This window comes from Flavobacterium sp. B330r, from assembly GCF_056824325.1.
In genome coordinates this window covers 2,883,572-2,941,242 of sequence record NZ_CP124860.1, presented here as the reverse complement: position 1 = coordinate 2,941,242, position 57,671 = coordinate 2,883,572, and the positions used below count along the sequence as shown (strand labels likewise).

Here is a 57,671-nt window from a genome sequence, read left to right as displayed (position 1 = left end):
CTGAAGATAGGTAATCGCTTTGTCTTTAACGAAATTTTGAACCGAAGGAACTTGAATTAGAATAATAAGAAGTAATAAAAGTGCAACTACAGAAACCACGCACCACATAAGGATACGAAGTGTTTTTTTAAGAAAATAAACAGGTTTCTTATTCATACGTCAATAAAATCGGATTAGATTAAAATTGCTTCTGAAAAAAGCAGGATTACACATTTTACAAAAATGTAAAATTTAAACCTTAACAATTTACATAATTATGAGGAATTATTCTAAAATTTTATTGTTGTTTTGCCATAAAGGCGCTAAGTCATGAAGTTTTTTTTAGATAACTATAGCCTAGAATTTGATATGAGAAATCTTTTCTTGTAAGAGGTTTATCTTTTGCTGGAGTTTAGTCAAGAATTTTTGATGCTGTTCAGATTCTGGATTAAAGCTTCTGTGACGAAGACTTTTCTGAATTTCGTCGACTTCCTGCATTGTAGCTAAACTTTCCTGAGAAATGTAATTTTCGCTGAAAAGCTTCCAGATATAATCGATTGCCATTTGATTGGGATGCAGCATATCTTCATTATAAAAACGATAGTCGCGAAGTTCGTCCATCATGATTTCGTACGAAGGAAAGTATTGAGTGTTCCCTTTTAAATGTTCCGTTTTCAACACAAAATGCAAGGCTACAAATAAATGAGACTTGCTTAATTGATTTTCTACGAAACCATCTTTTATGTGTCGCACCGGAGAAATCGTGAAAATGAAATTTATATTGGGATTTAAAGACTGAATTAAATGGATTGTATTCTGAATGCTTTTCTGAATCACTTCAACCGATAATAATTCTTTTGAAAATTGTTTTTGAGGCACTTTATGGCAATTGGCAACAACTTCTTCTTTTTCTAGATTTCTATAAATCCATGAAGTTCCAAAAGTGATAATGATATGAGTGGCTTCTTTTAATTGTTTGTTCGTTTCTGAAATCGCTTTGTTTAAAGTTTCAAGCAATTCTTGACGGTCGGCATTACTTAAATCAGAATGCACTTCAAAAGAATGCCAGCGTTCGTTATGAAAGAAAACATCTTTTTCTTCAAACCATTGTTCTTTACAAACGCGTTCAAATATTTTTTCTATAGAGACCGAATTAAATATAATTCCAAATGGATTTGTTTCATTCTGAAATTTAAAATAATCGAATTTCTCCGCCATATTCTCAGCAAAGCAAGAACCTATAGAAAGTATTTTCGAATTATAATCGATTGGCGAATTACTTTTTGAAATAGGGATTTGTGTTCTGAATTGCATGACTTAAACATTTTAAACAAATTTCGATTATTTTTAGCAATAAAAAAAGCCAGATAAATCTGGCTCTATAGGTAAAAAGTTGGCTCTTAATAAAAATATTCAGTGTTACCTAAACTATCAGATCCTGTATTAACTTCTTTAGTTGGGTATCCTTGATCATTATAGGTAAAAGTGCTGTTTCCCCATAAATCACCATCTGCTGTATCTGTTAGGATATTGAATTTAACTCCATTTGCTTCTCCATCAACAAATGCGATTTTATCCATTCCTAAAATATTTTTAGTTGCATTGTTTTTATTATCATAAGTGTATTTATGATCTGGTGAGTTAGTGCTTGTAATTTCGCTTACTTCACCATTTACAAATTTAATTGTAGCTGTTCCAGAAGGAACATTTTGTAAAACATCATTTCCTGAATATCCTTTCACTGAAATTGTACCATCTGTATTATACGTATAAACTTCCTTATATCCTCTTAATACTGCTACTCCTTCCTCATATTCATATTCAACTCTTACAAAAGTTGATAGCTTTCCATCAGTAGTGTATGTAAAAGTATTTACTTGTTCTGATTTTCCATTAGGAAGTTTGAAATCAATTTTTGTAATTAAATCTCCTGTATAAGTATAATGCAGATTAAAAAATCCAGTATCATCTGTTGCACTTACTATTTTGTTACCGTCGTACTTATAATTAATGGTAGCTTTATCTCCATCTGGATTTGTAATAACAGTTTTTTTTAGTAAAACAAGATCTGAAGAACTTGATGAATCATCGCTTGAACACGATGTCAAAACTAGTGCTAAAGCACCAAAAAGGCATAATAATTTTTTCATTTTGATTTGGTTAAAATTCTTAATGGAGCAAACGTAGTACAATCAAAAATCAAAACCTTACGGGATTCCTCATCGAAGCATATTTTACAATTAAAAAGATCATTAATACACTAATAACAAACAACATAAAGGATCACTTGGTAAGAAAACGTTCTAAAAGACATGCATCTTAAAACACAATACCTCTTTTATGACTTCTATTATTTTTGAGTAAAAAAAATTGAACACGTAAAAAAACTTTAAAAACTCCATCAGTTAATTCACCTGTAAAAAAATTACATTTTTAATAACAAAAATGAACTTCACAAACTAAAACAATTCCTTATTTTTGCATCTTCCATTTTTTTTAAAATCTTATATGAAATTATTATATACCTACATTATCAAACATAAAATGCTTCTGTTTTTTGCTTTGATAATGGCTACTATCAACATTTGTTTCAGTTTATCTGACTCTGTAATTACAGGAAAATTAATGCAGGACTGTGGCGTCGGTCTGGCAAAATACAAAGGAAATGAAATCGGATTTATAAAATCTTTAGCTTTTTGGCTTGGGCTTTCACTTGGTGCTGCCATGATTTCCAGAATTACCAAAAACTTTCAGGATTATTTTACCAATGTGGTAATTCAGAGAACCGGTGCGCAAATGTATACCGACGGAATCAAAAAGTCTCTAGATCTTCCTTACGCCGAATTTGAGGATCAACGAAGCGGTGAAACTTTAAGCAAATTGACAAAGGTTAGAATCGATTCAGAAAAACTGATTACACTTTCTATCTCTCTAATTTTCCAAACTATTATTGGTTTCATTTTCGTAATCGTTTATGTAGCCCGAATTGATATGAGAATTTCAATTATCTTTTTAATTACTGCTCCAATTATTGCTTTGGTAAGTTTGTATTTAGGAAAAAAGATCAAAGTTGTTTCTCGAAAAATCGTGAATCAAACCAATGCATTGGCAGGTTCTACTACCGAAAGTTTACGAAACATCGAATTGGTAAAGAGTCTTGGCTTAACGTATCAGGAAGAAAAACGTTTAAACTTAAATACTTTTAAGATTCTTCAACTAGAGTTACAAAAAATAAGATTTATTAGAAGTTTAAGTTTCATTCAAGGAACAACCGTTCATTTCTTGAGAACTTGTGTTGTTTTTGCTTTGTATTATTTCTTGTTTGGAGGAAAAATTATCGTTGGAGATTTATTGACAATGGTATTCTTCACCTTCTTTATTTTTGGCCCTTTGCAGGAGTTAGGAAACTTCATCATCGCTTTGAACGAAACAAAAGTTTCAATGGAGAATTTCAAAAACTTACTGAACGCTCCAAAAGAATTCCGTCCAAAAACTCCAATACATATTGGTGCAATTCAGAAACTGCTTTTCGAAAATGTGAGTTTTCAGCATAAAACTGCCAAATTTAAAGCCGTTGAAAATATCAATTTCGAAATCAAACAAGGTCAGACCGTTGCCTTTGTAGGTCCGTCAGGATCTGGAAAAACAACTTTGGTAAAATTGTTAGTCGGATTGTATACTCCAGAAGAAGGTCAGGTTTTATACAATGATATTGATTCTACAGAAATTGATTTACTAGATTTAAGAAAACAGCTTGGTTTCGTAACTCAAGATGCACAATTATTCTCTGGAACAATCCGCGAAAACTTATTATTCGTCAAGCCAAATGCAACCGACGAAGAACTTTATGATGCTTTAAAACGCGCCAGCTGTGACAAACTTCTGAGACGCGCCGAAGATGGTTTAAATACTACAATTGGTGAAGGCGGAATTAAAGTTTCTGGAGGTGAAAAACAGCGTCTATCTATCGCAAGAGCTATTTTGAGAAATCCGAATTTATTGATTTTTGATGAAGCGACTTCTGCTTTAGATTCGATTACCGAGGAAGAAATTAACGATACGATACGAAATATTTCAGATAAAAACAGAATTACTGTTTTAATTGCACATCGTTTATCAACTGTTATGCACGCTGATAGAATATTTGTCTTAGAGCAAGGTAAAATCATCGAGCAAGGCAAACACGAAGATTTAATTGTCGAGAAAGGGCTTTATTATGCTATGTGGCGCCAACAAATTGGAGAGCGTAAGTAGGTGCGAATAAAGAATCTCGCAAAGACGCAGAGTCGCAAAGTTTAATTTTTAAGCTTTGCGACTCTGTTTTTTTATTTAAGTTTTTTACAATTAGGTACAACGTATTATTTGTCATTTCGACCAAGGAGAAATCTCCACGAGAAGCTCTACAAAGATTGGCGACTTTGATTGCAGAGTTACTTGCGAAGATTTCTCCTTCGTCGAAATGACATAAAATGAGAAAACCATATAAATACAAAACCCGACAGGTTTTAAAAACCTGTCGGGTTTGTTATGAAAAAACTTAGTCCCTTAGTATCTTAGAACCTTAGCATCTTATTTAACAAAATCAACCGCCTTAGCTAAAGCTTCCCCAATTCCATCAACATTTTTACCTCCTGCCGTCGCGAAGAAAGGCTGACCTCCTCCTCCACCTTGGATGTATTTACCTAATTCACGAACTACTTGTCCTGCATTTAAGTTTTTCTCTGCTACAATTTCTTTAGAAACATAGCAAGTTAACATTGGTTTTCCTTCGTGAGCAGTTGCTAAAACTACAAATAAGTTGTTATAAGAACCACCTAATTCGTAAGCTAAATCTTTTGCACCTTCTGGGTTTAAATCTACTTGTTTTGCTAAGAATTGAACTCCGTTGATTTCTTGTAATTCTTTAGCCAAATCAGCTTTCATATTTTTAGCTTTATCTTTCAATAAAACTTCCAATTGTTTTTTCAATTGAGCATTTTCATCTTGTAATGCTTGGATCGCTTTTACAGGATCTGGAGCATTTTTTAGCACTTCTTTAATTTCTCCAAAAGAAATTGCTTGAGACTCAAAATATTCTTTTGCAGCTTCACTTGTGATAGCTTCAATTCTTCTAATTCCAGCAGCAACAGCTCCTTCAGAAACAATTTTAAAGTGCCAGATATCAGATGTATTGGCAACGTGCGTTCCTCCGCATAATTCGACAGAATCTCCGAATTTAATAGTACGAACTAAATCACCATATTTTTCACCAAACAAAGCAATTGCACCATCTTCAAGAGCTTGATCTTTTGGAATCGCTCTTTTCTCGATTAATGGCAAACTCTCACGAATTCTTGCATTTACAAAGTTTTCAACCTCTAATAATTCCTCATCTGTAACTTTAGCAAAATGAGAAAAGTCAAAACGCAATGAAGCATTTCTTACCATCGACCCTTTTTGCTCGATATGCGTTCCTAAAATCTTACGTAAACCTTGGTGCAACAAGTGCGTAGCAGAGTGATTTGAAGAAGTTTTAGCTCTTTGAATAGCATCAACAACAGCATTAAAAGTTCCAGTAAGATTCTCTGGCAGTGATTTTGCCAAATGTATCGTTTGGTTGTTTTCTTTTTTAGTGTCGATAATATAAATGATATCTCCGTTTTGCGCTTCTAAATATCCTTTATCTCCAGTTTGTCCTCCACTTTCTCCATAAAATGGAGTAGCATTGAAAACTAATTGGAAAATTTCTCCATCCTTTGCACTTTCAACTCTACGGTACTTCGTAATCTTAACTTGTTGTGATAATCTGTCATAACCAACAAATTCCTGAATTTCATCTTCAACAATTACATTCCAGTCACCTGCAGTTACTTTAGAAGCTGCACGAGATCTTTCTTTTTGTAATTGCAATTGTTCCTGGAATCCTTTTTCGTCTAATTTCAATCCTTTTTCTGAAAGAATCAAAGCCGTTAAATCGATTGGGAAACCGTATGTATCATACAATTCAAAAGCTTTTTTACCGTCGATTGTATCTCCTGCATTATTTAAGATTACAGCATCCAAAAGAATTAATCCCTGATCTAATGTTCTTAAGAAAGAGTTTTCTTCTTCACGAATAACATTCGAACAAAGTGCTTTCTGTGTTCTGATTTCTGGGAAAGAATCTCCCATTTGCTCGCTTAAAGTTTCAACCAATTTAAAAATAAATGGCTCTTTTGTTCCTAAGAAAGTAAATCCGTAACGAATAGCACGACGTAAAATTCTACGAATCACATATCCTGCACCCGTGTTAGAAGGCAATTGTCCATCAGCAATAGCAAATGCTACCGCACGAACGTGATCTGCAACTACACGAATAGCAATATTCATTTTATTTTGTTCTTCACTAATGTCTGTTACATCATTAGTTGTATATTTTGCTCCAGTAATGGTTTCGATTTCTCTAATCAAAGGCATGAAAACATCAGTATCATAGTTTGATGTTTTTCCTTGCAAAGCCATACATAAACGCTCAAATCCCATTCCAGTATCAACGTGCTGTGCAGGAAGTTTTTCCAATGAACCATCTGCTTTACGGTTGAATTCCATGAATACATTGTTCCAGATTTCAACAACTTGCGGATGATCGTTGTTCACTAAACTTTTTCCAGAAACTAAAGCTTTTTCTTCTGCAGAACGTAAATCAACGTGAATTTCAGAACAAGGTCCGCATGGCCCTTGGTCACCCATTTCCCAGAAATTATCTTTCTTATTTCCAAGAATAATTCTATCCTCGTCAATTAATATTTTCCAAATATCCCAAGCTTCTTGATCAAACGGAACGTTATCTTCTTTACTTCCTTCAAAAACAGAAACATAAAGATTTTCTTTTGGAATTTTGTACACTTCTGTCAATAATTCCCAAGCCCAGTTGATTGCTTCTTTTTTGAAGTAGTCACCAAAAGACCAGTTTCCTAACATTTCAAACATAGTGTGGTGGTAGGTATCAATACCCACCTCTTCAAGGTCATTATGTTTTCCTGAAACACGAAGACATTTTTGCGTATCGGCTATTCTTGGACTTTTTGGAGTTCCGTTTCCTAAGAAAAATTCTTTAAACTGGGCCATTCCCGAGTTGTTGAACATTAAGGTTGGATCGTCTTTAAGTACAATAGGAGCTGAAGGAACAATAGTATGACCTTTACTCTCAAAAAAATCTAAAAATTGTTTACGTACGTCTTGTGATTTCATATTTTAATTAGAAAATGTGTCTGTTTTAATGTGTCAATTTGAAAATTAGATAATTAGCTAATTTATTCATTTGATGATGCGTTAAGTTTTTTATAATGTAATTAAAAAACTTATAATTTAAACAATAAATTACCTACTTTGCGCATTATCTAATGATAAAATAGCCCCAATATCTAATCATTAATCCTTGTAAAAAAGTGTCGAACAACTGAAACATTTAGCAGTTTCGTTCGACTAACTCATTTTACAAGGTGCAAAAATAGCGTATTTTAAAATATGGCGAAAGTAAAATATTATTACGACTCAGAAAATCTGGCTTATACGAAAATAAAAACCAGAAAAAGAATAAAAATTGGTTACGCATTCCTGTTTTTATTGGCTTCAGCACTATTTGGATTTTTAGTTTTTGTACTTTTAATAAACACGCCTTATTTCGAAACCCCAAAAGATCGTTTACAGGCACGTGAAATTGAAAATTTAAAACTGCAATATTCCATTTTAAATAAAAAACTGGACGAAATCGACGCTGCCGCAGATGCATTAGAAGAACGTGACAATAATATTTACCGTGTATATTTTAACAAAGCTGAAATTCCAGATTCGATTCGGAAAGCTGGTTTTAGAAGTTCTGACAGATACAAAGCGCTAGAAGGATATAATAATTCTCAATTGGTTTTAAATGCAACCAAAAGAGTCGACAAACTATCGAAGCAGTTGGCCATTCAGTCTAAATCTTTAGATGATATTTTAAAATTAGCTGGAGCTAAAGAAAATTTATTGTTAGCGATTCCTGCCATTCAGCCAGTTCGAAATGAAAATTTAAAACGTGTCGCGTCAGGTTTTGGATACCGAATTGACCCTTTCACGAAAGTGAGAAAAATGCATAACGGAATGGATTTTACCGCCAATACTGGAGCTCCCATTTATGCAACAGGTGACGGTGTTGTAGAAAGAGCTGACAATACAGCTTCGGGATACGGAAACCACATCGTGATCAGGCACGGTTTTGGATATGAAAGTTTATATGCGCATTTAAGTAAATACAACTGCCGTCCGGGGCAAAGAGTGAAACGAGGCGATGTGATTGGTTTCGTTGGAAGTACGGGTAGATCTGAAGGTCCGCATTGTCATTATGAAGTGCATAAAGACGGAAAAGTCGTAAATCCGCTGAATTTCTATTACGGAAATATTTCGGCTGTAGAATATGTGGCGATTTCGCAAATGGCAAACCAAGAAAACCAATCATTAGATTAATATCACGAAAAAATAGTATTTTTGAAATAAAATAGAAAAAAACAAATCATGCATATTGAACTTTCTAAAGACAAGAGATATTACAGTATTGGCGAAGTTGCCAAAGCTTTTAATGTCAATGCCTCTTTGATACGATTTTGGGACAGCGAATTTGACATTCTAAAACCTAAAAAAAATGCAAAGGGAAATAGAATGTTCACTCCAGAAGATGTTACCAACCTTCAATTAATCTATCATCTAGTAAAAGAAAGAGGTTTTACTCTTGAAGGTGCCAAAATACACTTAAAAGAGGGTCAGAAGAAAACGTTAGATAAATTCGAAATAATACGTAAATTAGAGTCGATAAAAACGCAGCTGAACGACATCAAAAACGAATTGTAATTAAAAATAGAAATAAACTTAAATCAAAACAAATATGAAAAAGTGGTTAATCCCTGTAGGAATTATTGTAGCACTTATTGCTATTATCGCATTTTGGTCGATTGGTATTAAAAATACTGCTTTGCAACACAGTCAGGCTGTTAATAAAGAATGGGGAAATGTTCAAACGGCTTACCAAAGACGTAATGATCTTATCGGGAATTTAGTAAACACTGTAAAAGGTGCTGCTGACTTTGAAAAAGGAACTTTGACAGCAGTAATTGAAGCTCGTGCCAAAGCTACATCGGTAACTATCGATCCTAGCAATGTTACACCAGAACAATTAGCAGCATTTAACCAAGCTCAAAGTGGCGTAAGTTCATCATTATCAAGATTATTGGTATCTGTTGAGCAGTATCCAACTTTAAAAGCAAACGAGAATTTCTTAAAATTACAAGACGAATTAGCAAGTACTGAAAACCAAATTTTAACTGCTAGAACTCGTTTTAATGAAGCTGTACAAGTTTACAACGGATACGTTTTAAAGATTCCAAACAACTGGTTCTTGAGCGAATACAAAGAAAAACCATACTTTGAAGCCTCTACTGGAGCTGATAAACCTGTTGAAGTAAAATTCTAAAATCTACAATCTAAACTCTAAAATCATTTTCATGTCAAAAGTAGAAGATTTTTTAACCAAAGAAGAAGAGCGTGAAATTGTTGAAGCAATTCGCGTGGCAGAAAACAATACTTCTGGCGAAATTAGAGTACATATAGAAAAAACAACTTCTAAAGTCCATTTTGATCGGGCTTTAGAAGTTTTTCATGAATTACGAATGGATGAAACCAGATTGAAAAATGGAGTATTACTCTATTTTGCAGTTGAAGATAAAAACTTTGTGATTTGTGGAGACAAAGGAATTAATGATGTCGTAGCTAACGATTTTTGGGATTGTACCAAAGACATTATGGTGAATCATTTTAAATCCGGCAATTTTAAACAAGGAATTGTTGACGGTATTTTGAATGCCGGAGAACAGCTCAAAAAATATTTTCCGTCTCAGGAAGATGATGTAAACGAACTATCTAACGAAATCTCAAAAGGATAAATAATGAAAAATTCCAAAATTAAAATCCCAAATTCCAATAGAATTTTTCAGATTACTTTTTTGTTTATCGCATTATTTATCAGCAATGCTATTTTTGCGCAATTTGAGATTCCACCCAAACCAAGTTTCCAGACTTCTGTTTACGATTACGCTAACATTTTAAGTTCTACAGAAAAGGCACAATTAGAAGAAAAACTAATCCGTTACTCTGATTCAACTACTACTCAAATCGTAGTAATTACAATTGAGAGTTTAAAAGGAGAAGATGTAAGCCAATTAGCAACTAAATGGGGGCAAACATGGGGAATTGGAGGAACTAAAGAAGATGATAATGGAGTGGTCATTCTTTTAGCTAAAAATGAAAAAAAAATTGCCATCAATCCTGGATACGGTCTGGAAGATCGTTTAACGGCAGGTATTGGCGGAACAATCATCAGAAATATTATTATACCTGAGTTTAAAGCAGGTAGTTTTTACAACGGCCTTGATAAAGGAACTGATGCTATTATTGATGTTTTTAAAGGAAAATACAAAGGCGAACGCAAACAAGCAAAAGGACAAGATTTTCCTATTCTGCCTTTTATTGTAATTGTTGTAATTGTTTTAATCTTACTCGCTCGAAATAAAAGAGGCGGAGGAGGAAATTCTGGCAACAATGGCGGCGGAGGCCCTAGCCTGCTCGATGTTATTATTCTGAGTAATCTTGGAAGAAGTGGCGGAGGAGGCGGATTTGGAGGCTTCGGCGGCGGATCATCTGGCGGTGGTTTTGGCGGAGGCGGTGGCTTCGGAGGCGGATTTGGCGGTGGAGGTTTCTCTGGCGGCGGATCTAGCGGAGGCTGGTAATTTATTCTGGTTCTAATTTTCCTCGTTTCAGGTTTCAAGTTTAGGTTTCAATCTTAAAAAATCATACATTTACATTTTACAATTTATTAATAGATGTTATCACATAAAGCAAAATACGCCCTTAAGGCCTTACTTTATTTAGCAGAACAAGACGAAAATCACATTTCTAGAACTGTAGAAATCGCTGATGGCGCTAACATTCCTAAAAAGTTTTTAGAGCAGATTTTATTAGATCTAAAACGCGGCCGTTTTGTAAGCAGTAAGCAGGGAAAATTTGGCGGATACTATCTAATTAAATCCAAAAATGATATCACTTTGGCAGAAATTCACCGATTATTTGACGGTGCAATTGCCCTTTTGCCATGCGCTTCTTTAAATTTTTACGAGCCTTGCTCTGATTGTAAAACCGAGTCTGAATGCAGTCTTCGTCACGGTTTAATGCTAATTAGAGATAAAACTTTGAAGGCTATGGAAGGCATCACAATCGCCTCATTGGTAAAAAAATAAAAAAATATTTTCTAAAGTCTAGTAAATCGATAGAATTAATTATATATATTTGCCAAAAATAATTAACTAATCATTTACAAAATTTTAACTCATGAAAGTACATTCTAGTAAATCAGGTGGACAAAATCTTTTGCAAAAAAAACATAATTATAATTTCACAACTGTGAATACTGCTTCATCTATGCTGTGTGTGTGTTGGTAAAAAAAATTTAATTTTAAATTCTACTAATCATATATACTTAATATAAAAAATGAAGACATCTATAAAAAATATACTTACACTACTTGCAGTTTTAACATTCTCAATCTCATTCGCACAAAAAATTGACGGGGTTGTTACAACAGATCAAAATATTCCTTTAGAAGCAGCCAATGTGGTAATTAAAGGAACCACTTTTAGCGCGATTACAGATTCTGAGGGAAGATTTTCGATAGAATCACAAGGAAAATTACCACTTACAATCCTCGTTCAATACATTGGTTATAATACTGCTGAGCTTGAAATTACAGCTATCCCTGCTTCACCATTATTGGTGACTTTACACGAAGAAAACAAACTTGTTGAGGTTGTAGTTTCTTCAAGAAGAAGAATTGAAAAAGTACAAGACGTACCTATTGCCGTTTCTGTAGTTACAGGAAAACAAGCAGAAGCAGCAGGAGCTTTCAACGTAAACCGTATTAAAGAATTGGTTCCTTCTGTACAATTATATTCTTCTAATCCAAGAAATACTGGAATCAACATTAGAAGTTTAGGTTCACCATTCGGACTTACCAACGATGGTATCGATCCTGGAGTTGGTTTCTACGTAGACGGTGTTTATTATGCTCGTCCTGCAGCAACTACTTTAGATTTTATCGATGTAGAACAAATCGAGGTATTACGTGGTCCACAAGGTTCTTTATTCGGAAAAAACACAACTTCTGGAGCTTTTAATATTACATCTCGCAAACCAAGTTTTACAACTGGTGCCGATTTTGAATTGAGTTACGGAAATTATGCCTTTTTACAAGCTAAAGCTTCTATCACTGGAGCATTAGGAAAAAAAGTCGCTGGTCGTTTATCTTTCTCAGGTACACAACGTGATGGTTTAATTGATAACATTGCGACAGGAAGACCAACCAATACTTTGAACAATCAAGGTTTTAGAGGACAATTATTATGGACTCCTACTGAAAATACAAACATTACTTTTGCAGGAGATTTAACAACACAGCGTCCTGACGGATATGCGCAGGTTGTTGCTGGTGTTGCCCCTACTCAAAGGGCTGCATACCGTCAGTTTGATGCTATTATTAAAGATTTAAATTATCAATTGCCAAGTTTAAATGCTTTTGACCGTAAAATAGATCACGATACACCTTGGCGTTCTGGACAAGATTTAGGAGGTGTTTCTTTAAACATTGATACAAAAATTGGAGGCGGAACTCTAACTTCTACAACTGCATGGCGTTTCTGGAACTGGGATCCGTCAAACGATAGAGATTTTACAGGATTACAAGTTTTAGCTAAATCTCAAAACCCAACAAGACAAACTCAGATTACACAAGAAGTTCGTTATGCTGGACAATTAACTTCAAAAATTAGTGGTGTTGCAGGAGTATTCTTTATCGATCAGACCTCTCAGACAGATGGTACAGAAGAATCAGGAAATGCACAATGGAGATTCTCTCAAAGTACAACTAGTCCATTATGGAAAACTCCAGGTCTTTTTGAAGGATACGGAATTAAAACTGACGCAAGAATTAGAGCTTCTAGTGCTGCAGTATTCGGACAGCTTGATTGGGCTGTTACAGAGAAATTCCACATTTTACCTGGTTTGAGATATAATTTTGATAAAAAAGATGCAAGTTATTCTCGTAAAACTTATGGAGGACTTCAAACTACAGATCCTGCCTTATTGGCTTTGAAAAAATCGGTTTACTCTGATCAGGCATTTGACTCAGATACTGACAATACAGACTTTTCTGGAAACTTAACGCTTACTTATAAAGCATCAGACAAAATCAATGCTTATGCAACTTATGCAAAAAGTTACAAGCCAGTTGGAGTTAACGTAGCAGGTCTTCCAACAAACGCAGCAGGACAGCCAATGACAGACCTTGCAGTGGTTAAGCCAGAAAAGGTAAATCATTATGAAATTGGAGTAAAAACATCTCCGTTTAAAAACTCAATTTTCAATTTAACGTTCTTTAATACTGATATCAAAGATTTCCAAACTAACGTTCAGGCAGCTGAATTGGGTGTAAACCGTGGATATCTTGCCAATGCAGATAAAGTACGTGTAAGAGGTGCAGAATTGGATGCAAGTTTTGTTATCAATTCGCATGTAACAATTAATGGAGCGGCAACTTATACAGATGGTAAATATGTGAAGTTTACTAATGCGCCACTTCCGTTAGAAGAAACTGGAGCGCCAGTTGCCTTCAAAGATGTTTCTGGAACTGAATTGCCAGGAGCTTCAAGATGGGCAGGTTCTCTTGGAGGTGAACTTTCGGATAAAGCAAAATTCTTTGGTAATGCTGGAAAAATTTTCTTCGCCGCTGACGGATATGCTCGTTCTGAATTTTCTTCAAGTCCTTCGGCTTCAAAATATTTAGTCGTACAAGGTTATGCAATCTTTAATGCTCGTTTAGGTTTCCGTGCTTCGCAAGGTTTATCTATTCAGATTTGGGGAAGAAACCTTTTCAATAAAGATTACTACGAGCAATTATTGCCTGCAGGTGGTAACTCAGGTCAATATGCTGGAGTTCTTGGTGATCAAAGAACTTACGGAGTTACATTCAAGTATTCACTGTAAGATGGTTAGTTAGTTTTAGTATTAAAAAGGGATACATTTTAAAATGTGTCCCTTTTTTTTATTTCACAAAATAACTTTCAAATCAAATTTTAAAATAGACGGAAATAAGATCATTTGTATAAATTCGCAGCCTGAATTTATAGTTTTTGAACAGATCTTTTAGATTACTTTTTACCATAATCTTTCTTTGCCAGCTAATTACTGGGCAAAATCAAAGAAATATCGACCAGCAGACTTTGACCTGGATTCGATACTATAATATTTTTCCGTTATCCGAAAAATGGGCTATTCATTCTGAATTTGATAATCGAAGCTTTGTAAACCCTGTTCACGAAAATCTTTTCGTTATACGGTCTCAAGCTCGTTACAGAGCGACTAATATGATGGATTTTGGTGCTGGATTTGCTTTTTTTAGCGTCAATACTCAAAACCCAAACCTTGACCCTGATTATTCTGTTCCCGAATATCGTGCACAGCAAGATCTTACTTTAATTAATGATATTGCCAAAATAACTTTTCATAATCGCTTTCAGCTCGAAGAACGATTCATTCAAAAAGCAGATAAAAATGGACTTTTAGACGAATTCTCATTTGCTTACCGATTTAGATACCGATTACAATCTATGTTTACCCTTTGGGAAAAAGAAGGAAGAAGCATAAAAGGAACTATTTCTGACGAAGTGTTATTCAATTTCGGAAAAGATAATCGTAGAAATACTTTCGATCAAAACCGTTTTTACGTTGCTTTACGTTATCATTTCAATCCAAATCTTGGTTTGGAGCTGGGTTATTTAAAGAACTTTCAAAGACGCGCCAGCGGTGTAGATTTTTACGATCGTGATATTATCCGATTCACGGTTTACCATAGAATTAATCGGAAATTTTAGATTTTAGATTTTAGATTTTAGATTTTAGATTTTAGATTTTAGATTTTAGATTTTAGATTTTAGATTTTCTAATAAAAAAACCGAAAATCAAAAATTTGATTTTCGGTTTTTTTAATCTTTGAGCCTTAGAACCTTAGCATCTCAGTACTTCAGAACCTAAAAAAAACTCACGATCCTCTCTGTTTTCTTCCTTTTTTGCTTTCAGCAAAGTTTCCAATTTTATAGGCTAGAGAAAACATTACGTAGCGTTTTAAAACTGTATTTTCTTCATCTCGAATTGAGGTTGGCGAAATGGTTCTTGTGGCACTTTGGTTTTGATTTAAAACATCATACACTTTCACTTTTGCATATAATTTTTTATCCAAAAATCCGTAAGAAAGACTCGTATTCCAAAGGAAGAAATCTTTTTTGAAATCGTCTGAGATATTAGAATTATAAGTATATCCAAAATCATTTCCGAAAATTAAATTAGCAGGCCAATAGGATGTTGTCTGCAAATTAATTCTATGAATTACGTTTGAAGTCGCATCTCTAGAATAGTTTTCATATCGTGTTTCGTTGTACGATAAACTATAAGATGGCGCGATTGAAAGCACTTCTCCATAATCATAAGAAGCATAAACACTTGGCGTAATTACAACCGATTTTGCATTGTACATAATAGCATTTGTAAATCCTTTATCAAAATTATAATTACCGCTTAAACGCAAGCCATATCTTAAAGTATGAGCATCTTTTTTAACCTGCTGATTCCAGTTTCCTCCAACAGAAGCCGAATACGTTCCCGAAATATTTACATAAGTTGTATTTCTTTTTCCGCTATCATCATAAATAGAAGTTGAAACTATATCATTATTGTAGTAATCTCCTTTAAGGAACAGGCTATAGCCAGAACGTGTTCTAAAGTCAAAGTTTTTAAAATCGATTCCTGCCGTATTTTTCTCAATCGGATTTAAATTTGGATTACCAATTACACTATTCAACGGATTATTTAAATCTGCAACTGGCATTAATTGTGTTGCCGACGGAAGCGCATTAGAATAATCGTATTTAAAAGTTAAATTTTTAGAACGATTAAATTTATATCGAAGTTGTGCCGTTCCGTAAGGAAGCATGTATCTTTTATTCAAATCGGTTGCTTGATTTAAATAAAAAGAATGATTATCGAACTCCACAATTGATGTTCTAGAATTGATATTAAGAGTGTATTTACTTTTCTGCCAACTAATACCAACTTTTGGTGTAATCGAATTTTGTTTGGATGTGGTGTAATTTGTAAGAGACAAATTTAAATCTGAATAGTCTTGTGAAGCATCATCAAAATTAAATGTCTTTTGATCGTTCATCGAACTTTGCCAGTCAAAATCGGTACCAAAACGAACGCGAAGCGAATCTGTAATTGGCTCTGTATATTCTAAATCTAGTGAATAAGCATCGCTTTTTGAAGTGTTTTTTGCGTTCTGATTTCTTTCGTCATTTGGTTTATTATCCTGATAGAAAATAGTCTCCGAAATGTTGATTCCGTTCGAATCATTTTTAGTGTTATTATTATTAAAAACCACACTTAAATTTCGCGACTTCTTTTCAAACGTTTTATTGAAATTAATACTATTGGCAAAACTTGTATTTGAACTTTCTGTATGCGATGTTGCCGTACTTTCGTTCAACGCATCGCCATTTTCATTTTCAGAAAAAGTCGAAGATTCAGCATTGCTGTTTGATTCGGATAAATTCAATTTAGGAGCAACAACAATCTGCATCGTAGGATTGATTTTGTATTCTAATTCAAAATTGGCCTTATTTCCTGTATTTTCATTTCTAGTTTTAGAATCGGCTTCTGTCAAGATATTTCCCGTTGGCAAAAAACTAAGTTGGTTGGATTTGCTGTCGTTTTTAGTCACCGCATTTGTAAAGTTATAACTGCTCATAAACTCCAAATCCTTTGTCCAATCGTCAGAATAATTAATTCCAGCAAGAGTAGACTGCGTAATTCCTTTTCCACCGCTGCTCGCGCCTTGACTACCTCCTTTTGCATTTCTTCCTCCTCCCATATTATCAAACACCTCATCCATAGAGAATCCAGTTGAGTTGATATTATTTGAAGATGCTAAAACACTAATTTTTTGTTTGTTCTTGAAGAAATTCATCATCAAACTACTTTCATAGCGTTCGTCTGAACCATATCCTCCAAGTACTTTACCAAAATACCCTTTGTTTTTCTTTTCGTCGATTGTAATATTTATACTCGAATAATCTGAAGTAGATTCTTGTTTAGAAAGTTCTTCTTTTTTGGTTTTAAAATCAGAAACCTGAACTTTTTTAATAATATCTGCCGGAAGGTTTTTAATGGCAATAGCTCCATCTTTATCAAAAAATGCTTTTCCGTTGACTAAAACTTGATTGACTTCTCGCCCATTTACGGTAATTTTTCCTGTATTGTCAACATCAAATCCTGGCAACTGTTTCAATAAAGTTTCCACATTTGCATCTGGACGAACTTTATAAGATCCGGCGTTAAATTCTAATGTATCTTTTTTGATGGTAATGGGCGGTGCTTCGCTTTTTATGATTACCTCATTTAAGACATTTGCATTTTCAAGCATGTACAATTTACCAAAGTCTTTACTTTCTGTAAGTCCTTTTTGTTCTTCGTAATACGCTTGATATCCCGTATAATTTACTTTCAGAAAAACGGGCTTATCGTACTTTTTAGTATTGATAATGAAATTTCCGTTTTTATCGGTCGTAGCATATTCAATAATGGTTGAATCTTTTACCGCTGTAAAATAAACGGTGGCGAGTTCTAGCGGAAGTTGTGAGTTAATATCGACTACAGTTCCTTTAATAACAATATTGTTCTGGGCATTTGCCGAATATACAAAGGCTAAAAACAATAGTAATGAATAAATTCTGGTCATAAAATTAGGTTAGTTAGATCAGTAAGACTTAAAAAAATGCAAAAGGTTTAATTGTATTTTTTACATTTATTCAAATATAATGCCAATAAAAAAATGATCTTTTAATTATCTAGACGCCAAACATAAAAAAATCCCCTAATTCAAGGGGATTCTTTTTTTATTTTTCTCTAATATAAATATCTATCGGAACTCCTGCAAAATCCCATTTTTCTCTAATTTTATTTTCGAGATATCTTTTATATGGTTCTTTAACATATTGCGGCATATTGGCAAAAAATACAAACTGAGGTGTTTGTGTTGGCAATTGCATACAATATTTAATCTTTACATATTTTCCTTTTGTTGCTGGCGGCGGATAAGCCTCAATCACTTTTAACATGTACTCGTTGAATTTTGAAGTTGCAATTCTTTGTTTTCTATTTTCGAAAACTTGAACTGTTGCTTCTAATGCTTTTAATAAACGCTGTTTTGTTAAAGCAGAAACGAATAAAATTGGCACATCTGTAAAAGGCATCAATTCTTTTTTGATTTTCTCTTCGTAATCACGAGTAGACATCGTATCTTTTTCTACCAAATCCCATTTGTTTACCAAGATTACAACCCCTTTACGGTTTTTCTCGGCCAGCCAGAAAATACTCTGATCTTGACCTTCAAATCCGCGAGTTGCATCGATAACCAAAATACAGATATCCGCATGTTCAATTGCACGTACAGAACGCATTACAGAATAAAACTCTAAATCTTCTTTTACTTTTGCTTTACGGCGAATACCCGCAGTATCAACCAAGTTAAATTCAAAACCAAAACGGTCAAATTTAGTATCAATTGCATCACGAGTTGTTCCAGCAATATCTGTAACAATATAACGATCTTTACCAATCAAGGCGTTGATAAAACTAGATTTTCCAGCATTTGGACGTCCTACAACTGCAAAACGTGGCAATTCAACTTCTGGTGTTTCTGGTTCTGGTTTTTCTGGGAAAGCATCAATTAAAGCATCCAATAAATCTCCCGTTCCACTTCCAGAAATACTTGCGAATGTGTAATATTCACCTAAACCAAGATTGTAAAACTCTACCGCGTCTTTTTCGCGCATAGCATTATCAACCTTATTTACAGCCAATAAAACTGGTTTTGTAACTTTACGAAGTAATTTTGCAACAGTTTCATCCATTGGCGTAATTCCTTCTTCAACATCAACCACAAAAATAATAACATCGGCTTCGTCGATAGCAAGTTCTACCTGCTTACGGATTTCACCTTCAAATACGTCATCGCTTCCGCGAACGTATCCACCTGTATCTATGACAGAAAACTCTTTTCCGTTCCACTCGCTTTTACCATAGTTTCTATCGCGGGTAACCCCAGATACTGAATCTACAATAGCTTCTCTTCTTTGTATCAGCCTATTAAAAAGGGTCGATTTCCCTACATTAGGTCTTCCTACTATCGCAACAATGTTATTACTCATTTTTTTTGAATTTTAGACTTTAGACTTTAGATTTCAGATTTTTAGGTCCCTAAAAATTGAATCACTAAAACCCTAAATGCCTTATTTAAATTTTTTGCAAAGGTAGTTAAAAAAAGTTGCTGAGACGCTAAGATTCTAAGTACCTAAGTTTTTTAATTATTTTGTTTCAAATTTCAAGTTTCAGGTTTCAAGTTTTACGTCTGCCATATAACTTGAAACCTAAAACTTGAAACAATTAAAAACTTTATTGATTATAACCAAATCGTTTCAGCATATTGGCATTGCTTCTCCAATTTTTATTCACTTTTACGACTAGTTCTATGTGAATTTGTTTTCCAAAGAATTTCTCTAAATCGGCGCGAGCATCGGTTCCTACTTTCTTTAAAGCGGCACCTTTATGTCCGATAATAATTCCTTTTTGAGTTTCACGTTCTACCATAATAATCGAACGGATTCTGATGATTTTTTCGTCTTCAAAAAATTCTTCTGTTACGATTTCTACTGCGTATGGAATCTCTTTGCTGTAATTCAATAAGATTTTTTCACGAATAGTTTCGTTAACAAAGAAACGTTCTGGTTTGTCTGTTAGCTGATCTTTTGGATAATATGCCGGAGATTCTGGCAATAATTCGATAATTCTTCCGAAAACTTCTGGTACGTTGAAGTTTTGCAAAGCCGAGATTGGGAAAATTTCTGCATTTGGCACTTTCTCTTTCCAGAAAGAAACCTGCTCTTCTAATTGTTCCTGATTTGAATTATCGATTTTATTTAAAAGTAATAAGACAGGAATCTTAGCATAAATGATTTTATTAAAGAAAGCCTCATCTTTAAGATCCTGCTCGCCTATTTCGACCATATAGATTAAAATGTCTGCATCTTCAAAAGCCGATTTTACGAAGTTCATCATCGATTCCTGCATTTCGTATGCCGGTTTGATGATTCCAGGCGTATCAGACAAAACTAACTGAAAGTCTTCTCCGTTTACGATTCCTAGAATTCTATGACGTGTAGTTTGTGCTTTTGATGTAATGATCGACAATCGTTCTCCAACGAAAGCGTTCATCAATGTTGATTTTCCAACATTTGGATTTCCGATAATATTTACGAAACCTGCTTTATGTGACATTTTTTGCTTTATTTATTTTGCAAAGGTAGTCATATCAACTCAATACAGAAAATAAAACATTTTTTAAAGTTTTCGTTGGATTTCTCAAAAATCGACGTATCTTTGCACCCGAAACATCGCGGGATAGAGCAGTAGGCAGCTCGTCGGGCTCATAACCCGAAGGTCACAGGTTCGAGTCCTGTTCCCGCTACTAAGAAAAACACCACTTGAAAAAGTTGGTGTTTTTTTTTTGTTATAAAATCTATACTGTCGGAATCATATCCGCCGCGGCGGACACAGGTTCGAGTCCTGTTCCCGCTACTACTTTAAAGTAAAAGCCTGAGAAATCTATATTTCTCAGGCTTTTTTGTGGTTCGAAAAATCTTGTTTCAATTACTTAAATTTTTAAACTCCTCCAGTTACAAGCAAATTTGGTTCGAGTCCCGTTAAGTTAAACCTCCAATTACAATTGATTTTTTCGTAAAGCAAAAGTCATAAATAATCAACTTAGTCACAACCTTTTCCGAATTTCAAGCATATGTACTTATGAAGAACAATTTATTCGTCAAAAACACTTTTTTTATTGTTAATTTGATGAATTCAATTTCTTTATTTTAGAGAGAATAAAGAAATTCTGAAAAATTAAAATAAGAGATAAAAATATAAAATACTGATTTTTAAACAATTAACCCAAAGTCAATTCAATAATTCCAAACTATGAGACAGTTGTTTGCCTTTTTTTATTCCAATTATTAAGTTTTTGCGCTCAACAAAAAATAAACATGGCATAAAAATTTATCTGGAACATGCAAAAACAGCAAAAAAATTCTTCTCTCTCCAACCTTTTTAGATTTTAACGCATCCATATAATAAAGAGAGCCTAAAAAACCACAATACATACCACAACATGAATAAATATTACTTCTTAGTATTATCAATTATATTGATTTCAAATTTAAGCTGTGCACAAACTCCAGATTCTTTTTCTATAATAGATCCTGTTGTAGATACTACTTTAGTAATAAATCCTAATGCTGGTTTTGAGGCTCCGCTTTATATCAAAAATAAAAACTATATTGTTTTTCAAAAGAATACCAGTGAAAGAAAAATTCTAAAAGATGCAGATGTTGAATCTTTTAGATTTCCAAGATTCAATAAATATGGTCTTTTTGCTTTAGACAAAAATGGCGTTTATTATAATGGAGATTTTATAGCAATTGATACAACAGGTTTTAAAATTATTGCCGAAATCAGGAATACAGATTACCTTGTTCGCCCGGATTTAGTGTGGAAAACAAAGTATAAACTTTTTAAAAACAATATCGAAATCAAGGAAGATATTGATGTCGAAAGTTTCATATCGACCGATTTTTCAACACTTTATTTTAAAGACAAAAATCATCTTTATTATAATTTTAAAAAAATAAAAAACGCTGATGTAAATTCAATTTCAGAAACTTTTAACACCGTCATGTATGATAAAAATTATATTTATATTGATGGTGAGATTGGGTTGCATAACGGAGATACTCTTCGGCCTGTAAATCATTATTTAATGAAAACTTCAACCGACGTATTAATATTAGGAGGCAGGTCAGTTGTTCCAAATATTGATGCAAAAACTATTCGACCATTGTCTAAACATTATTCTATAGATAAGAATTTTGTGTATTATGATGGCAAAAAAACGGCACTAATAGCCAAAAATCCAGAAAATATTAAAGTTTGGGATCAGGTAAACAGCCGTTATATTTCTGATGGTAAAATGGTGTATGCGGGCGCAAATTTTCCATTTACTTCAGTTGACGCTAAAACTTTTGGAATGATTCCATCTTCAGATTGGTACTTTGACAAAAATGGAATTTATGGACAAGAATGGAACGAAAAAGAAGGAAAATCTGAACTTAAAAAATTTCCTTTTGTATACACACGAAAAGTTACATCCAAAAATACTTTTCATGGTTATTATTATTTAATCTATGAAAATCAGGTTTACGATTTTTATGAGAAGAAAATGTATAAAAATCTTTCTCCAGCGCAAATCAATGCCGCAAAAAATGCTAAAACAGATATCCTCAATTCAACACAAACTAATCATTATGAATATCAATTGTATAAAGCGAATAACAAAATATACATTAATAGTAAAGAAACCACTGCAGATGCTGAAACGTTTGAAAGAATTCTGAATTATTACAAAGACAAAAATAACGTTTACATTTATTATGGCGGTCAAAAACTTATTCCCATAAAAGGTATTGATGCACAAAGCGTTAAGACATTCTACAATTTTCTAGCCGACAAAGATTATATCTATCGGGGCATTAATAAAATAATTAAAAATAAGAATGTCGAAATATTAGCCATTATGACTGGCTACAGACTTGGTTGTGGTTCAGATACAACTCCGGCATCTGATTATTATCTTCTTAAAAATGATGAAGGATATTGGCTAGCTCTAATTTCAAATGTTGTTAAGATTAAATATTTAGGCAATGAACCCATTGAAGGGACAGGAAATATTGGCACTCTATATACTGGTCCGGCAATAATCACGCCCGGAACTATAGACGAAAACAAAATTTATAATACAGCAGAACTCGATGTATTGCCCGATTATAATGGTGGAATGGCTGCAAAAGTGAAATTTATAGATAAAAACTTTAAAGCACCAAAAGATGACGGAGAAATACTTCAGGGAAAAGTTTATTTGTCTTTTATAATAGAAAAAGACGGCACAATTACGAATCAAAAAGTATTAAGAGATTATGGTTATGGTTCCGGTCCAGAAGCTTTGAGAGTTTTGAATAAAATGCCAAAATGGATTCCAGGACAGATAAAAGGAAAAACGGTTCGATGTCTTTATTCTACTGTTTTCCTTATTCATAAATAAATTATAATCAGAGATTATTATCCCTTTTTATGCTTGAAAAATCATATTCTGTTTTTCCATTTTTTATAAAAGAAATATTTATGAAAAGAATACTATTCATTATTTTGTTTTGTTGCGCGCCACTTAATTTGTTTTCACAAACAATAACAGGATATACCTTAATTCCTGATGCTGATTTTGAAAAGTGCCTGATAGATATGGGATATGATTCTGGTAAACCTGACGGAAAAGTATTAACGACTGTAATTTCTAAAGTAAAATCACTAAATATTTCAGAAAAAAGCATTTCAGATTTAACTGGAATACAAGATTTTGAAGCATTAGATGATTTAACCTGTTTCGGAAATAAATTAACAAAACTGGACCTCAGCAAAAATACCGTCTTAACCTTTTTATCCTGCAGCAATAACAAACTAAAATCATTGAATATAACAAAAAACACTATTCTAACTCACTTGTTGTGTTATGATAATCAATTGAAAGCTTTAGATGTAACGCAAAATGCAAAATTAAATCAGTTAGATTGTTCCAACAACAAATTAGCAACTTTAGACCTGAGTAAAAACACTGTCTTACACTATTTAATGTGTTCCAAAAATCAGTTAACCTCTTTAAACTTGAATAAAAATAGCACTTTAGAGTATTTACAATGCTCTAATAATGAATTGGCTTTTCTGAATTTAAGCCAAAATTCAAATTTGATTACTTTGGAATGCAATAATAATAAATTAACCCAATTGAATTTAACTCAAAATATTAATCTAGGCTCTATACAATGTCAGGAAAATCAATTGACAGCTATAAGTTTTTCAAAAAATAATAGCCTTACTGAAATTAACTGTTCCAATAATCAATTGACTGCATTGGATCTTAGCACTAACAAAGCTTTGACTGGTTTGGAATGCAGTAAGAATCAGCTAAAAACATTGGATTTATCAAACAGTCTTTCTTTAAAAGGTTTTGATTGTTCTAAAAATCAATTAACTGATTTGAATATTAAAAATTGTCCTCTTATAAGTTATATGTTTACTGAGGAAAATCCTGATCTAAAATGTATTAGTGCAGATTTTGATGGAACACCTTATCATGTCAATGATGTTTCAGACTTTTCAAAATGCAAAATAATATGCGCAGAAATCGAACCTGGATACACGGTGATTCCAGATCTTAATTTTGAGAAAGCTCTTATTGCACTAAAATATGATTCTGGTGAACCAGACGGAAGAGTCTTTACAGCAAATATTGCCTCGATTACAGATTTGGACGTTTCCAATAGACAAATCCAAGACTTGAAAGGTTTGGAAGATTTTGTCGCTTTAAAAACATTAGATTGCTCTAGAAATAGCATTGAAAATCTAGACATTACCGAATATAAAGCTTTAACAAAACTAATTTGTACTAAAAACCTAATAACTTCCTTAATTGTAAACAAAAATAAAAATTTAACTGCGCTTTACTGTCAGGAAAATTATCTTAATACTTTAGATATTTCGGGAAATAAGGTGCTAAAAGAACTAGATTGTGAATCTAATAGTATCGATTTAGATGTTTCGAATAATAAAGCACTGACTTTATTAAATTGTCAGCGCAATCACATGACTTCTTTAGATGTTAGCCAAAATAAAGCGTTGATTACTTTGAATTGTGATTACAACAACTTAAAATCTTTGAAATTGTCTAAAAATAAATTGCTAACCAATTTAAATTGTGATGGCAATAAATTAACAACTTTAGAACTTTCAGAAAATAAAGTACTGACTACCTTATATTGTAACAATAACTTATTAACTGACTTAAGTGTTACTAAAAACACTTCATTAATCGAATTGGGCTGTCATGCGAATCAAATAACAAACCTCGATTTATCTAAAAATTTACATTTAGACTATATTGATTGTCAATCTAACGAAATAGCAGATTTAGATGTTTCTAAAAATATTGCTTTGACAATTTTACGGTGTGACAATAATAAATTAACAGCTTTGAATTTATCTAAAAATATAATTTTAGATGAGTTGTTTTGCAGTAATAATCTCTTATCTGTTTTAGACACAAACCTGAACCCAAAATTAGAAAAAATTGCTTGTGCAAATAATCGATTGACAAACCTTGATACTTCTAAAAATAAAGACTTAAAAATGTTGTATTGTAATGAGAATAAATTAAAAGCATTGGATATAAGTCTAAACAAAGTACTGAATAATTTTAGCTGTGTATCGAATCAACTAACGACTTTGGATGTCTCTAAAAATACAGTTTTATGGTATTTAAATTGTAGTTCAAATAAACTAACTAATTTGGATCCGAGTAAAAATACTCTTTTAATGCATTTTGAATGCAACTCTAATCTATTGAAAACTTTAGATATCACTAAAAACACAGCTTTAAAAGAATTTCGTTGTCAACAAAATAAACTTGAAAATTTAGATCTGTCTCACAATCTGCAATTAATGAGAGTTTCATGTGAAGAAAACAAGATCAAAACTTTGGATTTATCCAAAAACACAGCATTGCTTGATTTAATTTGTTCTTCGAATGAATTGACTTCTCTTAATCTCAAAAACGGAAATAATAGCACAATATCTTATGTTTCTGCTCTTAAAAATGATAACCTCAAATGCATTCAGGTTGATAACGTAGATTTCCCTTCTTCCCGATGGTTTAAAGATTCTGGCGTTAATTTTTCTACATCATGTCAATAGAACAGAAATTATACTATTGAATATTCTTATGCTAGGAATTTGACACCATAAAGTAATCAGAATGAATTAAAACCTTTAAAAAACAATTAAAAGTCAAGATCTAAAATAGAAAAATGAGATTTGATAAAACCTATATATTAAATTCATAACTCGATGATTGAAATAGATTTATCCTTTTCAAATCCTCATGAAAACGGTTCGAGAATTGTCCCGTTAGGGCTACTAAGTAAAAAGCTTCAGAGAAATCTGGAGCTTTTTTTGTTTGTCTTAAATTTACTGAAAATTTGATTCGGATGTATGACTAAGTCAGAGGCATTTGCACAGCTTTCCATAAGTACATTTCTTACAGTATAGTAGTTTTTACAAGTCAACGTTGTAATAAAGATCTGCAATAGAGTTATCTAAAGTGTCAATATAAAATCCAGAATTCATATTATAATAATCGTAAATTATGTATGACCCTTCCAACCTGCCATCATTATTATAATGAAAGCCTACACTTTCTACCCTTAATCCATCATACCATTCATCATCAGCCTTACCATAGTCTAAACGACCAATACGACTCAAAATATCTTTATAATTATCATTATAATAATCAATTAACTCTTTATGAAAATTATTTATCCAAGAAAAATGTGAATTTATTTTTTCAATTATATTAATTATGCTACTTCCCTTTTCTGCACTAAATTCTACTTCATCATGCAACACTTTTTTATTTAACAATATTATATCATTGGGGCTTGGTTTTATATTTATTATAATGAAATATTTATCTTCATTAATTACAAAGTCGCTTCTTAATAATTGTTGTAACGTATTTCTTCTTTTAGCCATTCTTAAATCTCTAAATTCAACTAATTCAAAACGCCCCAATTCAAATAAATCTTCAACTTTATTTAATAGTTGTTTCCATTTGTTTAAATCATCTAATTGGTTTGAAGATTTATAGAATTTCACAAATTTTCTACATTTCCACTTCAAACCTAATTCATAATAAATCCGAGCTAGTAAATAATTTTGATCTTCATCTTTATTTGATTCTTCAAGTTCGTACATAATATCAAAGAGAGACTCGGCACTCTTTGTAGAAGTGTAAAGACTTTCTTTCTGATCTTTTCTAAAATTTCTTACCGCTGTGATATATCTCTCGTATATATTCATAAAACCTCTTCCAACTTATTTATATGTGTGAAAAAACCATTCGAATTTTATTAAATATATCTGGCAAATTCAAATATTATTTATTTTCAAATATATAATTTTCTCACTGCAAAATATAATAAGGACTTTAAATTTAATTAATGCTTTTTGACATTTATATGAGTTGCTATGCAAACAAATAGAAAAGAAAAATTAAGATGCGTATTCTATAATATTGTAATAATCCAAGATAATCTGGTTAGATAATTGAATGCTTCCGCTACTAACAAAAAAAGCTTCAAATTTCTCTGAAGCTTTTTTTTGTTTTTACTCTTTTCCTGATTCTCTTTATGGGCAAATCTGCGGTATCGTTGTCTACACATCGGAGCGATCGGATTTTTATTTCGTCCGTTTTGCTTCTATCTTCTTTCCATTCTGTAATAAAAACAAATTTGAAATTTCTCCTTTTTCGTTCTTTTCAAACTGAATTTGCGCATCTACTACTTTGTAGAAAAATAACATTTCATTTTCTACAAATATCGGGAACACATTTTGTCCTGTCAATTGTGAAAAAAGTTGGTCTTTATCTAATGAAATTTTGATTTCAAAATCTTTTTCAACTTCATAAGTCCCAACAAACTTTTGAAGTTCTTCAGTAGTAATACTAATTTCTTTTCTGATTTTTTGCACTGGCAATGGTTTATTATATAGAATACTTCTAATTGCCTTAGAAGGAATTGAAACGTTGTTGTGATTTTGAAGTATTATTATTGTTTTATCATTTGTAATATGTCTATCGATAAAAGTTACATAACCTGGCCAACCCCCATCATGGTTTGCAATTTTTCCAAAATCAGCATTGTTTTCAATTCCCCAACCAAAACCATAATTTCTTTTAGCTCCGTCTTTCAAAGTTGCTAATTCAAAAATTGATTTCATTCCCTCTTTTGTGAGTAATTTATTGGTGTATAATGCTCTATCCCAAATCAATAAATCCTTTACAGTTGAATTAACTGTTCCGTCTCCAACAATACCATCAAGCCAAATAACCATTTTAGTTTCTTCCAAATCGTCTGGTAAAACATATTTTTTCAAACTATCTGAGTAAACATAACCAAAAGCATAATTGTCAATTTTCTTTGGCGATAATCTACGATTGTACGCAAAGGTATTTTTCATTTTCAACGGTTGGAAAATAGCCTTGTTTAGATAGTCAGCGTATGTCATACCCGATGCTTTCTCAATTATTGATGCCAATAGTGCATAGCCCGTATTGCTATATTCCCATTTAGTATTTGGCTCAAATAGTATTTTTGGTTGATGTTTACTAAATATATTAATTATGTCTTTGTTAGTGGCAATTTTAGATTTGTCAAATAAACTATCCATAAGCTGCATGTAGTCTGGCAGACCTCCGGTATGATTCAATAAGTTTTTTACCGTTACTCCTTTATAAAAAGAAAGTTCGGGTAAGTATTTTGTGATGTCATCGTCCAAATTCAACTTCCCTTTTTCTTTAAGTATCATTATCCCCATAGCTGTAAACTGCTTTGAACAAGATGCCAATTCAAAAATCGAATTTTCGTTCAATTTTTCTTTTGTTGTTTCATTTGCAAGTCCAAAACTATGGCTATAAATAACTTTCCCTTTTTCTGCAATTAGAACATTTCCATTGATTTTCTCTTTTGAATAAAGAGAATTGAGTAAACTGTCGATTTTTTGAATTCGATCTTGTCCAAATGTAAGATGTGCAACTAAAAGAAGTCCGATTGTAATTGTTAATTTCATTTTTTTATTTCTGGTTAATTAATGCAGGTAAGATGGCTCGCAAAATTGCCACCAACTTATTTATATGTGTGACAAAACCATAAAAAGCCATCCAAATTTGGGTAGCTATATGTGATAAATCTCATACATTATTTATCTTTCAAATATATAATTTTTCGAATACAAACTTTAGATAAACAATCGAAATTCACATTAATGTTAACACGAAAAGTATTCAAAAAATAAAAATGCCTTTTTAATGTTTACGAAATAAAAATCCTATTTTTGGAAACAAAGAAAGAATGACATTTCTACCCAATTCACGTTAGAAAAGTCGAAAATCTTCAAACTTTTAACAAATTAACCAGAGAATTAAACCATACCTTACGACAATGAAATATTTAACCGCTATTTTATTTTTCACATTATTTGCCTGTAACAGTGTTCATAAAACTAATAAACAAATTGTTGAAAATGCGATTACAAATAACGCGGCTAAGTTATTAGAGGACAAAAGATTTCATTCTGTTTCCATTACAGTGTTTAAAGATGGAGAAGCCACAATAAAACATTTTGGTGAATTAACGATCGGAGAAGGAAACAAACCAAACGATTCTACACTTTACGAATTGGCTTCGGTAACTAAAACTTTTACAGGTTATGTAACTGCTAAAGCTATACTTGATAAAAAAATAAATTTAGAGGATGATATTAGAATTTATCTTGATGAACCTTATCCTAATTTAGAATTTAAAGGCGAACCTATAAAAATCAAACACCTTATTACACATACAAGTGGTTTTCCTAATTTCCCTATAAAAAGCGAAAATAAAAAGGCTTTTTTTGAAGGACTAAAACTAATCAAAATTGAAACGATACCTGGAGAAGTATATTCCTATTCCAATACTGCTCCCGAGTTGACAGCATACATACTTGAAAAAGTGTATCAAAAGCCTTATGAGGAATTGGTAATTGAATTTATTTTGAAACCAAATAAAATGAACCAAACCAAGTTTACACTAACTGAAAATGATAAAACAAGATTGGTAAAAGGCTATAATGATAAAAAAGAGTTAATGCCTAACTTCACTAGAACTTTATGGGGCGGAATTTCGGGATTGCATTCTACGCCTACGGATTTAGTAAAATATATGAAATTGCAACTAGACAAGTCAAATCCTATTGTAAATGAATCGCATAGAAAATTATACAAAGAAGGTTCTGATTTTTGGGAAGGATATCATTGGTACATCATAGAAAATGAAAAAGAATTAATTTATAGACATCACGGAGGTATATACGGAATGCAGAATTGGTTTGTAATTTATCCTAAACAAAGCATAGGGATATCCATAATTACAAATACAAGCTTTAATGAAACAGGAGAAATTTTAGAAAATGTAGTCAATAAATTGTATGATGATATAAAAAAATAAACCAAAAAACGGGACAACTTACTTTATAATTACCAATGTTATTTTAAATGCTTTTAAGCTTTAATAATAACTTATAGCCATTTAATTCAGCCAATATTCCAATTTCTTTTCTGAGTAATAAGGTCCGTAAGAAATTTGAACTTCTCTTTTTCCTGCTTTTGGAATCAAAAATGAGATTTTTATTTTTCCAGTTCTATTTTCAATCAAGGTTAATATTTTTACATAATTTTCGAGTATAATTCCTTCTTTTTGAGCCATTTTAATTATTTTCCTTGATTTCCTCATTGTCCTTTTAGTAGGCGAACAACCAAAAACTACTTTGTACTTTCTTGGTCCAATAGAGTCCAAAGCTTTTTTATTGAGAACAGGTTTTATAAAATCTTCATAATCGTTGAAACTTACTCCAATTTCTTTAGCATCATTTACGTAAGAGTATATATGATTATTATCGAAAAGAAAATCTTCATAAATTCCATATTTGCTTTCCAAAAAATTATATCCCTCAACTATTAAAATTGTTGAACTTGTTGTATCAATTCGTTTTTGAGTTTGGTAATCTTCTCTTTTTGAAATTAATAATTTAAAACACTCGATTTGTTCTGGCTCTAATTCGTTTTGTATTGAGTCTAAAGTTTTAATTGTAACTTCATTCCAATTGCCTTTCTTTTGTGCAAAAGATAGAATAGAGATCAATAATATCAATCTTGTAATGATTTTTCTCATATGACTTAACATTTATATGATCTGCTCTACAGAATGTTCTCAAATTAAAGGAATAATTACAAGTATCACATCTTCAAATCCTACAACATTCTGTCTGTATTTATAAACTAATATTTCCATTTGCCTACTTAACTATTTTATGAGGATTATTAGGCAAAAAAATACCTCGGTTTAGCAGTTTTTATTTGTCTTTTGCGATTCTAAATCCAAATCCATCGTTCGTGTATCTTTGGGAGATTGGTATCTCACTTCCGGCATATGAATTCCGTATTCTAATGGTTTTCCATCTGCACTTTGGGTTTCGTAAAACCAACTTACACCTTTCGAGATTTTATATGATCCTTCTCCTTCCGGTGGTCCTTGAGGATTGTGTTTGCTTACTAAACTATCCTTCTCGGGGTTATACCAATCAGAAACCCATTCCCCGACATTACCAGTCATATCATAAATTACTAGTTCATTCGGTTTAAGAAGTCCCACTTTATGAAAAATACTATCTGAGTTTTCTTTTACCCAACCAATCTCAATTGGATTATTACTGCCGCTATATTTGTAGTTTTTAGTTTTCTTTCCACCTTTAGCAGCATACTCCCACTCTGCTTCTGTTGGTAATCTTCCTCCTGCCCATTTTGCATAATCATTTGCTTCATCCCATGTGGCAAGCATCGGATTTTCGTCTATCCATTTATAATATACTTTTACTCCATGTGCATTTTCTGTAGGTGCGTCTGGCATTTTTCTTCCCGTTTTTTCACAAAACTCCCTAAACTGTTTAACCGTTATTTCATATGTACTTATATAAAAATCATCGAGTTCAACCATTCGGTGCGGACTCGTAAAACCATTTATGGTGTCTCCTTTAGGGCTAATGACGATTTGGTTTTTGCCTTGTTCAAAAGTGCCACCCTCTACGAAAATCCAGTCAAGATTGTCGTCTTTACAGGAAGTAAATACCAAAAGGCCAAGAAAGATTATAAGTAATTGTGTTTTCATAAGGTTTGCTTAAAATTACTGTCACTATATCTGACAACTACACAAATCTATCCAAATTTGTATAATTCGACGATACTTTAAAGAAACAAAATTCCTTGCGACAAAGACAAAATCTCTTAAAAAAATCCTAAACTTTTTTGCCTTTTCCAAATAAAACTTTTCCAATAAACCTCCATGTCGCCCTAGACAAAAGTATCTTATAATTCTTTCTTAATTTTAGTTAATCATTTCTTAATCTGCTAAGAAAACAATTTGCATTACTATAAATTCGTTCTGTCATTTAATATGAAATTAGCTATATTTTAAAAAATAGCATCATTAAAATTACATTCCAAAAACAAAACTTAAAAACAACTAAATACCAAAACGTGATTTATACCACACTTTTAAATATTGCGGTTTTTCAGGGAATAGTTTTAGGCTTTATTATTTTAAAGTCTTCCATTTTCAATAGTAATTCAAATAAATATCTAGCAGGTTTGCTTTTTACACTTTCCATTATTTTACTGAATCATGTTTTTGAGGTTGAAGATGCATTTACTCCATATCCTTTCCTTCGCTTTATTGATCATATCGAATGGACATTTCTAATAGCTGCTTTTATATTCCTTTTTATTATAAATCGAATTGACGATAGTATAAAAAGCAAGCAAAAATCGTATTTGTGTTTTATTCCCTTTGCCTATACCGCTATCCTTAATATTGCGTGCGATCTGGATCGTGTTGCTGGACTTTATACTATTCCTGAATCGGGTTCTGGTTTACTCAAAATACTGGGTCTGATTCATCTTGTGTTAGCCATTACATTCATGCCTTTTTTGCTGTGTTACTCTTATTTTATGCTAAGACATTTAAAAGATCCACAAGAAAAAAATTGGATCTTTATCCTATTAACAATTGTTTCTTCATCATTATTCGCTTTTCTTATTATTGCCCTAGCCAACAAGATTTTTCCATTTGACCTTTCTGCAACGATGAGCATCTTGGCTTTTTTTGCCACATTCATAATTCATTGGACTGCTTATATTGGCATTTATAAATACAAGCTGGCCAAAGACCACGAAGCGGTTTACAATTTTTTAAACAGAGATTTAGCCATTTCGCCCGCCAATCTTCAAATTATAGAAAATGACACTCGAGAAGAATATAGTGAATCTATCACGGCAGAAAATCTTTACTTTCAAGAACTAGAACTTCTTTGCAAAGAGCAGCACATTTATACTGACAGTACACTAAACAGAGAAAAAGTTGCCGAAAAATTAGGTATAAGCCCAGGATATGTTTCTCTAATTGTAAACACAATAACAGAAGATAACTTTGCCAACTACATCAACAAATATCGGGTTGAAGCGGTTAAGGAAATGATTTCAAATTCTGAATATGAAAACTATAATTTGCTTGCAATGGGTTTAGAATCTGGCTTTACTTCCAAAACAACTTTTTATAAAGCTTTTAAAAAACTTACTGGCCAAACACCAAATGAGTATAAAAATAACCTCAAATAAGTACCATTTTATACATTTTTGAGTTTTTGAAACCTTTTCTAATTTTTCTTATGCCAATTTTGGCTTCAAATAATTCAAATCAATTTTTATGAAAAAAATTTTATTGCTAGCTGTTTTTACAGTTTTAGGATTTGCAAATGTTAATGCCCAAGAAATTAAATTTGGAGCTAAAGCAGGTTTAAACTTTTCAACTGTTAATGGAAGTAACACCAACAACATTGATTATGTAACATCATATCATTTTGGTGTTGTATCGGAAATTCCAATTTCTGATAAATTTTCCTTCCAGCCTGAAATAATGTATTCGCGTCAAGGATATAGCTTCAATAATGATGTTGTTGCTATGAATTATTTGAACATTCCTTTAATGGGAAAATATTACGTAACAAAAGGATTAAGTCTTGAAGCCGGACCGCAAATAGGTTTTTTACTTTCTGCGAAAAATGAAGGCGTGAAAGTAACAAACTCATTTACTACTTTTGATTTTGGCGCTAATTTTGGCGTAGGCTATAAATTAGAAAACGGACTTAATTTTGGTGCTAGATATAACTTGGGAATAACTAAAGTTGATACTGACAATAGAAATGGAGTATTTCAAGTATCTGTTGGTTACTTCTTTTTCTAAAGTTTAATACTCTCATCGCTTTTACACTTGGAACTCCTTAGAAAAAGAAGATCATAATAACCGATGAGTATAGATTTTAATTAAAGCTTCAGAGAAATCTGGAGCTTTTTTTATAAATATACTTTATTTATATAAAACCCGTTATTTCTTTACAATAATTTAATATCATGTTTTCTTAGTAACTGATTTTATATTATTAAATGTTTTCTTAAATTCGCAATTCCGTAATGAAACCATTTGTTTTCATTCTAAAATTATGATTTTCATATCAATACCACAAAAAGTAACTTTATAATCTTTTAAAAACAAATTATATTATAATTACAATTCAACACAATGCAAAACAAACACAACCCCAAATTCTTATTTTTTGCCCTTTTAGCCTTATTTTTTTCTGTCAATTTATTTTCTCAAAAAAGTGTTTACGCCGGAATCGAAATTGGACGTAGAGCTATTAAAGTTTCTGTAATTGATGTAAATAACATCAGAAAAGCTGATTACAAAATTCTTTCTTTCTGGACTGAAAGAATTCCGTTTGCTGACCATATTACTGCTAACGGTGAACTTACACAAGAAGATATCACTAGAACTAGTGTTATAGTTACTAACCAATTGCAAAAAATTAAAGCTGAAAACAAAATTCTTGAAGAAAACATTTTTGTTGTAGCGGCTCCTGTTTTTGCTTCTGCACGTAACTTAGATGTTTTAAAAAATAAAATTGCGATTTTAACTGGAAAGCAATTAGAAGTATTAGATGTTAATGAAGAAGCAAAAACACTTGTAAAAGGTGCTATACCACCTGTTGATTTTGCTAATGCTTTCCTTCTTGATATTGGTGCTCAAACTACAAAAGGAGGTTATATCGACGAACTTAAAGACGGTAAATTAGAGTTTATTCCTTTAGAGCTTAGTTTTGGTACAATGACACTTACTGATGCTGTAGAAAAAACAGTGGTAAACAAAAGTCAGGTAAACGATATGTCGACTTATCAGGAAAAATCTTTTGACTATAATGTAATTCTACGTAAAAAGACAAAAGAATTATTTGATGCGAATCCTCCTTTGGCAAAAAAGGATAAATTATACTTATCTGGTGGAGCTGTTTGGGCATTTTCAACTCTTTTCTATGATGAAAATGTGAATAAAGAGCATTATGTTGCTCTAACTCTTCAAGATGTTATCGATTATGATGCTATTCTTAAAAACAACTTTAACAAGTTTACTAATCTTGCCAAAACAAATAAAGAAGCTGCGAGAGTTTTAAGCACTTACGACCAAAAATACTTGATTTCGGCAAACAACATCCTTGTAACTTGTCTTGAAAGTATTCCAGACTACGCAACAAAGAAAATTTTGTTTGTAAAAGAAGGACAAGTAATCTGGCTAATCTCTTATATTGCAGATCGTTCTAAAAAAATAAATACTAATTTCTAAAAAGTATTTTTTCAATAAAAAAAGCCTCAGAGAAATCTGGGGCTTTTTTTATTGCTTCTCATTTCAATTTAAAACATACTGGTATTTCTAACTTCTACTATTTCAAAATGGTTGCAACTTATAATTTGCAACCATATTTACCATTCAAAAAAGCATAGTTTTTCTTTTAAACTCTAATTTTAAAAATCAGGAAAAAATCTTACATGAAATAAAACCTCCCGATTATGAAAAATTTAACCGCTTTTTTTATCGTAACTCTTTTAGCAGTAACTGCCTGCAAGAAAGAACCATCAAAAGATAATCAAGAAACAGCAAATGCATTGTCTACTGACTCCATAACTGCTATTGCAAAAGAAGCTTGGATATATGGCTATCCCATATTTTACAATTACAAAACCATTTACTCTAGCGCAATCAACAAGGAAGCTAAAGAATACTCTGGATTTAACAAATTCAAAAGCGTAGCTACCAGTGCAACTCCCGCAGATACTTTAATAGTAACCATAAATAACGATACTCCGTACTCAATGGCAGCGATTAATGTTTCAGACGAGCCGGTTATTCTTCAAGTGCCAAAAATAGAAAACGATCGATATTATGTAATGCAGTTTGTAGACCTCTACACTTTTAATTTTGAATATGTAGGATCGCGAGCAACTGGCAATAATGCAGGTAAATATCTCATTGCAGGACCAGATTGGAAAGGAGAAACTCCTAAAGGCATTGATAAGGTTTTACATTCTGAAACCAATTTAATATTTGTCGTAGGCCGTACCCAGTTACATGATCCTGCAGATGTATCAAATCTTAAAAAAATACAGGCGCAGTATAAATTAATTCCGCTGCATGAATATACAAAACAGCCTGCTCCTCCTGTAAAAAAATACAATCTGCCTTTGCCAGTCTGGAAAGAAAGCGATTACAACTCGCTTCAATTTATTAGTGCGCTAAATGCTTTATTACAATACGCAAACGAAGATAGCAGCGAAAAAGAACTAAGAAAACGTTTTGCTAAAATTGGAATTGTGCCTGGACAACCTTTTGACAGTTCAAAATACTCGCCTGAAACGATAAAAGCAATTGAAAAAGGAATTGCTGAAGCCAAACAAGAACTGGAATCTAAAATAGATAATGTCAAAGATGCGGGAAGCCTTTTTGGTACACGCGCAGAACTTAAAAACAATTTTCTGAACCGTGCAATTGCCGCAGCTGCCGGAATTTATGGAAACACTAAAGAAGAAGCAGTTTATACCGGAAGCAGTGTCGATAAAAATAATCAGCCGCTTTTAGGCAATAATAATTATGTTTTAAAATTTACTAAAGATCAACTGCCTGAAGCCAAATATTTTTGGAGCATCACCATGTATAATCTTCCTAAACGTTTTCTGATTCCAAACCCAATTAACAGATATTCTATTGGCAATAAAACAAAAGGATTAAAATATGAACCTAACGGAGATTTGATCATTTATTTACAAAAAAGCTCTCCTGGAAAAGACAAAGAAAGCAATTGGCTTCCGACTCCTAAAGACGAAAAATTCATGTTTGTGATGAGAATTTACGGTCCGCAGCCAAACGTTATTAATAATATTTGGAAAATGCCTCTTCCAGAAATTGTAAAATGAAAATCATAATTTCAGAAATAAAATCATAACCATTTTTCTAATTTTAATTTCAAATAATATGAAAAATTACAAATTACTATCAGGAATATTTCTAGTTACGATATCATTACTGATTTCTTCCTGCAAACAGAATAATGACAAATCAGAAACCGATTCTTCAGCATTAAAAGATTCAACGGCTGTAAATACGGATTCAGTGGCACAAAAAAACAGTGTTAAGGTTACTGCATCAAACTTTAACCGCGCAGAAACAGATCTTTACTTTACGACTTCGGTTAAAGATGCTGGTGGTATTGGTAATATACATCATTATAGAACTTTAATGCCAATTGACAAACAAGCTGTAATTCGTGCTAACCGAGATGTATTGTATTCTTCTGGAGTTTATGATCTCGATGCTGGACCAATAACCGTTACACTACCAGATCCAGGGAAACGTTTTATGTCGATGCAGACTATCGATGAAGATCAATATTCTGAAACGTATTACGCTCCCGAAACTTTTACTTTTACAAAGGAAAAAATCGGAACACGCTATCTGATGTTAGGAATAAGAACTTTTATTGATCCTAACGATCCTAATGATTTACCGAAAGTTACAGCATTGCAAGATGCAATTAAAATTAGCCAAAAAGATAAAGGAACTTTTTCGGTTCCAAATTGGGATCTAGTGAGTCAAAAAAAAGTTAGAGATTCTTTAATTGGCGTTTCTAAAAAATTATCTGATACAAAAGGAATGTTTGGCTTAAAAGGTAAAGTTGATGAAACACGCCATTTATTAGGAAGCGCAACAGGATGGGGCGGAAATCCAGAAAAAGATGCACTTTATCTTTCTGTTTATCCTAAAAAAAATGACGGAAAAACAGTCTATAAACTTAAAGTTAAAAATGTTCCTGTTGATGGATTTTGGTCTATAAGTGTATACAATAAAGAAGGCTATTTTGAGAAAAACGATCTTAACATGTATACCTTAAATAATATTACAGCGAAAAAAGATGCTGACGGATCGATCACTATACAGTTTGGAGGCTGTGACGGAAAAACACCAAATTGTATTCCTGTCGCTCCAGGCTGGAATTATTGGGTTAGACTATATCGTCCGCATAAAGAAATACTTAATGGCTCATGGAAATTTCCTGAAGCGGTTGAAGTTAAATAAATACTAGTATCAATAAAATTAAGGCTTCAGAGAAATCTGGAGCTTTTTATTTTAAATTAATCTCTGAAAAGTTTCATCATTTAAAAACTATATCGTAATATTGCAATATTAATATAATAATTATGGGAGCAACTAAAACAGAACATTTTACAGACGCACAAAATCAAATTGCTACAATTGCTAAAGCATTAGGACATCCTGCAAGAATTGCCATAATCGAATATTTGCTGCAAGTGAATGAATGTATTTGCGGCGATATTGTAAACGAACTGCCTCTTGCCCAGCCTACCGTTTCTCAGCATCTAAAAGAGTTGAAAAATGCTAGAATCATTAAAGGAAATATTTCTGGAAATGCAATTTGCTATTGTATTGATGAAAAAACAATTGATATTTTAAACTCCTATTTTTTAAACATCACACAAACCATTTCAAAATCAAAATGTTGCTAAAACATTTTTTTTGAGCAACTATATCGCAATATTGCAATTAACAAATAAATAAAAATAAGATGAAATTATCAGAAATAAAACAGATTTTACCAACATTAGACAATGTTGAATTTCAATTAGAAAACGGAACTTTTGTGCCAGAACATTTTCATGTGACAGAAGTTGGGGTAATTACCAAAAATTTTATTGATTGCGGCGGAGTAATCAGAAATGAAAAAGCAGTAAACTTTCAGCTTTGGGATGCCAATGATTTTGAGCATCGTCTAAAACCAAATAAACTATTGCACATCATTCAATTATCTGAAGATAAGCTAAACATCGAAGACTTCGAAATTGAAGTAGAATACCAAAGCACCACAATTGGAAAATATGATTTAGAATTTAACGGAAAAACTTTTGTCCTAAAAAACAAAACAACAGCTTGTTTAGCCCAAGATGCTTGCGGTATTCCAGCTGAAAAACAAAAGATCAATCTTACTCAATTAACCAATGATAATGCTTCATGCTGCACTCCAAATTCAGGATGTTGCTAAAAAATGAAAGAACAAATCTTTAAATACAAGAAACCAATTGTAATAACCTCATCTGTTATTTTACTGCAGCTTATTTTCGGTTTTGAACCCAAATTCTGCATCATAAATATCATTTGGTTATTTGTTTAATTATGAAAAAGAAAATACTAATACTTTGTACAGGAAATAGCTGCAGAAGCCAGATTGCCGAAGGCTACATGAAATTTTTTGCAGAAAATAAAGCTGAGGTTTACAGCGCGGGTGTAGAAACTCATGGCGTTAATCCAAAAGCTATTTCGATAATGAAAGAAGATGGAATAGACATTTCAAATCATACTTCGAACAATATTGATGAATATACCCATATCGATTTTGATTTTGTGATTACGGTTTGCGACAATGCTAAAGAACGATGTCCTTTTTTTCCAACGAAAGCAGCCAAATTTCATTACAATTTTCCCGATCCTGCAAAAGCAATAGGAACAGATTCTGAAATCATGGAGCAGTTTAGAAGCGTACGAGAGCTAATAAAAACATATTGCAAAAACTTTGTGGCAGAAAATCTAACTTAACATTATTGAATATTCCGTTAGGAATATCTCGTCGGTAGAAAAAAAATAATATAGTTTTGCATTGTGTCCTGTAGGGACAGCTGATTTTAGGGAAATAAAAAATACGTTCAATTAATCAAACGTTCCTACGGAACGTATAATCATGGTTCATATTTAAAATCTACCAACGAAACATTCCTACGGAATGAATAGTTGGTAGAATCTTGTCTATTTTTAAACATTACCTCATCGATATAAAAACCAAAAATGCGTAAACCCAAAAGGACTTACGCATTTTTTCTGATGAAACATTATAAAAAACGCCGTTTATCGTCTTCTTCCGCCACCTCCGCCGCCAAAGCCGCCTCCGCCACGAGAACCACCTCCCATTTGTCCAGCGCTTGGTCTTGACGAAGCTCCTCCGCCTCTATTAAAATTGGAGTTTGAAGAACTTCCTCTATTAAGATTCGAAGTTCCTGCACTTGGAGATGCACTCTGGCGTGTTCTTCCAGATGCATTGGTATTTCCTGCTCGATTTCCTGTTCCTGTCGATGGTCGTGTGCTTGCAGAAGGGCGCGAATTACCTCGATTGGTATTGTATCTGTTATTGGTAGAATTGTCTCGTACTGTGTTAGATCTTGATCTATTATTATTGTAATTATTAAAATTGTTTCTGTTATTAATGTATACGTTATTATGTCCGCCATGATAATGACCGCCATGATAACCATGATGATGGTAATAATGGTTGTGACGATAAATTCCGACCGCCATTACGGTAAAAGCGGCGAAGTAAGGCGGATAAAACCCATAATAATAAGGTGGATAATACGGCACATAAGCCGGTGAATATACATATTGTACAATGGGCACCGTTTCTACCACAACTGCCGTTACGGCTGGCGCGCTTTGTACGGGATCATCTCCTGCATAAGCTGGGTTTGCTGTTTTTGCTGGTGCGGATTTAGCTACTGGTTCAATGACATAATCTTTTCCGTACAGCAGCTCATCGCCTACAATCTGCATTTTTACCTTTCCGTTTTTATCTTTATCAACCAAAATAACAGCAACGTCTTGATTTTCGTTCTTGTTTACAGCAACTTGAAGAATAAAAGTAAACGAATTTCCGTTTTTCTTTGTGACTACTTTTATAAAGTCTACTTTTTTATCCAGATTCAAATCCAGATTATTGATTCCTGTTTTCTCCAGATTCAGGTTTTTCTCAAATTCTTCAATAGTTTTTGATTTCTGAAACAGGGACATCACGGCATATAAATCAAGATTGTCTCCTGGAAGCCCAAGTTCTGGGCCATCATTTTCAGCTTGACAAAAAATCAACTGGGCAGACATCATTAATGCGACTGTCAAATATTTTGTAAATATCTTTATCATAGTAAGAGTATAAAATATTAATAAGAAGAGTAGAAAATGATTCTTTCTATACTTTCTAATCTGTACCCAGAAATCGTCTAGTGTTTTTTAGTTTTATCCAATTCGCCAATAAAAGGAATTGCATCTTGAATTTCTGCTCGTATGGTTACTTGCAAATACTGCTCAAGCTGTACAAATTTTGCAGCATTGATTCCGCCAATTGGTTTTACCAGTTTAGAATGGGTTTTCGCAAGCAGTTTTTCAGCTTCTTGATTGTACTTTAAATTCGATGAGGTTAATTCTGTCGCTTTAGCGTCACTCAAATTGGCATAATTCTTCGCATAATCTTCTAGAATTTGAATCTTCTTCTGACTTAAGGCTTTGCGTTCTGTTTCGTATTTGTCGTAAATAGGCTGAAATGCAGCTGCCTGTACATCGGTCAAGCCCAAATATTCTTTAACCACTTCTGCTTTAGATTTTCCGTAAAGGTCTTGGATGAGTTTAATTTCATCAACAGAGCTCTGGGCCGTGACATTCAATCCAAAAGCTAGTGACAGTATAAATATTATTTTTTTCATAATCTTAATTTTATAGTTTTTAATTACTTGCTAAAGTTTAGCTAAGCGGTACTCCAAACTAAATTGGGAGTATTTCAATGTTATTTTTATTCTGTCAATCCATCAGATGCACTCATGTCTCTTAAGCATACATATTTGCCATCTCTTTTTTCAAAAAGGCTCATATAGTTTCCAGTATTAACTGGAGTGTTAGTAGAATCTGTTACTTTGTAGTATCCTACTTCTACAACCATATTACCATCCTTAGAAACAAAAACTTCTTTGGTTTCAAAAGATATTATATTCGTATTATTAGCCAAATCTGATTCTAAAAATTCATATCTGGCATCTTTACCAATAATGGGTGGCCTATTTTGATAAAAAGTTATGGCATCATCTGCATAGTAACCAATCTCTTTTAGCTGGCCAGCATTGTATGTTGCAGCATATTCATTTTCTTTTGCCTGAATTTCTTTCTTGACTTGTTTTAAGTCAATTACAACATTTTCGTCTTTTTTTGTATTGCAGGAAACCAATAAAACACAAAACCCTGCGAGAACCGCTCTTGTAATTATTTTATTTTTCATACCTATTAAATTTTCAAATTGTTATAAGATTATTTCATTTTACAAACAGGTTCAAAAAATTGTTCGTAAACACAGGCCTTTTTAATATTCTTCAAATATCTTTTGGAGTTCTGCCAAACTTCTCTGTTTCAGCAATGCTACTGATAATAAAATTCTAGATTTCTGCGGATTCAAAGCGTATGAGGCAATAAGTCCAAGTTCATCATCATTGCATTCTACATTACGGCTTACAAGTCCAGTCGCAACGCGCGTGCTTCGAACTACGATAATTCCTTTTTTGCTGGCTCTTGCGCAAGCATCTAGAGAAGCTTTATTCATATTTCCGTTTCCTACTCCAGCAATTACAATTCCTTTAGCACCGCGTTCTATCGAAGCATCAATTAAATCTGGTTTCATATCGGCATCGGCATAAATAATATCTACACGAGGAAAAGAGCTAACGCCTTTCACATCAAATTCTGAGTTTTTCCCAAATTTTTGACTAGGGTAATTAAAGAAATCATTTGTTCCGTAAGAAGTAATACCGATAAGTCCTCGAAGCGGAGACATAAAAGTCTGAACGGCCGTTGTACTCACTTTTGTTAACGATTGTGCAGAATGAATCCAATCATTCATTACCAAAAGCACTCCGCGTCCTCTTGCTTTAGGATCGCCAGCTACTTCAATAGCATTATAAAGATTTAAAGGTCCGTCTGCACTAATGGCTGTTGACGGGCGCATTGATCCTACAAGCACTACTGGTTTATCTGTTTTTGTAGTTAGATTTAAAAAATAGGCCGTTTCTTCCATCGTATCGGTTCCGTGTGTAATTACAAAACCGTCTACATCATTGCTATTGGCCAATTCATTAATTCGATTAGCTACCTTCAGCATAATTTCAAATGACATATCCTGAGATCCCACATTCGCAATTTGCTCGCCTTTTATATCTGCCACTTTTAAAGCATCTGGAATGGCATTTACCATCGCATCAATAGTAACCTGTCCCGAAGTGTATCCAGATTGTACTCCCGTTTTAGCAGAACCAGCAATTGTTCCTCCTGTTGCCAATATTAGAACTTTAGGTTTAGCCTGTCCGAACATGCTGATATTTAATGACAGTATCAGCAGTAAAAGTATTTTTTTGTAAAAGTTGATATTGAATTTCATCATTTTGTAGTTTTAGATTGAGAATTATTTTTGGCCCGTTAAAGTTGCTGGATCCAGAAGTTTCTTAATTTGATCTTCTGTCAGCAATTTCTTTTCGCGTATAAGTTCTAAAATTCCTTTGTTGGTTGCGAGTGCTTCTTTGGCCAGTTCGGTTGTTTTTTCATAACCCAAAACAGGATTCAGAGCCGTTACAACACCTACACTTCTATCCATGTAATGCGCTAAAACATCTTTATTTACCGTAATGCCATCGATACAGTTTTTTCTAAATAACGGCATTGCTTTAAAAAACAATCCTTGCGATTCCATCATGGCAATAGCCTGAACAGGCTCAAAAGCATTTAATTGCAATAAACCAGATTGTGCGGCAACCGTTACGGTAAGGTCATTTCCCATTACTTTAAAACACAATTGGTTCATCAACTCTGGCATAACCGGATTTACTTTTCCTGGCATAATTGAAGATCCTGGCTGAAGTGCAGGCAAATTGATCTCGAAAAAACCAGTACGAGGACCAGAAGCCAAAATGATCAAATCGCTGCTTATTTTTGCCAAAGCAACTGCCATGCTCTTAAGTGTAGAAGAATACATTACAAACCCTTGCTGGCTAGTTGTTGCGGCAATAAGATCTTTGCTCATTACGATTGGTTTTCCTGTAATTTTTGCCAGATGTGCCGCTACTTTCTCAGCATAACCTGGAGAAGCAGTAATTCCTGTCCCGATAGCAGTAGCCCCCATATTTTGTTCGCATAGATAAGCCTCCGATTTTTTTAAAGCGCTAATCTCCGCATCAAGTTGATTCCCAAAAGCATGAAATTCCTGACCTACCGTCATTGGTACAGCATCTTGTCCTTCAGTTCTTCCCATTTTTAGGATGTCTTTAAATTCATCACCTTTTTTATGGAAAGCTTTCGCCAAAAGATCGGCCTCTTTAAGCAGTTTGTCGTTATGGAGCAGTAATGCTACTTTTATAGCTGTTGGATACACATCGTTTGTTGATTGCCCCATATTAAGATCATCGTGAGGTTCAATAAATTGATATTCGCCTTTTTTATGACCGCTTAGTTCTAGCGCGATATTGGCCAAAACTTCGTTCACATTCATATTGGCAGAAGTACCGGCACCACCTTGATACAAATCGACCAAAAACTGATCGTGATATTTGCCGTCAATTACTGCTTGACAAGCTTTTTCTATAGCAGCAAGCCTGTCTTTTTTAAGTCGGCCTACATCAGCATTGGCACGTGCCGCAGCTAGTTTAACCATTGCAAAAGCTTTTACATAGTCAGGATAAGATTGCGTAGTCAAGCTACTGATCTGAAAATTTTCTAACGCACGTGCAGTTTGCACACCGTAGTAAGCATTTGCTGGGATTTGTTTTTCTCCTAGAAGATCTTTTTCAGTTCGGGTTTGAGCATTAAGAATGCCTAAAGACAATCCGAACAATAGCAGGTATTGTACAGTTTTACACATATTTTCTTTTTTTTATTAATTAAAAACAAAAGCTTTTACTGGTTTCTTTTATAAAATGATTGTGAGAAATTATATTTAAAAGAAAACTGTAATTTGTTTATTGAAGTACTCCATCCATCATTAAAATTTTCGCGGTCACCCCACTGAAATTCTGCTCCAACTGTGCAATTTTTTACAGGAGTATACAAGACATTTACAAGAGCGTATTGTCCCTTTTTAAACGCCTCATCTATTTGTCCATCAGAGTTGTCGATATCAATCATAGAATATCCAATTGCAGTACTAAATTTATCACTCCAAGTATGATCTAAAAAAGCTACAACCCCCACTAAAGGAAGCGCAACACCTTTTACAGGAGTTACCGCATTACCAAAATTGTTTTCGATACCTATATCCACAGGAGCATCGTTCATGTAGTTTTGTATTCCTTCTCCGTATACCACCTGTCCTCTAAAAACATCATTTTTACTAAAGTTGATGTTGGTGCTTAAATTAAGTCCCCATCCTACAGCCTCTCCAGATAAATCATACTGATCATTATTCAGATCTTTCCATTCAATTTTTCTTAAGATACCTGCCAACTCCACATAACCCCATTTTGTGCCAACGTGATATTCTGCCGAAAGGTCTGGCAACGGAAATCGCGCTTTTACGCCTTGCAGTTCCACACGATTTGCATAATCTCCCTGATCGGCACTTGCTCCAGGTCTTTCTAATGCGATAGTTAAACGGGTATCACCTTGAATGGGCATATAACGAATTTGAATATTACGGAAGAATACCATTCCTGTTGGCCCCCAATACTCTAATGAATTCGGAAATACGCCAATATCCATAAATGGGCTCCAAGTTTGTCCAGCTCCAAATTTTCCTAATTCGGCATAAGCATGACGCAAACGAAAAGTAGTTTGTCCAGCATCGACACCCGTACCGAACAATTCGAATTCAAAATGAGTTTTTAATTCGCCAATTCCTGTATCAAAGTAATTTTTGAAACCTAATCTGGTCTGGCGCACAGAAGCGTAGTAACTGCCATCTGGTCCGTATTCGTCTTTAAAAGCAGGCAATTTTGTGGGCCTTACTACATCGTACCAATCTGATTGTATCTGATTAAAATTATAACCAATATCGGTCATAATAAAACCGTAGATTTCCATGCTTTTATTCCCTTCGTCTTGAGCTCGAACAAATGCTGAAAGAAGAAAAAAAATTATGAGGACACGACACCTCATCGTTGCGATCTGCAAAAATCTTTTTTTCATAATGATTATAGTTTGTTTATTGTGGGATACAACTTTTAATCTGATTTTTGCAGTCCTGGCTTAAAATAAAAGTCATTTTATTTTAAAAAATGGATATTTCTCAGTACGAATTTTTATTCACCTCAAAAGCTTTTATCTGATCCTAAAAGCTCTTAATACGGGAATGCAAAAATTTTAACACCTATACATTACAGTCTTTTTTGTTTAAAAAAAGAAACAAAACACAGCTTTTACCTAATTATCAAACAAATATAACTAATACAATAGCACGACTAGGGTTATTAACCGTTACATTTAACCGTTAAAAATATCAGATAAATAATACTAACATGTTAAAAATTTTCATAAATTTATATCTTCATAAGTAATTGGTCTTTAACATTTTATACGCCTAAGTGACTTTTTTTTGACATTAATAATTTTCAAATAATTTATTATGGAGTCTATAAAAAAAATCCCCTCGGATAAAATCTATAATGAGCTGGAAAATGTTTTAAAGTTTTATTCTTTTAAGAACTCCACTCTTTTAAGCAATTTTCTTCGCTATATTGTCACCGAGACTATAGATGAAAGACAGCAGTTTATCAAAGAATATTCTATAGCTGTAAATGCTTTAAGTAGACCCTCCCATTTTAATCCGCATGATGATGCCATGGTTCGCATTCATGCAGGACGATTAAGAAAATTACTTACTGAATATTATTCTACCGATGGAAAAGGCAATTCGGTTATCATTCATGTCCCAAAAGGCGGTTACGTTCCAGAATTTATTCATAATAATAAAATGAGACCTACTGATCTCTCTATCAGTATTAGTAAAACCAATCCATTAATTACCGTTTTTCCTTTTAAAACAATGGTCCATCGACCAGATTTAGAAGCTTTTTCGCAAATACTTTCTGAGGAGATCAGTGCAGAACTTTCCCGTTTTCAAGATATATCTGTAATAGCTCATTTCCCTTCTGATGTCCTTTCAAAAATTAACGAAAATGTTCTAGAAGCGGCCAATATGATTGGAGCAGATTTTCTTATTACAGGACACATTCAAATTATCGATAACAAACTGCACATAAGAGTCAGCCTAATAAGCTCATCTTCAGGGAAATTTATTTCGACTAAAGTATTTACTCCAGCTACTATAGAGGATGGCATTAGAATTCAAAATGAAATCGTAAAGGATATCGTTTCTACTATGGGCGGTTATTATGGTACTATTTTTAAAGAAATGGTAAAAACTTCATCATCTAAAATTTCAAACCACTCAAGCGTTTCAAAGGCAGTCTGCAGTTACCACGAATACCAATGTTCCTTTTCTATTGAAAATTACGCTACCGCCCTTTCTAATTTAACTGAAGCCGTAGAAATAGACCCAAACCATTCTATTGCATGGGCAATGCTGGGCGAAATGCATTTGGCTTCTATTGCCCTAGGATTAGACAATTGCAAAAAAACTATCGAAAAAAGCAGTCACTGCATCACAAAAGCCTTAAATATTGATCCTAATTGCCAGCAGGCTTGGTACGCACAGACTCTTTTACATTGTTTTAGAAAAGATCAAGACAACTGTCTTTATACCGCAGAGCAATGCATAAAAATGAACCCTAATTCGTCAGGCATTGCTTCAGGAATAGGCTGTATACTGATTTTTGCAGGTTATTTTGAAAAAGGTTTTAATTTATTAGAAAATGCCACTCATATAAATCCTGCACATCCATGGTGGATTAGCATTGGATATTGTTACTATTTCATTCATAAAAAAGAATATCAAAAGTCTTTATATTGGGCAGAAAAAATGGATTTTGAAGAGACTATTTGGGATCCTTTGCTTAAAGCCGTTTCTTTATCTCTGCTCAGCGAAGATGCAAAAGCAAAAGCATATTTGAATAACCTTCTAGAACTACAGCCTCAAACAGCCGCAGAAATAAAGGAAATACTATCGAGTTTTATGTTTTCTGATGAAATTGTTTTTAGAATCATCAACAGCTTAAAAAGAATCGGGTTAAAAAATGGCATCTGATCTCTGAGAGATTTAATCAAAAACTATCTTCTACGACTAAGCCACTTTCTTTACTGCACGTTTTTTCTTTTCTAATAATTTAAGATGATTTTCGGCGCACAAAATTTTCTCGGTCGTGCCGTTCTTCTGTATTTCGATGAGATAATGAAAATCTCTCTCCTTTGAAGTCGATTTTATTATAAGCCCCTTTTTAAAATCCATTTTTCTTTCGATAATGGTTCCCTTGTAAGATCTCCCACTTAATGCAGTGTAGGAAACATCTTGTCCTTTTACAAATTTCATTGTTTTAGCCTTTTGTTACTAATATTTGCTAATACTTCTAAATCTGAAAAACCAATGTTAAGGGGGGAAATCAGTTTTTCTATTTCGGCGAATGTAAAAAGTTTTGACAATTTACAACCCCGTATTTATACCTGTTTTTTGAATCTTAAATATAATTAATTTTTTAATGTAAAAATTACCTTCCAAAAAAAAATTGATACAATTTAGAACAGCTTCTTTTGCTTCTTTTTTAGCATGAATTCCTAGTTTTGAAAGAATGAATTTTTGTTTCAAAAACAACTAAAAAAGAGCAAAATGGTACAGGAAAGAGTGATGGAGAAATTGGCAATTTTAGCAGATGCAGCAAAATATGATGTTTCTTGCTCATCGGGACAAAGCACGCGAAAAAATAAAAATAAGGGATTAGGAGATACTGGAGGCGGAATCTGCCATGCTTTTACAGAAGACGGGCGCTGTGTTTCTCTTCTAAAAATCCTTCTTACCAATCATTGCATTTTTGATTGTGCTTATTGTGTAAGCCGAAAAAGCAACGACATCAAACGGGCTGCTTTTACCGTGCAAGAAGTTGTAGACTTAACGATTGGTTTTTACAGAAGAAATTATATTGAAGGTCTATTTCTTAGTTCTGGAATTTTTGACAATGCAGATTATACGATGGAACGTCTGGTTAGAATTGTCAAAAAACTAAGATTGGAAGAAAATTTTAATGGCTATATTCATCTAAAAGCAATTCCAGGTGCCAGCGAAGAATTACTAAAAGAAGCTGGATTATACGCCGACCGTTTGAGTGTAAATGTCGAAATGCCGACAGAACAAAGCCTCAAATTACTTGCTCCAGACAAAAATCATAAAGATGTGATTAAACCAATGCAATATCTAAAAAATGAGATTATTGGTTATCAGGAAGAGAAAAAATCCAACTACAAAACACCGCTTTTTGCTCCTGCTGGACAAAGCACGCAAATGGTAATTGGCGCAACAAAAGAAAATGATCTGGAAATTCTTGGAATGGCCAATTACTTTTACGAACAAATGAAAATGCGTCGGGTCTATTATTCTGGTTATGTACCAATAAGTTACGACAACAGGCTTCCTGCAATTGGGACTCCAGTACCTATGATTCGCGAAAACCGTTTATACCAAGCCGATTGGCTAATTCGTTATTATGGATTTAATGTAAATGAAATTGTTGGTTTTGATCAGCCGAATCTTGACTTAGATATTGATCCAAAATTAGGATGGGCCTTGCGAAATCTTCATCAGTTTCCTGTGGATATCAATACGGCCGATTTAGAAATGATCCAACGTATTCCGGGAATAGGATTTTTGGGCGCGAAAAAGATTGTTGCCGCTAGAACTTTTAAAAGATTACAGCCAGATGATTTAAAGAAACTTGGCATTTCGTACAGTCGATCCAAGTATTTTTTGGCTTTCTCTTCGCCTTTTTATTTACAAAAAGACTTGACGCCGATTCAAATAAAAAATCAGATTTTGAATTTGCAAAACAGTAAATACAAGAATAATTTTTCGAACCAGCTTGCTTTATTTTAATTCAAATGACACAAATTCTTTATGATGGAAGTTATGAAGGCTGGCTTACAGCAATTTTTGAAATCTACGAGTACAAACTTAAAGATGTTGTTTTTGCCAAAGAAGAGATTTCAAACACTTTGCTTTTCTCCAACACACATTCTGTAACGACTGATGAGGTAAAAGCTAATCGGGTTTTGAATGGTTTGCAGGAACGTCTTTCTCATCATGGCTTCAACAATCTTTATTTTGCTTTTTTATCTGAATTGGATCAGATTGAAGAAATCTTATTCCGATTTGTAGCCTATGCTTTTGCGAGTAAAATCAATATTGAAGGAGATTTAAGCCGAAGCGAAGTATTGAACGTAAAAAAAGCAGCACATTTAACGGGAAAAGAAAGCCATAGAATGAAGGCTTTTGTTCGTTTTAAACTAACAAAAGACGGATTATATTATGCCATTATAGAACCAGATTGCGACGTTTTGCCACTTATCGAACAGCATTTTAAAAACCGTTACGCCGACCAGCGCTGGCTCATTTACGATTCAAAACGCAAGTACGGAATTTATTATGACCTTGAAAATGTCTCTACGGTCGAAATGCAATTTGAGTCAAATCCATCCTCTAGTTTTCTAGCCGAAATCAACGATGAAAACGAAGAATTTTTCGAGAATCTATGGCGCAATTATTTCAAAAGTGTCAATATCGAATCCAGAAAAAACACCAAACTTCATATCAAACACATGCCAAAACGATATTGGAAAAACCTGACGGAGAAAATCCCAAACCTCAACAAAAGATAATGTTACCTAAGCCATTAGTCGAAATTAAAAAATTACTCTTTAACACATAGAAACATAGAAAACTATGTACATTTAAACTAGTGAAACGCCTTTTTTAAGTCTTCAAAAACTATGTTTCTACGTGTTAAAAGCTTCACACAAAGTGTTACTATTTACTTTTCTTAAGTGCGTCCAGCAACTCTACCATATCTACCACAGCATAAGTTGAGCAATAATCTGAGACCGCATAAGGCAGAATTAAACTGTTGTTATGAATAATCGCCCCGCAAGAATATACTACATTAGGAACATATCCCTCACGCTCATCTTCCAACGGAGAAAGCAACGGTTCTGTCAATCTTCCTATCTCTTTTGATGGATCGTCGAGATCAAATAATGAAGCACCAATACAGTAACGTCTCATTGTACCTACTCCATGCGTGATAACAAGCCAGCCTTCTTCTGTCCATAATGGCGAACCGCAATTTCCTATTTGAGTCAATTCCCAATTAAACTTAGGCTTTTGTAAAAGAATGGGCGTGTTCCATTGTGTGACACGCTCAGAATACATAATGTAATTATTAACACCATCAATTCTGGCCAGCATTGCATATTTGCCTTTTATTTTTCGAGGAAACAAAGCCAGATTTTTGTTCTGTGCGCCTTCTCCATGCAATGGCATAACTCTAAAACTATAAAAATCTTCGGTAGAAATTAACTTCGGCAGAATCGTGTGTCCGTTATAAGCCGTATAGGTTGCCATAACACGATCTGAACCATCATCATCAACAAAACGTACAAAACGTGCATCTTCTATTCCGCGGCTTTCAGAATCAGAAATCGGAAATATGACACGTTCCGTTATATCCGAATCGTGTTTGAACTGCAAATCGTAAAAAGAATTGGCCAGCCACAAAATTTCTTCTAGCGCCACTTTTCTTTCTTCACGAATTAAAGGATCTTTTAAAGCCTCAATCAACGTATTTTTAAGAACAGCAAATTCAAATTCTTCGGGAAGATCCTGCATAATCTGAGCGATATATTTATCAGTAGTATGCATCTCATACAGCTTGGTCAAAAATCGCTCTTTATTAAACAACGTTTTATGCTCGATTTCTGCCTGATCAATATGATTTCCTATTTTCATGATATGCAGATTATTGTCACGATCTAAAATTGCTCTTCTAAAAACAATCGACGAAATATGACCTTCACCCGTTGCTCGAAAAGAAATAATAACGCGTTTTTCTCCTGCTTCTAATCCCGTCTGATCAAAATCTTCTACTATTGACGGATTAAAAATCGCTGCAGATTCGATGGCATACTCCATTGTACAATACGATCCAATAAGCATTTTTCGGTCTAGAGACATCCCTTCGTAATCGATCTGCATTCCTTCTATTATAGGTCGTATTCTTTCGCAGTGTCTGAAGAATACTGCCGAAATATTTCGGTGCCTCCTAGCAAATTCACGAAGCGTCTGCTCCAAAGTCTGCAGTACCTGTTTCTCATCCAGCATCATTATCCGAAGTACCATTTGCTGGGTTCGTTCCTGCCCATTCATAAAATATCGGGCAACAACTCTTCTTGAATCTGGTAAAAACTTTATATTTTTTCGGACAACGGATACTCGCATAACTGGGAATTTTTATGATAATAAATCATTTATTATCCAACAAGTTAGTGATTTTTGTTAAAGTAAAAAACTTAATTTTTTATTAAAACTTAGAATTAGCCTATAATACTAGGTTCTTTTATACCGATTTCATCAAAAGTTTTTTCATAAATTCGTCTCTGGACATCCAACTTAAAACAATGAAGAATAAAGTTAAATTTTTGAGAGAAGAGAAAAACATGACTCAAAATGAACTTGCCGAAAAATCGGGTCTTTCATTGCGAACCATTCAGCGAATTGAAGCGGGAAATATTCTCAAAGGTTTTACCCTAAAAACAATTGCCGAAGCTCTAGAAACCAATCCCGAAAATCTGATTATCAAAAAGGAAAATATCCAAATCGAAAGAGCCAAACTCATTAACCTTTCTGTTTTATCTGGACTTATTATCCCGTTTGGAAGCATTATTTTTCCTTTAGTTTTAACGTATAAAACACAAGATGCTGCAAACAAAGAAATAGGAAAACAAATTGTAAGCCTTCAAATTGTTTTAAGTCTTATTCTTTCGGTTCTAATGATTGTGAGTCCGTTTATTCAACGTTTATTTACTTTCAAATTTCCGCTTTTCATCATTCCTTTAATTGCCTTTCTTAGCATAAAATTTCTGATTGTTATTCTAAACGGAATCAGTTTAAACCAAAAACAAGAATTAGCTATAAAACTGAAAAACAAATTCTTATAACCAAAGTCATAAAAATGGCGTAAAACTGTCGTATTGTTTTCGCAAGAAAATCGGAATCGAAAACCGAATCTTGCAGAAAAAATAAACCATGAAAGTATTTAAGAAAATTGCAACCGTATTTTTAGTCGTTATTATTTTATTCTTGTTGGGAGGATATTTTTATTTTCAAAAGAAATTCACTCCGCCAGAAAACTATTTGAAGGTTTCGGGAATTGTAGAAAATACTCCGATAAAATGGATTTCGAGCGACGGAAATCCCCATTCTGCTTTGCTTTTGCCCATAAAAGTGAACGGAATAAACCGAACCTTTTACATGCAATTTGATTCGGGTTCTGCCGTTACGGTTTTCTACAAAAAACCATTGGAATCTATTGCTCAAAAATTTCAAAATCAGCTGAAAATTGATAATGAAAACTCATCGATTTCAACTGACTTTACAATCGAAAATATGAATGTAATTTCAAATACGTTTGAAGTTTTGAATTATGGTGAAAAAATCAATTTTGATGATCCAAAAGCTGAAAATATAATCGGAACAATTGGAACCGATTTATTAGAAAAACGAATTACTATTTTAGATTTCAAAAACGATCAATGTTCCTTCATCCAAAAAACTAAAGAAGATGATTTTACCGATTTTGAATTTAAAAAACGTAAAATTTTAATTCCATCAAATATCGAAAATGAAAAACTAAAACTGCTGTACGATTCTGGAACTAGTGGTTACGAACTGATAACAACAAAAGAAATCTGGCAGCAATACCGAAACAAAAACAGCGCTATAAAAACCGAAAAAGGAAATTCGTGGGGAAATACTTTGAGTATTTATTCCGCTTCTGCGAAAAAGAAAATACAATTTGGCAAAGTGATTTTAGACCTCTCTGAAGTTACCCATATAGAAGGCACTTCAGACCTTCAAAAATTCTTAATGAAGCGGTCTGGAATGCAGGGAATGATTGGTAACAAACTATTCCTCCAGCACAAATTAATTCTGGATTGTAAAAACGAAAAATTTAAGTTGGAATAAAAAGTAAAAATCTACAATAAAAAATGGTTTAAAGAATTGATTTTGATGATATTTTTGACATTTTCGATAAAAGTTTCCGTGTCTTTGATTTCTTGTTTAATCAATTGATGATGATCAGACAAATCGTGCTGTTCCATCATATCTTTTTTTAAATATTTAATCATCGATTCTAGACTTCGCGTATCGTTTTGATTTTGTTTTTTTAATTCACGCTGTTTGCTTTCCAAATATTTTAAAGTCTCTTTTAACTTCTGAACGTTTAATTTCACCAACCTATTCTTTTTAATAATTATAAAAACAATAGCTGGAAATGTGACAAATTCAATATGCTCCAAAAACCAATACCATTTGAATTCAACTCCGTTCCCAGCCATTGTTATTGGTACTTACGAACAAATTGATTTTTTGGATTTAGAAATTTTCTTATTTTTTTACTAATTTTTAAATCAAGAAAATAAGCAACTGAATTACAAATATTTAAATTAAAAATAGGCTTGAATTATTTTTTATTTTAATCAAAATAGAAAAGAATGAATGTGATTACAAATCATATTCACCATTAAAAACACAACTTTCAGAATTTCAAAACATTAGCAAAAATCATCTAAAATTGTGAATATCTATTTGAAGATTTAACTATTTATTTTGCAGTAAGATTTATCTTTGGCATCCTTAAAATTTAAAAAGAGATGAGCGCAACTTGGTACGAATGCAAAGTAAAATATAGAAAGACAGATGAAACTGGAGGACAAAAAGTTTTAACCGAGCCCTATTTGGTTGATGCTTTGTCTTATACAGAAGCTGAAAAAAGAATGACCGAAGAAATGGCCGCGTATACAAGTGAAGAATTTAAAATCACGGCTATCAAAGTGGCAAATTATGCCGAAATTCATCCTTTTGAGAATGCAGACAGATGGTTTAAATCTAAAATCACCTTAATTGCTTATGATGAAGAAAGCGGTAAGGAAAGAAAAACAAGCATGTATATGCTCGTTCAAGCAAATGATGTTCGCGAAGCCTTTGACAATACACTTCACATCATGAAAAATACAATGGGCGAATATTCTATTCCGGCCATTTCAGAAACGGCAATTATGGATGTTTTTCCTTATTTCAGCGGTGAAGAAGGCGAATCAGAAATGCTGGAAAGATTCAACGCTTTGAAAGCGTCTAAGCCAGAAAAACCAGAGGCAGAAATGATCGATCACATGGAATTTGAAACGGCTGTAGAGGAGTAATATACTAAAATGCAAAAAAAAACGAAAAGCTTCAGAATGGTCTGAAGCTTTTTTATTTTAGACTATTTCAATAAAGCATTTTTGCCAATGGCGTTACTGCCGAAGCCGATTTTGGCAGTAAAGACGTAAGCGCATCAAATTGTGTTGGACTTATATTCTTTTTCATTTTGGCTATAAAAGACTCTCTAGTGTTGGTCATTTTAGAAGTATAACCTGCTTTGTCAGTAGCCATTGTAGGCAAAATGTTTTTCTTTTTATTTAGCGTTTCATTTACCAACGAATTCACAACCGGTTTTTGAGCTTCGGTTAATTTCAATTTTGGAGATAGTACGCCCATAACCTGATTTGCGACACTAGCAACATCAAAAGCAGGTACTGCTGTTGTCGATGCCTTACTGGCTGCTTTTGTCACGTCTCCTATGCTTTGTGCATTTGCAAATGAAATTGTCCCTAAAAAGACAGCTAAAATCAATAATTTCTTTTTCATGGTATTTTCTTTTAAAGTTATTTGCTTGATACTAAAGGTAATAAAAATGTGAATTCATCTGACATTTTAAAATCATAAACATCTAAAAACCTGTACTTTATACTATTTCAGCAAGAAACATTGCAAATCTTCATAAATCAAAATAAGTCCTATCTTAGCTACAGAATTGCGCGTTGATTTAAAACCACTTACAGCACCAAAGTCAAAAAACCTAAGAAACCAGAATCTATATGACCAAAAGAAACCTAATTTTATTCGGATTTATAGTTTTAAAATTTATCCTACAATATGTTTTAGTTAGCCCAGAATACGATTTGCAGCGCGACGAATATCTGCATCTGGATCAAGCAAATCATTTGGCTTGGGGATATTTGTCTGTTCCGCCACTTACCTCTTGGTTTTCGTATATCATTTTACTGCTTGGAAATTCGATTTTTTGGATTAAGTTCTTCCCTGCTCTATTTGGCGCTTTGACACTTTTGATTGTCTGGAAAGCTATCGAACTTTTAAAAGGCAATCTTTATGCGTTAATTCTTGGTGCTTTATGTGTTTTATTTTCATGTTTACTGCGTTTAAATATGCTTTATCAGCCAAACTCATTTGATGTTTTATGCTGGACTGCATTTTATTATGTTTTACTACAATACCTGACTTTAGAAAATAAAAAATGGTTTTATTGGGCAGGCGTAATTTTCGCTTTGGGTTTCTTGAACAAATACAATATAGTGTTTTTGTTACTCGGATTAATTCCTGCTATTTTAATTTCTAAACAGCGAAAAATACTCGCAAAAAAAGAATTCTACTTTGCTCTTATTTTAGGATTAATTCTAGTTCTTCCTAACCTTTATTGGCAATACAGCAATCATTTTCCAATTGTGCATCACATGAAGGAATTGGCCGAAACGCAATTGGTTAATGTTGATTTAGGTGATTTTGTAAAAGATCAAATTCTATTTTTTATTGGCGGATTATTGGTTATTTTGACTGGACTTTTTGCGGTTTTATTGTATAAACCTTTTCAAAAATACAGGCTCTTTTTTACCTCTTTCGTTTTTACAATGCTGATCTTTATTTACTTTAAAGCAAAATCGTATTATGTAATTGGCCTATATCCAATTTATATTGCTTTTGGCTCTGTTTTTCTATCTCAAATTTTAAACAACGGATGGAAACGATATTTAAAACCTGTATTTATAGCACTGCCCTTATTGTTTTTTATTCCGATGTACGAAATGGCTTTTCCTAATAAAAGTCCAGAATATATAGTGGCGCATCCTGAGAAATACAAAAAAATGGGAATGCTGCGCTGGGAAGACGGAAAAGACCATCATCTTCCACAGGATTTTGCCGATATGCTCGGCTGGAAAGAATTGGCCAGAAAAACAGATTCGCTTTATGCATTGTCGCCCAACCAAAAAGAAACCATTGTGCTCTGCGATAATTACGGACAAGCGGGAGCGATTAATTTTTATTCTAAAAAAGGAATCAAAGCGGTTTCCTTCAATGCCGATTATTTGAACTGGTTTGATCTTAGCATTCCATACAAAAACCTGATTCGCGTTAAGGAATATGACGAAAACAATGAAGAACTTAA

Annotated in this window: 48 protein-coding genes and 1 tRNA gene (2 of these 49 running past the window's edge); 28 read left to right on the top strand and 21 right to left on the bottom strand. The window is 33.1% G+C overall.

The features are described 5' to 3' along the window. The 3 genes from QLQ95_RS13225 to QLQ95_RS13215 form a co-directional block, all read right to left on the bottom strand. Positions 1-156 carry the 5' portion of a translocation/assembly module TamB domain-containing protein gene (locus tag QLQ95_RS13225; RefSeq protein WP_482500247.1) on the bottom strand. The gene continues 4,956 nt to the left of window position 1, outside the view, so the window shows 156 of its 5,112 coding nt (coding positions 1-156); it begins with the start codon at positions 154-156; its stop codon lies off the left edge, out of view. A gap of 180 nt (positions 157-336) precedes the next feature. Continuing rightward, a complete protein-coding gene (locus QLQ95_RS13220) occupies positions 337-1,293 on the bottom strand; it encodes a GSCFA domain-containing protein (RefSeq protein WP_482500246.1) in 957 nt (318 codons plus the stop codon). A gap of 86 nt (positions 1,294-1,379) precedes the next feature. After that, positions 1,380-2,129, bottom strand: coding sequence for a hypothetical protein (locus QLQ95_RS13215; protein WP_320492900.1), 750 nt, complete (start codon positions 2,127-2,129; stop codon positions 1,380-1,382). 358 nt (positions 2,130-2,487) lie between these two features. Between QLQ95_RS13215 and QLQ95_RS13210 the strand changes: the two genes are divergently transcribed. Next, positions 2,488-4,233, top strand: coding sequence for an ABC transporter ATP-binding protein (locus QLQ95_RS13210; RefSeq protein WP_320492899.1), 1,746 nt, complete (start codon positions 2,488-2,490; stop codon positions 4,231-4,233). Between the two features lie 315 nt (positions 4,234-4,548). On the opposite strand, the gene alaS is transcribed toward QLQ95_RS13210, so the two are convergent. Next, positions 4,549-7,188: an alanine--tRNA ligase gene (alaS, locus tag QLQ95_RS13205; RefSeq protein ID WP_482500245.1), complete on the bottom strand. Its 2,640-nt coding sequence runs from the start codon at positions 7,186-7,188 to the stop codon at positions 4,549-4,551. A 276-nt stretch (positions 7,189-7,464) separates the two neighbouring features. On the opposite strand from alaS, the gene QLQ95_RS13200 reads away from it, so the two are divergent. From QLQ95_RS13200 to QLQ95_RS13165, 8 genes are all read left to right on the top strand, one after another. Then, complete coding sequence (locus QLQ95_RS13200) at positions 7,465-8,442, top strand: M23 family metallopeptidase (RefSeq protein WP_320492897.1); 978 nt, start codon at positions 7,465-7,467, stop codon at positions 8,440-8,442. Positions 8,443-8,490: 48 nt separating this feature from the next. After that, on the top strand, positions 8,491-8,823 hold the full coding sequence (locus QLQ95_RS13195; protein WP_026730479.1) for a MerR family transcriptional regulator: 333 nt from the start codon (positions 8,491-8,493) through the stop codon (positions 8,821-8,823). A gap of 34 nt (positions 8,824-8,857) precedes the next feature. Continuing rightward, positions 8,858-9,442, top strand: coding sequence for a LemA family protein (locus tag QLQ95_RS13190; RefSeq protein ID WP_095928713.1), 585 nt, complete (start codon positions 8,858-8,860; stop codon positions 9,440-9,442). A gap of 31 nt (positions 9,443-9,473) precedes the next feature. Continuing rightward, positions 9,474-9,911: a TPM domain-containing protein gene (locus tag QLQ95_RS13185; protein WP_250833911.1), complete on the top strand. Its 438-nt coding sequence runs from the start codon at positions 9,474-9,476 to the stop codon at positions 9,909-9,911. A 3-nt stretch (positions 9,912-9,914) separates the two neighbouring features. Beyond that, the gene (locus QLQ95_RS13180; protein ID WP_095928711.1) at positions 9,915-10,754 is read left to right on the top strand and encodes a TPM domain-containing protein; all 840 of its coding nucleotides are present in this window, start codon (positions 9,915-9,917) and stop codon (positions 10,752-10,754) included. Positions 10,755-10,847: 93 nt separating this feature from the next. Further along, entirely contained in the window at positions 10,848-11,261 is a 414-nt protein-coding gene (locus tag QLQ95_RS13175) for an RrF2 family transcriptional regulator (protein WP_012023964.1), read from the top strand. A gap of 251 nt (positions 11,262-11,512) precedes the next feature. Next, positions 11,513-14,059 carry a TonB-dependent receptor gene (locus QLQ95_RS13170; RefSeq protein ID WP_482500244.1) on the top strand — a complete coding sequence of 849 codons (2,547 nt, stop codon included), beginning with the start codon at positions 11,513-11,515 and terminating at the stop codon, positions 14,057-14,059. A gap of 146 nt (positions 14,060-14,205) precedes the next feature. Then, a complete protein-coding gene (locus QLQ95_RS13165) occupies positions 14,206-14,946 on the top strand; it encodes a DUF2490 domain-containing protein (protein ID WP_253251770.1) in 741 nt (246 codons plus the stop codon). A 167-nt stretch (positions 14,947-15,113) separates the two neighbouring features. Here QLQ95_RS13165 and QLQ95_RS13160 read toward each other — a convergent pair whose 3' ends face one another. From QLQ95_RS13160 to era, 3 genes are all read right to left on the bottom strand, one after another. Continuing rightward, positions 15,114-17,864: an outer membrane beta-barrel protein gene (locus QLQ95_RS13160; RefSeq protein ID WP_482500243.1), complete on the bottom strand. Its 2,751-nt coding sequence runs from the start codon at positions 17,862-17,864 to the stop codon at positions 15,114-15,116. A gap of 157 nt (positions 17,865-18,021) precedes the next feature. Beyond that, complete coding sequence (gene der, locus QLQ95_RS13155) at positions 18,022-19,335, bottom strand: ribosome biogenesis GTPase Der (protein ID WP_250833916.1); 1,314 nt, start codon at positions 19,333-19,335, stop codon at positions 18,022-18,024. Between the two features lie 244 nt (positions 19,336-19,579). After that, positions 19,580-20,461, bottom strand: coding sequence for a GTPase Era (gene era / locus QLQ95_RS13150; RefSeq protein WP_482500242.1), 882 nt, complete (start codon positions 20,459-20,461; stop codon positions 19,580-19,582). Positions 20,462-20,578: 117 nt separating this feature from the next. On the opposite strand from era, the gene QLQ95_RS13145 reads away from it, so the two are divergent. From QLQ95_RS13145 to QLQ95_RS13135, 3 genes are all read left to right on the top strand, one after another. Beyond that, positions 20,579-20,651, top strand: a tRNA-Met gene (locus QLQ95_RS13145). Positions 20,652-21,347: 696 nt separating this feature from the next. Continuing rightward, positions 21,348-23,333: a DKNYY domain-containing protein gene (locus QLQ95_RS13140; protein WP_482500241.1), complete on the top strand. Its 1,986-nt coding sequence runs from the start codon at positions 21,348-21,350 to the stop codon at positions 23,331-23,333. An 80-nt stretch (positions 23,334-23,413) separates the two neighbouring features. Continuing rightward, positions 23,414-26,035: a hypothetical protein gene (locus QLQ95_RS13135; protein WP_482500240.1), complete on the top strand. Its 2,622-nt coding sequence runs from the start codon at positions 23,414-23,416 to the stop codon at positions 26,033-26,035. A 360-nt stretch (positions 26,036-26,395) separates the two neighbouring features. On the opposite strand, the gene QLQ95_RS13130 is transcribed toward QLQ95_RS13135, so the two are convergent. Both QLQ95_RS13130 and QLQ95_RS13125 read right to left on the bottom strand, forming a co-directional pair. Then, a complete protein-coding gene (locus QLQ95_RS13130; protein WP_482500239.1) occupies positions 26,396-27,202 on the bottom strand; it encodes a hypothetical protein in 807 nt (268 codons plus the stop codon). Positions 27,203-27,580: 378 nt separating this feature from the next. Continuing rightward, positions 27,581-28,969, bottom strand: a complete 1,389-nt coding sequence (locus QLQ95_RS13125) for a serine hydrolase (RefSeq protein WP_482500238.1) — start codon at positions 28,967-28,969, stop codon at positions 27,581-27,583. A gap of 371 nt (positions 28,970-29,340) precedes the next feature. Between QLQ95_RS13125 and QLQ95_RS13120 the strand changes: the two genes are divergently transcribed. Beyond that, positions 29,341-30,384 (top strand): serine hydrolase domain-containing protein, encoded by a 1,044-nt coding sequence (locus tag QLQ95_RS13120; protein ID WP_428238048.1) that lies wholly within the window; start codon positions 29,341-29,343, stop codon positions 30,382-30,384. An 81-nt stretch (positions 30,385-30,465) separates the two neighbouring features. Here QLQ95_RS13120 and QLQ95_RS13115 read toward each other — a convergent pair whose 3' ends face one another. Both QLQ95_RS13115 and QLQ95_RS13110 read right to left on the bottom strand, forming a co-directional pair. Further along, the gene (locus tag QLQ95_RS13115; RefSeq protein WP_482500237.1) at positions 30,466-31,107 is read right to left on the bottom strand and encodes a hypothetical protein; all 642 of its coding nucleotides are present in this window, start codon (positions 31,105-31,107) and stop codon (positions 30,466-30,468) included. A gap of 171 nt (positions 31,108-31,278) precedes the next feature. After that, positions 31,279-32,100: a formylglycine-generating enzyme family protein gene (locus QLQ95_RS13110; RefSeq protein WP_482500236.1), complete on the bottom strand. Its 822-nt coding sequence runs from the start codon at positions 32,098-32,100 to the stop codon at positions 31,279-31,281. A 368-nt stretch (positions 32,101-32,468) separates the two neighbouring features. Here QLQ95_RS13110 and QLQ95_RS13105 point away from each other — a divergent pair, with 368 nt between their 5' ends. From QLQ95_RS13105 to QLQ95_RS13070, 8 genes are all read left to right on the top strand, one after another. Then, positions 32,469-33,605 carry a helix-turn-helix domain-containing protein gene (locus QLQ95_RS13105; protein WP_482500235.1) on the top strand — a complete coding sequence of 379 codons (1,137 nt, stop codon included), beginning with the start codon at positions 32,469-32,471 and terminating at the stop codon, positions 33,603-33,605. An 88-nt stretch (positions 33,606-33,693) separates the two neighbouring features. Next, complete coding sequence (locus QLQ95_RS13100) at positions 33,694-34,230, top strand: porin family protein (protein WP_095928694.1); 537 nt, start codon at positions 33,694-33,696, stop codon at positions 34,228-34,230. Positions 34,231-34,566: 336 nt separating this feature from the next. Continuing rightward, on the top strand, positions 34,567-35,664 hold the full coding sequence (locus tag QLQ95_RS13095) for an exopolyphosphatase (RefSeq protein ID WP_095928693.1): 1,098 nt from the start codon (positions 34,567-34,569) through the stop codon (positions 35,662-35,664). A gap of 224 nt (positions 35,665-35,888) precedes the next feature. Next, on the top strand, positions 35,889-37,289 hold the full coding sequence (locus tag QLQ95_RS13090; RefSeq protein ID WP_320492887.1) for a DUF1254 domain-containing protein: 1,401 nt from the start codon (positions 35,889-35,891) through the stop codon (positions 37,287-37,289). Positions 37,290-37,347: 58 nt separating this feature from the next. Beyond that, positions 37,348-38,448 (top strand): DUF1214 domain-containing protein, encoded by a 1,101-nt coding sequence (locus QLQ95_RS13085; RefSeq protein ID WP_482500234.1) that lies wholly within the window; start codon positions 37,348-37,350, stop codon positions 38,446-38,448. 122 nt (positions 38,449-38,570) lie between these two features. Then, complete coding sequence (locus tag QLQ95_RS13080) at positions 38,571-38,897, top strand: ArsR/SmtB family transcription factor (protein ID WP_320492885.1); 327 nt, start codon at positions 38,571-38,573, stop codon at positions 38,895-38,897. Between the two features lie 59 nt (positions 38,898-38,956). Beyond that, positions 38,957-39,430, top strand: a complete 474-nt coding sequence (locus tag QLQ95_RS13075) for a DUF6428 family protein (protein WP_320492884.1) — start codon at positions 38,957-38,959, stop codon at positions 39,428-39,430. Positions 39,431-39,561: 131 nt separating this feature from the next. Beyond that, a complete protein-coding gene (locus QLQ95_RS13070) occupies positions 39,562-39,981 on the top strand; it encodes an arsenate reductase ArsC (RefSeq protein WP_320492883.1) in 420 nt (139 codons plus the stop codon). Positions 39,982-40,287: 306 nt separating this feature from the next. Here the strand turns inward: QLQ95_RS13070 and QLQ95_RS13065 are convergent, their stop codons facing one another. The 6 genes from QLQ95_RS13065 to QLQ95_RS13040 form a co-directional block, all read right to left on the bottom strand. Next, a complete protein-coding gene (locus QLQ95_RS13065; protein ID WP_253251769.1) occupies positions 40,288-41,352 on the bottom strand; it encodes a hypothetical protein in 1,065 nt (354 codons plus the stop codon). Between the two features lie 77 nt (positions 41,353-41,429). After that, the gene (locus QLQ95_RS13060; RefSeq protein WP_095928685.1) at positions 41,430-41,909 is read right to left on the bottom strand and encodes a hypothetical protein; all 480 of its coding nucleotides are present in this window, start codon (positions 41,907-41,909) and stop codon (positions 41,430-41,432) included. 86 nt (positions 41,910-41,995) lie between these two features. After that, complete coding sequence (locus QLQ95_RS13055; protein WP_095928684.1) at positions 41,996-42,475, bottom strand: YybH family protein; 480 nt, start codon at positions 42,473-42,475, stop codon at positions 41,996-41,998. An 81-nt stretch (positions 42,476-42,556) separates the two neighbouring features. Further along, positions 42,557-43,627, bottom strand: a complete 1,071-nt coding sequence (locus tag QLQ95_RS13050) for a type II asparaginase (RefSeq protein ID WP_320492881.1) — start codon at positions 43,625-43,627, stop codon at positions 42,557-42,559. A gap of 21 nt (positions 43,628-43,648) precedes the next feature. Further along, positions 43,649-45,097, bottom strand: a complete 1,449-nt coding sequence (locus QLQ95_RS13045) for an aspartate ammonia-lyase (protein ID WP_428238044.1) — start codon at positions 45,095-45,097, stop codon at positions 43,649-43,651. A 35-nt stretch (positions 45,098-45,132) separates the two neighbouring features. After that, on the bottom strand, positions 45,133-46,254 hold the full coding sequence (locus QLQ95_RS13040; protein WP_482500233.1) for a DcaP family trimeric outer membrane transporter: 1,122 nt from the start codon (positions 46,252-46,254) through the stop codon (positions 45,133-45,135). A gap of 541 nt (positions 46,255-46,795) precedes the next feature. Between QLQ95_RS13040 and QLQ95_RS13035 the strand changes: the two genes are divergently transcribed. Further along, positions 46,796-48,376, top strand: coding sequence for a tetratricopeptide repeat protein (locus tag QLQ95_RS13035; RefSeq protein ID WP_482500232.1), 1,581 nt, complete (start codon positions 46,796-46,798; stop codon positions 48,374-48,376). Between the two features lie 36 nt (positions 48,377-48,412). Here the strand turns inward: QLQ95_RS13035 and QLQ95_RS13030 are convergent, their stop codons facing one another. Then, positions 48,413-48,658, bottom strand: a complete 246-nt coding sequence (locus tag QLQ95_RS13030; protein WP_248729563.1) for a hypothetical protein — start codon at positions 48,656-48,658, stop codon at positions 48,413-48,415. 294 nt (positions 48,659-48,952) lie between these two features. Here QLQ95_RS13030 and QLQ95_RS13025 point away from each other — a divergent pair, with 294 nt between their 5' ends. Continuing rightward, positions 48,953-50,209: a putative DNA modification/repair radical SAM protein gene (locus tag QLQ95_RS13025; protein ID WP_482500231.1), complete on the top strand. Its 1,257-nt coding sequence runs from the start codon at positions 48,953-48,955 to the stop codon at positions 50,207-50,209. 5 nt (positions 50,210-50,214) lie between these two features. Continuing rightward, positions 50,215-50,991, top strand: a complete 777-nt coding sequence (locus tag QLQ95_RS13020; RefSeq protein WP_095928678.1) for a TIGR03915 family putative DNA repair protein — start codon at positions 50,215-50,217, stop codon at positions 50,989-50,991. 148 nt (positions 50,992-51,139) lie between these two features. On the opposite strand, the gene QLQ95_RS13015 is transcribed toward QLQ95_RS13020, so the two are convergent. After that, entirely contained in the window at positions 51,140-52,606 is a 1,467-nt protein-coding gene (locus tag QLQ95_RS13015) for a glycoside hydrolase family 130 protein (protein WP_095928677.1), read from the bottom strand. Positions 52,607-52,785: 179 nt separating this feature from the next. Here QLQ95_RS13015 and QLQ95_RS13010 point away from each other — a divergent pair, with 179 nt between their 5' ends. Beyond that, positions 52,786-53,325 (top strand): helix-turn-helix domain-containing protein, encoded by a 540-nt coding sequence (locus QLQ95_RS13010; protein WP_482500230.1) that lies wholly within the window; start codon positions 52,786-52,788, stop codon positions 53,323-53,325. An 88-nt stretch (positions 53,326-53,413) separates the two neighbouring features. After that, the gene (locus QLQ95_RS13005) at positions 53,414-54,352 is read left to right on the top strand and encodes a hypothetical protein (protein ID WP_482500229.1); all 939 of its coding nucleotides are present in this window, start codon (positions 53,414-53,416) and stop codon (positions 54,350-54,352) included. Between the two features lie 11 nt (positions 54,353-54,363). Here the strand turns inward: QLQ95_RS13005 and QLQ95_RS13000 are convergent, their stop codons facing one another. Next, complete coding sequence (locus tag QLQ95_RS13000) at positions 54,364-54,726, bottom strand: hypothetical protein (protein ID WP_482500228.1); 363 nt, start codon at positions 54,724-54,726, stop codon at positions 54,364-54,366. A 315-nt stretch (positions 54,727-55,041) separates the two neighbouring features. Here QLQ95_RS13000 and QLQ95_RS12995 point away from each other — a divergent pair, with 315 nt between their 5' ends. Next, entirely contained in the window at positions 55,042-55,590 is a 549-nt protein-coding gene (locus tag QLQ95_RS12995; RefSeq protein WP_250833945.1) for a DUF4494 domain-containing protein, read from the top strand. Between the two features lie 67 nt (positions 55,591-55,657). Here the strand turns inward: QLQ95_RS12995 and QLQ95_RS12990 are convergent, their stop codons facing one another. Beyond that, a complete protein-coding gene (locus tag QLQ95_RS12990) occupies positions 55,658-56,077 on the bottom strand; it encodes a hypothetical protein (RefSeq protein ID WP_095928673.1) in 420 nt (139 codons plus the stop codon). A 230-nt stretch (positions 56,078-56,307) separates the two neighbouring features. On the opposite strand from QLQ95_RS12990, the gene QLQ95_RS12985 reads away from it, so the two are divergent. Then, positions 56,308-57,671 carry the 5' portion of a glycosyltransferase family 39 protein gene (locus tag QLQ95_RS12985; RefSeq protein WP_428238042.1) on the top strand. The gene runs 169 nt beyond the window's last position, so the window shows 1,364 of its 1,533 coding nt (coding positions 1-1,364); it begins with the start codon at positions 56,308-56,310; its stop codon lies beyond the right edge, outside the window.

Excerpts from the sequence above, each read along its gene's own strand:
- QLQ95_RS13220 (WP_482500246.1), bottom strand. The coding sequence starts at position 1,293 with ATGCAATTCAGAACACAAATCCCTATTTCAAAAAGTAATTCGCCAATC.
- QLQ95_RS13215 (WP_320492900.1), bottom strand. The coding sequence starts at position 2,129 with ATGAAAAAATTATTATGCCTTTTTGGTGCTTTAGCACTAGTTTTGACA.
- QLQ95_RS13210 (WP_320492899.1), top strand. The coding sequence starts at position 2,488 with ATGAAATTATTATATACCTACATTATCAAACATAAAATGCTTCTGTTT.
- alaS (WP_482500245.1), bottom strand. The coding sequence starts at position 7,188 with ATGAAATCACAAGACGTACGTAAACAATTTTTAGATTTTTTTGAGAGT.
- QLQ95_RS13200 (WP_320492897.1), top strand. The coding sequence starts at position 7,465 with ATGGCGAAAGTAAAATATTATTACGACTCAGAAAATCTGGCTTATACG.
- QLQ95_RS13195 (WP_026730479.1), top strand. The coding sequence starts at position 8,491 with ATGCATATTGAACTTTCTAAAGACAAGAGATATTACAGTATTGGCGAA.
- QLQ95_RS13190 (WP_095928713.1), top strand. The coding sequence starts at position 8,858 with ATGAAAAAGTGGTTAATCCCTGTAGGAATTATTGTAGCACTTATTGCT.
- QLQ95_RS13185 (WP_250833911.1), top strand. The coding sequence starts at position 9,474 with ATGTCAAAAGTAGAAGATTTTTTAACCAAAGAAGAAGAGCGTGAAATT.
- QLQ95_RS13180 (WP_095928711.1), top strand. The coding sequence starts at position 9,915 with ATGAAAAATTCCAAAATTAAAATCCCAAATTCCAATAGAATTTTTCAG.
- QLQ95_RS13175 (WP_012023964.1), top strand. The coding sequence starts at position 10,848 with ATGTTATCACATAAAGCAAAATACGCCCTTAAGGCCTTACTTTATTTA.
- QLQ95_RS13170 (WP_482500244.1), top strand. The coding sequence starts at position 11,513 with ATGAAGACATCTATAAAAAATATACTTACACTACTTGCAGTTTTAACA.
- QLQ95_RS13160 (WP_482500243.1), bottom strand. The coding sequence starts at position 17,864 with ATGACCAGAATTTATTCATTACTATTGTTTTTAGCCTTTGTATATTCG.
- der (WP_250833916.1), bottom strand. The coding sequence starts at position 19,335 with ATGAGTAATAACATTGTTGCGATAGTAGGAAGACCTAATGTAGGGAAA.
- era (WP_482500242.1), bottom strand. The coding sequence starts at position 20,461 with ATGTCACATAAAGCAGGTTTCGTAAATATTATCGGAAATCCAAATGTT.
- QLQ95_RS13140 (WP_482500241.1), top strand. The coding sequence starts at position 21,348 with ATGAATAAATATTACTTCTTAGTATTATCAATTATATTGATTTCAAAT.
- QLQ95_RS13135 (WP_482500240.1), top strand. The coding sequence starts at position 23,414 with ATGAAAAGAATACTATTCATTATTTTGTTTTGTTGCGCGCCACTTAAT.
- QLQ95_RS13130 (WP_482500239.1), bottom strand. The coding sequence starts at position 27,202 with ATGAATATATACGAGAGATATATCACAGCGGTAAGAAATTTTAGAAAA.
- QLQ95_RS13125 (WP_482500238.1), bottom strand. The coding sequence starts at position 28,969 with ATGAAATTAACAATTACAATCGGACTTCTTTTAGTTGCACATCTTACA.
- QLQ95_RS13120 (WP_428238048.1), top strand. The coding sequence starts at position 29,341 with ATGAAATATTTAACCGCTATTTTATTTTTCACATTATTTGCCTGTAAC.
- QLQ95_RS13115 (WP_482500237.1), bottom strand. The coding sequence starts at position 31,107 with ATGAGAAAAATCATTACAAGATTGATATTATTGATCTCTATTCTATCT.
- QLQ95_RS13110 (WP_482500236.1), bottom strand. The coding sequence starts at position 32,100 with ATGAAAACACAATTACTTATAATCTTTCTTGGCCTTTTGGTATTTACT.
- QLQ95_RS13100 (WP_095928694.1), top strand. The coding sequence starts at position 33,694 with ATGAAAAAAATTTTATTGCTAGCTGTTTTTACAGTTTTAGGATTTGCA.
- QLQ95_RS13095 (WP_095928693.1), top strand. The coding sequence starts at position 34,567 with ATGCAAAACAAACACAACCCCAAATTCTTATTTTTTGCCCTTTTAGCC.
- QLQ95_RS13090 (WP_320492887.1), top strand. The coding sequence starts at position 35,889 with ATGAAAAATTTAACCGCTTTTTTTATCGTAACTCTTTTAGCAGTAACT.
- QLQ95_RS13085 (WP_482500234.1), top strand. The coding sequence starts at position 37,348 with ATGAAAAATTACAAATTACTATCAGGAATATTTCTAGTTACGATATCA.
- QLQ95_RS13080 (WP_320492885.1), top strand. The coding sequence starts at position 38,571 with ATGGGAGCAACTAAAACAGAACATTTTACAGACGCACAAAATCAAATT.
- QLQ95_RS13075 (WP_320492884.1), top strand. The coding sequence starts at position 38,957 with ATGAAATTATCAGAAATAAAACAGATTTTACCAACATTAGACAATGTT.
- QLQ95_RS13070 (WP_320492883.1), top strand. The coding sequence starts at position 39,562 with ATGAAAAAGAAAATACTAATACTTTGTACAGGAAATAGCTGCAGAAGC.
- QLQ95_RS13065 (WP_253251769.1), bottom strand. The coding sequence starts at position 41,352 with ATGATAAAGATATTTACAAAATATTTGACAGTCGCATTAATGATGTCT.
- QLQ95_RS13060 (WP_095928685.1), bottom strand. The coding sequence starts at position 41,909 with ATGAAAAAAATAATATTTATACTGTCACTAGCTTTTGGATTGAATGTC.
- QLQ95_RS13055 (WP_095928684.1), bottom strand. The coding sequence starts at position 42,475 with ATGAAAAATAAAATAATTACAAGAGCGGTTCTCGCAGGGTTTTGTGTT.
- QLQ95_RS13050 (WP_320492881.1), bottom strand. The coding sequence starts at position 43,627 with ATGATGAAATTCAATATCAACTTTTACAAAAAAATACTTTTACTGCTG.
- QLQ95_RS13045 (WP_428238044.1), bottom strand. The coding sequence starts at position 45,097 with ATGTGTAAAACTGTACAATACCTGCTATTGTTCGGATTGTCTTTAGGC.
- QLQ95_RS13040 (WP_482500233.1), bottom strand. The coding sequence starts at position 46,254 with ATGGAAATCTACGGTTTTATTATGACCGATATTGGTTATAATTTTAAT.
- QLQ95_RS13035 (WP_482500232.1), top strand. The coding sequence starts at position 46,796 with ATGGAGTCTATAAAAAAAATCCCCTCGGATAAAATCTATAATGAGCTG.
- QLQ95_RS13030 (WP_248729563.1), bottom strand. The coding sequence starts at position 48,658 with ATGAAATTTGTAAAAGGACAAGATGTTTCCTACACTGCATTAAGTGGG.
- QLQ95_RS13025 (WP_482500231.1), top strand. The coding sequence starts at position 48,953 with ATGGTACAGGAAAGAGTGATGGAGAAATTGGCAATTTTAGCAGATGCA.
- QLQ95_RS13020 (WP_095928678.1), top strand. The coding sequence starts at position 50,215 with ATGACACAAATTCTTTATGATGGAAGTTATGAAGGCTGGCTTACAGCA.
- QLQ95_RS13015 (WP_095928677.1), bottom strand. The coding sequence starts at position 52,606 with ATGCGAGTATCCGTTGTCCGAAAAAATATAAAGTTTTTACCAGATTCA.
- QLQ95_RS13010 (WP_482500230.1), top strand. The coding sequence starts at position 52,786 with ATGAAGAATAAAGTTAAATTTTTGAGAGAAGAGAAAAACATGACTCAA.
- QLQ95_RS13005 (WP_482500229.1), top strand. The coding sequence starts at position 53,414 with ATGAAAGTATTTAAGAAAATTGCAACCGTATTTTTAGTCGTTATTATT.
- QLQ95_RS13000 (WP_482500228.1), bottom strand. The coding sequence starts at position 54,726 with ATGGCTGGGAACGGAGTTGAATTCAAATGGTATTGGTTTTTGGAGCAT.
- QLQ95_RS12995 (WP_250833945.1), top strand. The coding sequence starts at position 55,042 with ATGAGCGCAACTTGGTACGAATGCAAAGTAAAATATAGAAAGACAGAT.
- QLQ95_RS12990 (WP_095928673.1), bottom strand. The coding sequence starts at position 56,077 with ATGAAAAAGAAATTATTGATTTTAGCTGTCTTTTTAGGGACAATTTCA.